Here is a 54,805-nt window from a genome sequence, read left to right on the forward strand (position 1 = left end):
GCACCCGCTGATCACGGTGTGCGCGATCGTCGCGACCGCCAACCACTGGGTGCTGGACGCGGTGGGCGGGGCGGCCGTCGTGACCGCCGGCTTCGCGCTCGTGTACGCGCTGTCCGGGCCGCGGGGGCTGCACGTGAGCCTCCCGGCGCAGCGCAGGACCGGGGAGGAACAGGCCGGAGGGGGGCGCGGCGGAGCGGAACAGGCCGGAGGGGAACGGGCCGGCGGGGAACGGGCCGGCGGGGAACCGGTCCGGGCCCCGGCCCGGACCTCCTGACGGCCACGGCCACGGCCACGGCCACGGCCACGGCCACGGCCACGGCCACGGCCACGGCCACGGCTACGGTCACGCCGCCGGCGGGACGTTCTGGTTGAGGCGGAAGAGGTTGCCCGGGTCGTAGCGCCGCTTCAGCTCCTGGAGGCGGCGGTACTTTTCCGGGCCGTAGGCCTGCCGGACGCGCTCCTCGCCCTCGTTCATGAGGAAGTTGACGTACACGCCCGAGTGGTGGGGCGAGAGCGCGGACCAGAACCCGCGCGCCCACTCCCGCTCCTCGTCGAAGCCCGTCGCGTCCTCGCAGGTGGGGTTGATGTTGAAGGTGTGGCCGGCGCCGCGTCCGGTGAACGCCGTCTCCTGCTCGCCGACACGCGCGATGGCGCCGCCGAGCTGGAAGATCGGGAAGGCCGTGAGCGGGGACGCCATGCGCGCCGCGTGCTCGGCGGTGATGTCGATGACCTCGTCCGTGAGGCGCTCGACGTCGCACGATTTGAAGTAGTACCAGCGGCCGTGCGGGTAGGACGGGTCGAACATCGCCTGGTGCGCGGTGAACGGCTTGGGCCCGCACAGGTCGAGAACGGGCGGCGGCCCGGCCTCGCGCAGCGGCCGTAGGACCTCCTGACCCTCCTCGACCGGCCCCGCGTAGCAGCACACCACCATCACCACGGGCTTCCCGTGCAGTTCCGGCGGTATGTACGGCAGCGGCGGTGCCTTGCGGTGGACGACCGCCGTGGTCAGCTCGTCCGGTACGTCGGTGATCCACTCGCGGTAGAAGCGCAGGAGCCGCGCCGACTCGGCCATCGGCCAGATGACGGGACCGGCCAGCACGATCGGCCCGACCGGGTTGAGGCGGAAGGTGAACTCCGTGACGATGCCGAAATTGCCGCCGCCGCCCCGCACCCCCCAGAAGAGGTCCGGGTTCTCGTCCTCGCTCGCCTTCAGGTACGTCCCGTCGGCGGTGACCAGGTCCACGGAGAGCAACTGGTCGACGGCGAGCCCGTACTTGCGCATCAGCCAGCCGATGCCGCCGCCGAGGGTGAGCCCGGCCACGCCCGTGTGCGTGACGATCCCGGAGGGTACGGCCAGGCCGAACGCCTGCGTCTCGTGGTCCAGCTCGCCCAGCAGTACGCCCGCCTGGGCGCGGGCCGTGCGGCCCTCGGGATCGACGCGGATGCCGCGCATGGCCGAGAGGTCGATGACGATGCCGCCGTCGCACACCGAGTGGCCGGGGAAGCTGTGACCGCCGGAGCGTACGGCCAGCGGCAGGCCGGCGGAGGGTCCGGTGGCGAACCGCACGGCCTCGATGACGTCCGCGACGCCCGTGCAGTAGGCGATGAGGGCGGGGGAGCGGTCGATCGAGCCGTTCCAGATCCGGCGGTCCTCGTCGTACGTGGGGTCCTCCGGACGTACCAGCCGGCCCCGGAACGACTGGCTCAGCGTGGTCATGACTTCAGTCTGGCACCGGGGTGGGGGTCGCGCATTCGGCTCGCGCGGGCCGAAGGGGCGCCGGGGCAGCTGGGCCCTGGCGCCCCTTCGGCTGGATCGCCGCTGTCTGTAAGGATCACCCGGTTCGGGTGGGGCCGCCACTCGGACGGGTGCGGGCCGGCTGCTGGGGGCGCTGCCCCCAGACCCCCGCGCCTCAAACGCCGGCGGGGCTGGATTTTGCGCGGCGGGGCTGGATTTGCCCGGGCGGGGCTGGAATTGCCGGGGCGGGGCTGGAATTGCCGGGGCCAGTGGACGGCAGGGGCCGGGGCGTGGGAGGAGTGGTCCCTGCCGTCCTGGATCCAAGGTCAGCCGTGGCTGACCCGGAGCTCCTTGATGCCGTTGAGCCAGGCCGCGCGCAGGCGGCGCGGGTCCTCGCCGGTCAGGCGGAGGTCGGGCAGGACATCGGCCAGCGCGTTGAAGATCAGGTCGATCTCCATGACGGCCAGGGACTTGCCGAGGCAGAAGTGCGGGCCGCCGCCACCGAAGCCGAGGTGGGGGTTGGGGTCGCGGGTGATGTCGAAGACGCCGGGATCGGTGAAGACCTCCGGGTCGTGGTTGGCGGAGGAGTAGAACAGCCCCACCCGGTCGCCCGCCTTGATCTTCTGGCCGCCCAGTTCGGTGTCCTGGGTGGCGGTGCGCTGGAAGGACACGATCGGGCTGGCCCAGCGCACGATCTCCTCCGCGGCGGTGGCCGGCCGGGTCGCCTTGTAGAGCTCCCACTGGTCGGGGTGGGTCAGGAAGGCGTGCATGCCGTGGCTGATGGCGTTGCGCGTGGTCTCGTTGCCGGCGACCGCCAGGAGGAGGACGAAGAAGCCGAATTCGTCCGATCCGAGGTTGCCCTCGCCCTCCGCCGCCACCAGCTGGGTGACGATGTCCTTGGCCGGGCACTCCTTGCGCGCGGCGGACAGGTTCATCGCGTAGCCGATGAGCTCCATCGCCGCATTGGCGCCGGCCTCCTCGGTGATCGCGTACTCCGGGTCGTCGTAGGCGATCATCTTGTTCGACCAGTCGAAGATCTTGGCGCGGTCCTTCTGCGGTACGCCGATCAGTTCGGCGATGGCCTGCAGCGGGAGCTCGCACGCCACCTGCGTGACGAAGTCGAAGCTGCCGTCGGCCGCCGTGGCCGAGGCCTCCTCGACGATCTTCCGGGCCCGGTCCCGCAGGGCCCCCTCCAGCCCGCGGATGGCCCGCGGGGTGAAACCGCGCTGCACGATCTGGCGTACGCGGGTGTGTTCCGGCGGGTCCATGTTCAGCATGATCAGTCGCTGGGCATCTATCTGCTCACGCTGGATGTGCTCGTTGAAGCGGATGATCGCCGTGTTCGTGGTGGAGGAGAACAACTCGGGGTGCGTGGAGACGTACTTGACGTCCGCGTGCCGGGTCACGACCCAGTAGCCCTCGTCGTCGAAGCCGGTGACACCCCGCCGCTGCGGACACCACCACACCGGCGAGGTCTGCCGCAGCTGTGCGAACTCCGGGAGCGGGACGCGGCTTTGGAGCAGGTCGGGGTCGGTGGCGTCGAAGCCTTCGGGCAGCGCGGGGCAGGACATCGGGGCAACTCCAAAGTCTGACGGACCATCAGAAGTTGGCTCGAAGGTAGTAACGAGTTCTACAAGTGACAAGGGTCGGCGCATCAACTGTTGCGTGTGGAATCCGTGCAGGCCGCGTGCAAGACCCTTGCGTGCCGGGGCCCAGGTCATAAGACTGCGGGGGAGAACTAGAACGCGTACTAGTTCAGGCGGGGCGCCGGGACGGCCCGCCGCGCTGGCGCTGTGCAGGAGAGGACGAGCTCATGGCCGCGGAACCCGTCATCGTCGAAGCCGTACGCACCCCCATCGGCAAGCGCGGGGGCGCGCTCGCCAACCTCCATCCCGCCTACCTGCTCGGCGAGACCTACCGCGAACTGCTGGCCCGTACCGGAATCCAGCCCGACTGCGTCGAGCAGATCGTCGGCGGCACCGTCACCCACGCCGGCGAGCAGTCGATGAACCCCGCCCGCAACGCCTGGCTCGCCATGGGACTGCCGTACGAGACCGCCGCGACGACGGTGGACTGTCAGTGCGGCAGCTCCCAGCAGGCCAACCACATGGTCGCCAACATGATCTCCGGCGGGGTCATGGACATCGGCATCGCCTGCGGGGTGGAGGCCATGAGCCGCGTGCCGCTGGGGTCGGGGTCGAAGCACGGGCCCGGCAAGCCGTTCCCGGACGAGTGGAACGTGGACCTGCCCAACCAGTTCGAGGCCGCCGAGCGGATCGCCCGCCACCGGGGCCTCGGCCGCGAGGACGTCGACAGGCTGGGCCTGCTGTCGCAGGAGCGGGCCGTGGCCGCCTGGGCCGAGGAGCGGTTCAAGCGCGAGACCTTCGCCGTGCAGGTGCCGACGACCGAGGAGGAGCAGGCCGCCGGGCAGGGCATGTGGCGCCTGGTCGACCGGGACGAGGGCCTGCGGGACACGAGCATGGAAGCCCTGGCCCGGCTCAAGCCGGTCATGCCCACCGCCGTGCACACCGCCGGCAACTCCTCGCAGATATCCGACGGGGCCGCCGCCGTGATGTGGGCCTCCCGCAAGATGGCCCGCGCCCTCAAACTGCGGCCGCGCGCCCGGATCGTCGCCCAGACCCTCGTCGGCGCCGACCCGCACTACCACCTGGACGGGCCGATCGACGCGACCCGGGCCGTGCTCGGCAAGGCCGGGATGTCCCTCAGGGACATCGACCTCGTCGAGATCAACGAGGCTTTCGCCTCCGTCGTCCTCAGCTGGGCCCAGGTCTTCGACCAGGACCTGGAGAAGGTAAACGTCAACGGCGGCGGCATCGCGCTCGGCCACCCGGTCGGCGCCACCGGCGCCCGGCTGATCACCACCGCGCTGCACGAGCTGGAGCGCCGCGACAAGGAGTTCGCGCTGATCACCATGTGCGCGGGCGGCGCGCTGGCGACCGGCACGATCATCCAGCGCCTGTGAGCCGCGTGCGCAGGCGCCTCTGAACCCGTGGGATGGGATGCTGAAGGCCCCGGTGGCCGGACCTGGGGAGGCCGGCCACCGGGGCCTTCGTGTGTCTGCCGCTGCTGCAGCTACTGCTGCCGCTGTTCTACCGCTGGCGGCTTAGTACCAGTGGTTGGCCTGCCAGAAGTTCCAGGCGCCGACCGGGCTGCCGTAGCGCTCGTTCATGTAGTCCAGGCCCCACTTGATCTGGGTGGCCGGGTTGGTCTTCCAGTCGGCGCCGGCCGAGGCCATCTTCGAGGCCGGCAGGGCCTGGGCCAGGCCGTACGCGCCGGAGGACGGGTTCGTCGCCGTGTGGTCCCAACCGCTCTCGTGCGAGATGATCTTGTCGAACGCGGCGAACTGGGCCGGGTCCTTGATCATCTGCTGTGCGATCGCCTTGGCGCTCGACGGGGCGGCCTGCGCGGGAACGGCGGCCAGCATGGAACCGGCGGCGGCAAGGCCGACGACGGTACCCGTGAGGGTCTTCTTGGAAGCGGCGATGCGGCGGATGAGGGAGTTGGACACGGATTGACCTTCCGAAGGGGACAAGGGCGGTCGCAGGCATGCCGAAGACATGCGTGAGCCACTCACGCGGAGGAGAGGGGTTCGTCGGCGGGGGGTGAAGTACCCCTGCCGCCTTGCGACTCATCCAGTTCTACAGACGCCCGGACGTCCTGGCAAAGGCCCCTCTTACTACGGGGCCTCGCAGGTGGGGAGGGGCGGCCCCGCGGTGTTGTGATCAACGTCCGCGCAGGTGGAGGCGCGTACGAAGGGGTGCAAATGGGGCGCTCCATCCCTACTATTGCGTTTCGTATGTGACCTGGGTCCTATGGGGCGGGTCACCGGCAGGGGCCCCGAATGTCACTCTTCGCTACCGTTCATACCCTTTTGCGAGTGTGGTCCGGGCCACTTTCCGCCCCAGAATCGAAGGTGACGGGCGCGTCGAAGGCAGCTTTCCGAGTCGCCCGCCGCAGCGCCTTCAGCAGGGTGGCTCCGAGCGTGAGCGTCAGGACGACGGTCAGCGCCGCCCGGCCCAGGTCCCAGCCCACGGAGGTCGCCAGGCAGTACGCGACGAACCGCGCCAGATTCGCGGCCACTGGCTCCCCCGGATGGAAGGAGATGCCCTGACCCATGCCCTGCAGGATCACCCAGCCCTGCAGGTTCATGACCGTGCCGTACGCGAACGAGCCCACGAAGCCGTACGCGGCCAGCATCAGCAGCTCCGCCCGGCCCCGGATCCGCTCCGGTCCGGGCAGCAACCCGGCACCCAGCGAGAACCAGCCCATGGCCAGCATCTGGAACGGCATCCACGGCCCGACCCCGCCGGTCAGCAGGGCGGAGGCGAACATCGTCACCGAGCCCAGGACGAAACCGAAGCCGGGACCGAGGACGCGTCCGCTGAGCACCATCAGGAAGAACATGGGCTCCAGCCCGGCCGTGCCCGCGCCCAGTGGTCTCAGCGCCGCCCCGACCGCGGCGAGCACGCCGAGCATCGCGACGGCCTTGGCGTCCATGCCGTTGTCGGCGATGGTCGCGACGACGACGGCGACGAGGAGGGGGAGGAGCGCGGCGAAGAGCCACGGGGCGTCCTGGGAGTGGGCCAGCCCGGACTGGCGGTCGGCGAGCAGCGGCCAGCCGAAGGCCGCGATGCCGAGGAGGGTGACGAGGATCAGGGCGACGGCGGCGCGGGGGCCGATGCGTATGGGGCGGGCGGGGCGGGTAGGGCGTACGGGGCGGGTAGGGGGTACGGGGCGGGTGGGGCGGCTCATCGGGGCTCCGCCGCGTCGAGGGCCTCGGCGACCTGGCGCACGGTGAGCCAGTGGCCCGGGGCCAGGACCTTCGCCACCTGGGGCGCGAAGGCGGGGGAGGAGACGACGACCTCGGCGGTCGGGCCGTCCGCGACGATCTCGCCGCCGGCCAGGATCACCACGCGGTGGGCCAGCTCGGCGGCGAGCTCGACGTCGTGGGTGGCGAGGACGATGGCGTGGCCGTCGGCGGCGAGGCCGCGCAGGATCTCGATCAGGCGGACCTTGGCGGCGTAGTCCAGGCCGCGGGTGGGTTCGTCGAGGAGCAGCAGGGCGGGGCGGCCGGTGAGGACGAGCGCCAGGGCAAGGGCCAGGCGCTGGCCCTCGGAGAGATCACGGGGGTGGATGTCGTCGGGGACGCCCGGAAGCAGGGCGGAGACGAGATCCCGGCAGGTACCGGGGGCCGCGCCGGCGTCGGAGTCGGCGGCGGCGCACTCGGCGGCGACGGTGTCGGCGTAGAGGAGGTCGCGGGGCTCCTGCGGGACGAGGCCGACGCGGCGCACCATCTCGGGCGGCGGCGTGCGGTGGGGGGTGCGGCCGCCGACGGTCACCTCGCCGGTGGTGGGGGCGACCGTACCGACGAGGGTGGAGAGGAGGGTGGACTTGCCGGCGCCGTTGCGGCCCATGAGGGCGATGGTCTCGCCGGGGGCCACGGTGAGGGTGATCTCGCGCAGGGCCTCTACGCGGCCGCGGTGTACGCCGAGGTTTCGGGCCTGGGCCGGTCCCCTGTCCGGGGCGGGCGCGGGGCTGGGGGCAGGGCTCGGCTTGCTCCGGCGCAGCAGGCGCGAAAACAGCCCGGAGGCTCCGCTGCTGTGGGCTCCGCCCCCAGACCCCCGCGCCTCAAACGCCGGCGAGGCTGAACACGGCACGGGTCGGGGCACGGCCCCGTCGGGCTGCGGCGGCAGATTCAGCCCCGCCGGCGTTTGAGGCGCGGGGTCCGGGGCGGAGCCCTGGGAGGCGGCGCCGCGGGCGGAGTCGGGCAGCACACCCAGCCCCGCTCCGGGCAGGGTTCCGTCGGGCTGCGGCGGCAGATTCAGCCCCGCCGGCGTTTGAGGCGCGGGGTCCGGGGCGGAGCCCTGGGAGGCGGCGCCGCGGGCGGGGTCGGGCAGCACGCCCAGCCCCGCTCCGGGCGGGGTCCCGTCGGGCTGGGGCGGCAGATTCAGCCTCGCCGGCGTTTGAGGCGCGGGGTCCGGGGCGGAGCCCTGGGAGGCGGCGCCGCGGGCGGGGGCGGGCAGCGGCTGCGCGGGGTGTTCGGGGGCCGGGGCGGGCAAGGGCAGCCGGTGCGCGCGGTGGGCCGAAGCCGGGGCCGGGCCCGAGAGGCTGCGTACCCCGGCGGGAGCCGAGAGGCGGGTGAGCAACGGCGCAGCCGCGCGTCGGGCGTCGCGGACCGACAGGGGGAGCGGGGACCACCCCGCGAGGCGACCCAGCGAGACCACCGGCGGGTGGACCGGGGAGACGGCCATGACGTCCGCCGGGCTCCCGAGGACCGGCGCCGCGCCCGGGGAGGGCAGGAGCAGCACCTGGTCGGCGTACTGGACCACCCGCTCCAGCCGGTGCTCCGCCATCAGCACGGTGGTGCCCAGGTCGTGGACCAGGCGCTGGAGGACCGCCAGGACCTCCTCCGCCGCCGCCGGGTCCAGCGCGGACGTCGGCTCGTCCAGCACCAGCACCTTCGGGTGCGGGGTCAGGACCGAGCCGATCGCGACCCGCTGCTGCTGGCCGCCGGACAACGTCGCGATCGGCCGGTCGCGCAGATCGTTCAGCCCCAGCAGGTCGAGGGTCTCCTCCACCCGGCGGCGCATCACGGCGGGCGGCAGGCCCAGGGACTCCATGCCGTAGGCCAGCTCGTCCTCCACCACGTCCGTCACGAAGTGCGCGAGCGGATCCTGGCCGACCGTGCCCACCACGTCCGCGAGCTCGCGCGGCTTGTGCGTACGCGTGTCACGCCCCGCGACCGTGACCCGGCCGCGCAGGGTGCCGCCCGTGAAGTGCGGGACCAGCCCGGAGACCGCCCCCAGCAGGGTGGACTTGCCGACCCCCGAGGGGCCGACCAGCAGCGTCAGCTCCCCCTCGGGGATGGTCAGGTCGACGCCCCGGAGGGAGGGGCCGGTCGCACCCTCGTAGGTGACCGACACCTGCTCGAAGCGGATCATCGCGATGCCTCCTTGGGCGGCGGCGGTACGGGTGCCACGAAGGCGGGCAGCAGGCCGATCAGGATCGCGGCCGCCGGCCACAGCGGGAGCGCGGGGGCCACCAGCGGGACCACGCCCGGGTGCAGACCGGCGGGGTCGAGGGCGGCGGCGCGGATCAGCAGCACGGCGACGGCCGCGCCCGATCCGGCGACGAGCCAGGCGCGCGGCCCCCAGCGGTCGGGCCGGTAGCGGCTCCGCACCGACCGGCGCCCGCCGAGCCGCAGGCCCGCGAGGGCCAGGACGACGCCGATGCCGAGCACGGGGAGCCCGTACGCGGCCCCCTGCGCGGCGAGCAGCCCGTACGTACCCGCGCACATGCCGAGCAGACCGCCGAGGGTGAGGACGTTGGTGGTGTGCCGGACGGCGGGCGGGACCTGCGCCGTACGCCCGTACCCGCGCGCGTCCATCGAAGCGGCGAGGGCGACGGAGCGTTCCAGGGCGCCCTCCAGGACCGGCAGGCCGATCTGCAGGACGGCCTTCACCCCGCCGGTGGGGCGGCCGCGCAGCCGGCGGGCGGTGCGCAGGCGGACGACGTCGGCGACCATGTTCGGCGCGAAGGTCATGGCGACGACGACGGCGACCCCGGCCTCGTAGAGGGCGGCCGGGAGGGACTTGAGGAGCCGGGCCGGATTGGCGAGGGCGTTCGCGGCGCCGACGCAGATGAGGAGGGTGGCCAGCTTCGCGCCGTCGTAGAAGGCGAAGACGAGCTGCTCGGCGGTGACCCTGCCGCCGAGGCGGATGCCCTGGGCCCAGGCGGGGAGGGGGAGCTCCGGCAGGGCGAAGAGGGTGTGCGAGCCGGGGAGGGGGGAGCCGAGGAGCATGGAGAAGAACAGGCGCAGGCCGATGACGAAGAGGCCGAGCTTGAGGAAGGCCCCGTAGGAACGGGCCCAGGGCGCGTCCGTGCGGCGGGCCGCGACCACGTATCCGGCGACGCCGATGACCAGCCCGAGGAGGAGGGGGTTGGTGGTGCGGGAGGCGGCGGTGGCGAGGCCGAGGGCCCAGAGCCACCAGGCTCCCGCGTGCAGGGCCGAGGCACGACCGGCGTGCGGGGCGCTCCACCTCTTGTACGTCGACCGGTGCGAGGGATCCGGCGCCCCGGGCCGGCTCCGCGGGGGCGGGGTCACGTCGCCGGGTGCGGCTCCGGTGGATCCGCCCCGGGCCTCCGGCGGGCTGGGGTACCTCACCGCACCTGTGCGGGCCGCACTCCGGCCGCGGGCTTGATGCACGGGCTCTGCCCGGACCCGGTCCTCAAACGCCGGACGGGCTGAAAAAGCCCGCCCCGCCGGCGTTCGATGCGCGGGCTCCTGGGCGGAGCCCCGGCACTCGGCCGGAGCCGCGGGAGCTGCCGGAGCCGCGGCGGCGGTGGTGGTGGGGCCGTCCGGCGGTGGGGGCGGGGCCGGGGCGTCGTCGGGGGGCGGGGTGGTGGGGGGTGTCATCGGGGGCGGCGGCGGGACTGCCAGATGGCGGCGCCGGCCAGGGCCGCCACCGCTGCGGCGCCGGCCAGCACGCCCGCCGACGGGCCGCTGCCGGACTCCGAGCCGGGCGTGGAGGCCGCGTCGGCCATCGGCTCGCCGCAGCCCTGCTTCGGGTAGCCCGAGACCGCGCAGAGCAGCGCGGCGCTGTTGTAGCGCAGCGGCTTCGCGACCGCCGCCAGTGCCTCGGCCGCCGTGGCCTCCGGGGCCACCTGCGCGCAGGCCGTGCGCGGCTCCGGCTGCGGCGGGGCGTCGCCCGCCGCGGCGTCCGCCGGGACACCGAAGTCGATGACCAGCGCCACCCGCTTCTTGCCCTCCGCCGCCGGGGTCGTCGAGCAGATCGCCGTGAAGTCCGCCGCCGCCCGCGGCTGCGCCGCCTCGGCCGCTGCGTCCTTGCTCACCGCGAAGCGGAAGCCCTGCACCGAGCCGTCCGCCGGACGGGCCGTCGAAGGGCCCACGGACGCGTACGCCCACCGGCCGCCCGCGCCGTCCCAGAAAGACCAGTAGCGGTAGCTCGACGCCAGGGCCGGGGCGGCGGCCACCACGGTGAGGGTGAGGACGACGCCGAGCGCGAGGGCGAACGCGAGGGCGAACGCGAGGGCGGGCGGGCGACGGCGCATCAGAGCTGGTTCTTCTTCCGGCGGCCGCTCAGCAGGATGCCGATGCCCACACCGGCCGCGGCGCCCGCGCCGATGATCCACCAGACGTTCTGGCCGCCGGAGGGCTTGTCCTCCTCACCGTCCACGGTGGTCGCGGACGTGTCCGCGCCCTGCGGGGCCGGGCCCGTCGCGTTCAGCGCCGCGACGAGGTCGGTGCCGCCGAAGGACTTCGGGTCCGTCCCCGTCGCGTGCGCGGCGAGGATCAGCGTCCCCAGGCCCGCCGGGCTGCCCTTCGCCCACTCGGCCGAGTTGCCCTTGAGCCACTCCAGCGCGCCCGCCGCCGACTGCTTGTGCCCGGCCGCGGCCAGGGCGATCACCGCGTCGGCGGTGTTGCCGGTGTCCGGGGTGGGCTGCTCCGCGCCCGGGGTCACGGCCGTGAGGTGGCCGTCCTTCTTGAGGGCCTCGGCCAGGTAGCCGGCCGCGCCTTGGGCGGCGGCCGCCGGGTCGGCGGCGCCCGCCGGGCAGGCCAGGGCCGTGGCCGGGGTGTCCGTGGCGGACGGGACGACGGCCGCGCCCTTGCCGAGGCCGGCGAGCGTCGCCGCGGCCGTGGCGTCGGCGTTCGCGAGCAGCTTGCCGTCGGCCGGCTGGTACGCGAAGGCGCCCCGGTCGGTGGCCGGCTCGGCCGCGCAGCCCAGCTGGAAGGAGAGCAGGCCCTCGTACGCGGACCGGCCCGCCTTCGACGTGACCTCGGCCGGCTTCTCGCCCGCCACGGCCAGCGCGCTGATCACCAGGGAGGTGGAGTTGGCGTCGCTCGGGGAGCCGGGTACGTAGCTCCAGCCGCCGTCCTCGTTCTGGACGGATTTGAGCCAGTCGACGCTCTTCTTGACCGCCGCGTCCTGGCCGCCGAGCGCCTTCAGCGCCTGCACGGCCGCCGCGGTGGCGTTCGTGTCGAGCATCGTCGTCGCGTCGCACGCCGCGCCCGCGTCCGCGCGGAAGGAGGCGAAGCCGCCGTTGGCGCAGCTCTGGCCCGCCAGCCAGTCCACGGCCTGCCGGGCGGGCTTGACGCCGACGGTGTGCTGGGCGAGCAGGGCGAAGGACTGCCGCCACACGCCGTCGTAGGTGGGGTCGTTCTTGCCGTAGAGCCCGGAGGGGATGACCGCAGGCGCGGAGGGCGAGGCGGGCGGCGCGGTGTCGGCGAGGGCCGCGGGGGCGACGCCCACGCAGAGCACGGCGGAGGCGGCGAGCGCGGCGGCGCTGCGACGGACGATCATGGGGGCGGGTGCCTCTCCTGCTGGGGAACCGAAGGCAGGCACGCACAGGCACCGGGCTCCGGCTCCGTTTACCTCGACGGTGCCGGCCGCCGGAGGACCCGGCGGCACGAGCCGCGCACTTCCGGTACAGGGCATTCCGGCTCCCCGCCCCGGGGGTGTGTGCCGGGAGTGGGTCACGGTTGCGGGTCAGCGCCGGATTCGCACCGGCTTCCCCCCGTACGGAAGTGTGGACGACGGGCTCACTGTACCGGCACGTAGGGTGCGCACCCGGGGGCGCCGGATGCGGGTGCCCCTTACCCGTACCCCTTACCCGTAACCGTGCCGTACCCTCTGCCGCGCCTCCTGCCCGTGCCTGTCGCCCGCTCTTTCACAGCGCCCGCTCTTTCACAGCGCCCGGTACGTCACCGGGTCCGTGCCCGGGACCGCCTCGGCGCGGCCCTGCTTCACCAGCCGCCGCAGGTGCGCCTCCGCCTCGGAGACGGCGATATTGCGGGAGCCGTACGGGATCTGCTCCCAGGGCCGGTTCCACTCCATGCGCTCCGCCAGCCCCCACGGGGTCAGTGGCTCGGCCAGCAGCGCCCACAGCCCGGACAGCCGTTCCTCGTGGTGCTCCAGCAGCTCCCGTACGCGGGAGGGAGCGTCGGTGAAGGCGTGCTGGTGGGCCGGGAGCACCTCGGCGGGCGCCAGACGGCCGACGCGTTCGAGGGAGTCGAGGTAGTCGCCGAGGGGGTCGGTGACGCGGGTGTCCTCCGGGGCCTCGTACAGGCCGATGTGCGGGGAGATCCCGGGCAGCAGGTGGTCCCCGGAGAAGAGGCGGCCGTTGCCGGGGAGGTTCGCCGGGTGCTGTTCCTCCAGGTGCAGGCAGACGTGGCCGGGGGTGTGCCCCGGGGTCCAGATCGCGCGCAGCCGGCGCCCGGCGAGGGGCAGCAGCTCGGCGGGGACGATCTCCCGGTCGGGGACCGCGGCGCGCAGGCCGGGCAGGGTCCGCATCCGGCCGCTCGCGCGGGCGGCGCGCAGCGGAGCGATGTGTTCCTCGGGTGCTCCGGCGGCGGCCAGCTTCGCGCTCATGTAGTCGAACCAGACGCCGGGCTCGGAGGCGCGGGTGCGTACGACGACCTCGGTGTCGGCGGCGTGCATGGCGATCCAGGCGCCGGACGCCTCGCGGACCTGTCCGGACAGGCCGTGGTGGTCGGGGTGGTGGTGGGTGATGACCACGCCGTGGACGTCGGCGACGGCGATGCCGAGTGCGGCGAGGCCGGCGACGAGGGTGTCCCAGGACTCGGGGTCGTCCCAGCCGGTGTCGACGAGGACCGGGCCGCGGTCGGTGTCGAGGACGTGGACGAGGGTGTGCCCGAGGGGGTTGTCGGGGATGGGGACCTTGATCCCCCACACGCCTCCGCCGTGATCGGTGACGTCTGACGTGCTCGGTGACGTGTCCTCCGGCATGAGCCCTCCCCTGTCGCCGCCGCCCTCTGACGAGAACGCGTTTCAGTAGTAGCCCAAGTCGACCATCTTGCGGGCGTTCTGACTAGACGTTGGATCTTCTCCGGTGTTTCGGCCCGGTCCGGCCTCGGCGTGTCCTCGGCGTGTCCTGGCCGTGGACTCCTCTAACTAGAACTGGTATCAGTTCTGGAACGTCTCAAGCCGCAGGAGGCCTCAGCCATGACCGAGCTCGTGGAACACGGACAACTGTTCATCGGCGGGGAGTGGACGGATCCGCTGGGCACCGACACGATCCGGATCGTCTCCCCCCACACCGAGCAGGTCATCGGCTCCGTCCCGCACGCCTCGAAGGCGGACGTCGACCGCGCTGTCGCTGTTGCGCGCAAGGCGTTCGACGAGGGCCCCTGGCCGCGGATGACCCTGGACGAGCGCATCGCCGTCGTCACCCGCATCAAGGACGCCATCGCCGTCCGGCACGAGGAGATCGCCCGCTCGATCAGCTCCCAGAACGGATCCCCGTACTCCTGGAGCATCCTCGCGCAGGCGCTGGGGCCGATGATGGTCTACGACGCCGCCATCACGGTCGCCCGCGGCTATCCGTACGAGGAGCACCGTCAGGGCGTGCTCGGCCCGATCCTGGTGCGCCGGGAGCCGGTGGGCGTGGTCGCCGCCGTCATCCCGTGGAACGTCCCGCAGTTCGTGGCCGCGGCCAAACTGGCCCCGGCGCTGCTGACGGGGTCGACGGTGATCCTCAAGCCGTCCCCCGAAGCGCCGCTGGACTCCTACATCCTGGCCGACATCGTGCGGGAGGCCGGACTTCCCGAGGGCGTGCTGTCGATCCTGCCCGCCGATCGCGAGGTCAGCGAGTACCTGGTCGGCCACCCGGGCATCGACAAGGTCGCCTTCACCGGCTCGGTCGCGGCCGGCAAGCGCGTGATGGAGGTCGCGGCGCGCAACCTCACCCGGGTCACCCTCGAACTCGGCGGCAAATCGGCGGCCGTCGTCCTCCCCGACGCCGACGTGGAGAGCGCGATCGCCGGGATCGTGCCCGCGGCCTGGATGAACAACGGCCAGGCGTGCGTGGCCCAGACCCGGATCCTGGCCCCGCGCAGCCGGTACGAGGAGGTGGCCGAGGCGCTCGCGGCGGCGGCCGGCGCGCTGGTCGTCGGCGACCCGCTCGACCCGGCGACCCAGCTCGGCCCGCTCGTGGCCCGGCGCCAGCAGCAGCGCTCCCTGGACTACATCCGGATCGGCCAGGAGGAGGGGGCGAAGATCCTCTCCGGTGGCGGCCGCCCGGCGGGGCTGGAGCACGGCTGGTACGTGGAGCCCACCCTCTTCGGGGACGTCGACAACTCCATGCGGATCGCGCGCGAGGAGATCTTCGGCCCGGTCGTCTGCCTGATCCCGTACGGGGACGAGGCGGAGGCGGTACGGGTCGCCAACGACTCCGACTTCGGCCTCAGCGGCAGCGTGTGGACCGGCGACGTCGAGCACGGCATCGACTTCGCCCGGCAGATCCGCACCGGGACCTTCAACGTGAACACCTTCAGCCTGGACATGCTGGGCCCGTTCGGCGGCTACAAGAACAGCGGCCTGGGCCGGGAGTTCGGGCCGGAGGGCCTGAGCGAGTACCTGGAGCACAAGATGATCCACCTCCCGGCGACGTATACGACGCATTCATCGGGTGCGGGTGCGGGTGCGGGTGCGGGTGCGGGTGCGGGCGGGGCGGGTGAATGATGGGTGACCGCTGGCAGGTCGAGGTGGACCGGGGGGTCTGCATCGGCTCGGGCATGTGCGTGAACCACGCCCCGGACGGCTTCGTCCTGGACTCGGCGCGCCAGTCCCACCCCCGCACCCCGCAGTCGGACGCGAACGAACCGATCCTCACGGCGGCGGAGGGCTGCCCGGTGGAGGCCATCCTGATCACCCTGGCCACGACCGGCGAACCGGTCTTTCCGCCGGAGGAGTAGGGGCCTTGGGGCTCTCGGCGGGGGGGGGGTAGCGGCTTTGGCGCTCCCGCCGGAGGGTTAGTGGCCGTGGCGCTCCCGCCGGGGGGCCGGGCCGGCGGGGGCGGGGCCGGCGGGGGCCGGCTTACGCATACGCGTACGGCCGTCACCGCGTCCGTTCGGCGGCGCTGCGCTCGACGCAGAACTCGTTGCCCTCGGGGTCGGCGAGGGTCACCCAGCCGCTCCCGTCGGCCTTGCGGTGATCGCCGACAACGGTGGCCCCCAGGGCGAGGATGCGCTCCACTTCCTCATCGCGCGACCGGTCCTGTGGCTGAAGGTCCACGTGCACCCGGTTCTTCACGGCCTTGGCGTCGGGCACCGTCACGAACAGCAGGGTCGAACCGGGCGCCGTGACCAGGGCCTCGGGGTCCCCGGGAAAGTCATCGTCAGCGAGCGAGCCGTCCAGGACATCGGCCCAGAACTGGCCCAGGCGGTAGGCGTCGGAGCAGTCGAAGGTGAGGTGTCGCACGAGAGAGGCCATGCGGCGCACTATCGGATAGGCCGACGGCCACTGTCCACCGAAATTGGCCCGGGGGGCTTTGGGGGGCCTGTTGCCCTGGGGCGGGATCAGGGAGGGTTTGGGGGTTTCCCGTCAGTCCCATCGTCTCTCCGTGTCGGGCCGGTCCCTCAAGGGCGCTCCTCCTTCGTCGTCGCGTCGCTGCGCGATGGCCTTCGGCCACCCTTGACCGACCGTCCCGCCCCGGACATACGAGGACAGCCGGGAAACCCCCAAAGGAACGAGCCGGGGGTTCCTTTTCAGGGACGGGGCGGCGGTCGGAGATGCCCGGCGGGGCGGGGGAGCGCGTCCGATCGCTACGCGCTTCGCACGGCTTGGCGTCCGGCCGCCGTCTGGGGCTGGGCATAAGCCGCCACCGATCGCTACGCGCTTCTCGATGACGGCGGCCTGCCCCCGTCTGAAGCTGGGCGCGGGCGCCACCGATCGCTCCGCGCTTCTCGATGACGGCGGCCTGCCCCCGTCTGGGGCCGGGCATAAGCCGCCACAGATCGCTACGTGCTCCGCACGTCTCAGCGGCCGGCCCCCGTCTGGGGCCGGGCATAAGCCGCCACAGATCGCTACGCGCTTCTCCCGTCTCAGCGTCCGGCCGCCGTCTGGGGTTGGGCGGGGGCGCCCGGCGGCGGCCGGCCCCTGCCTGTGGCTGGAGGGCTGGTTCAGGGGTGGCTTCAGGCCTTTTCCGGGGACGTCAGGTCGATCAGGCGGCAGACCATTTCGATGTCGATCTTGACCTGGGCGATCGACGCGCGGCCGGAGAGCCACGTGATCAGTGCCGAGTGCCAGGTGTGCTCGATGACGCGGACCGCCGAGAGCTGTTCCGCTGTCGGCGGCTCCTCCAGGCCCATCGCGTCCAGGATGATCGCCGTGGTCAGCCGGGACACCGTGTCCACCTCGGGGCTCACGCTGCGGTCCGCGAAGGTCAGCGCCCGCACCATCGCGTCGGCCAGCTGCGGTTCGCGCTGGAGGGCGCGGAAGGCCCGCATCAGGGTCTCCGCGACCCTGGCCGCCGGCTCGTCCCCGGCCGGCGGGCGTTTGCGCAGCGTGGTGTGCATGTGCTGGAGCTGGTCCTGCATGGTGGCGACCAGCAGGTGCACCTTGGACGGGAAGTAGCGGTAGAGCGTGCCCAGCGCCACGCCGGCCGCCTCCGCGACCTCGCGCATCTGGACGGCGTCGAAACCGCCCCGGCTCGCCAACTGGGCGCTGGCGTGCAGGATCCGGCGGCGGCGCGCCTCCTGGCGTTCCGTCAGGGGAGGCGACGCCGGTGTGGTGACCGTGCCGACGGCCTTCGCTTCCGCTGTCATGTGCCCCGTTCCGTGTCATTGCGCGGGCTGATTCCGGGCTGATCCGGAGCCAGCATGGCAGGCGCCGCAGCCGTGGCGCGAATCACCTGCTCCGCCTCTTACGGTGTGGTTTCCGGCCGGTAGATTCAATGGTCTTCAACGGATCAAGTCTGAAACTTGTTCTACATTATCCGAGCGGTTACGCTCCGGCGAAAGTGCAGGGAGAAGGGGGCCGAGAGTGACCGCTGAGGCCATGGTGACGAGCCCTTTCGCGGGTTCCGCCACCGACGGCGACCGCCCGCTGCGTATCGCACTCCTCACCTATAAGGGGAACCCGTTCTGCGGCGGCCAGGGCGTCTACGTCCGCCACCTCTCGCGCGAGCTCGTACGCCTGGGGCACTGCGTCGAAGTCATCGGCGCACAGCCCTACCCGGTGCTCGACACGGGCGCCTCGCTCACCGAGCTCCCGAGCCTGGACCTCTACCGCAGCCCCGACCCCTTCCGCACGCCGAAGCGCGACGAGTACCGGGACTGGATCGACGCGCTGGAGGTCGCCACCATGTGGACCGGCGGCTTCCCCGAGCCGCTGACCTTCTCGCTGCGCGCCCGCAGGCATCTCGCCGCACGCGCCGGTGACTTCGACGTGATCCACGACAACCAGACCCTGGGCTACGGGCTGCTGGCGGACCTGGGCGCGCCCCTGGTGACCACGATCCACCACCCCATCACCGTCGACCGCCGGCTCGACCTCGACGCCGCGAAGGACCGCAAGAAGCGGGCCTCCGTGCGCCGTTGGTACGCCTTCACCCGCATGCAGGGCCGCGTGGCCCGCAGGCTGCCGTCCGTGCTCACCGTCTCCGGATCCTCCAAGCAGGAGATCGCCCAGCACCTCGGCGTCCAGGACGAGCGCATCCACGTCGTGCACATCGGCGCCGACACCGACCTCTGGTCGCCGGACCCCTCCGTGGCCGAGGTGCCCGGCCGCATCGTCACCACCTCCAGCGCCGACGTGCCGCTCAAGGGGCTCGTGTACCTCGTCGAGGCGCTCGCGAAGCTGCGTACCGAGCAGCCCGAGGCCCACCTCGTCGTCGTCGGCAAGCGCGCCGAGCGGGGGCCGGTGGCCCGCGCGATCGAGACGTACGGGCTCCAGGACGCGGTCCGCTTCGTCAAGGGCGTCACCGACGCCGAACTCGTCGACCTGGTGCGCAGCGCGCAGGTGGCGTGCGTGCCGTCCCTGTACGAGGGCTTCTCGCTCCCGGCGGCCGAAGCCATGGCCACCGGCACCCCGCTCGTCGCCACCACCGGCGGCGCGATCCCCGAGGTCGCCGGCCCCGACGGCGAGACCTGCCTCGCGGTGCCGCCCGGCGACGCGGACGCACTGGCCGCCGCGCTGGGCCGGATGCTGGGCGACCCGCAGCTGCGGGCCCGCCTCGGCGCCGCCGGGCGCGAACGGGTCCTGACCCGCTTCACGTGGGCCAAGGCCGCCGAGGGCACCGCCGCGCACTACCGCGCCGCCATCGAGCAGGCCGCCCGTACCCGCCGCGCGCGGTGACCTTCCGCCTTTTCCACACCACCCCCTCCGTACACCCCCGCGACCGCGAAGGCAGGACCCCGTGCTGACCGTCGATTTCTCCCGGTTCCCGCTCGCCGCAGGCGACCGCGTACTCGATCTGGGCTGCGGCGCAGGCCGGCACGCCTTCGAGTGCTACCGGAGAGGCGCCCAGGTGGTCGCCGTCGACCGCAACGGCGAGGAGATCCGCGAGGTCGCCAAGTGGTTCGCCGCCATGAAGGAGGCCGGTGAGGCACCGGCCGGGGCCACCGCCACCGCCATGGAGGGCGACGCGCTCGCCCTGCCCTTCCCCGACGAGTCCTTCGACGTCGTCATCATCTCCGAGGTCATGGAGCACATCCCCGACGACAAGGGAGTGCTCGCCGAGATGGTGCGCGTGCTCAAGCCCGGCGGGCGCATCGCCATCACCGTCCCGCGCTACGGCCCCGAGAAGATCTGCTGGGCGCTCTCCGACGCCTACCACGAGGTCGAGGGCGGCCACATCCGCATCTACAAGGCGGACGAGCTGCTCGGCAAGATGAAGGCCGCGGGCCTCAAGCCGTACGGCACGCACCACGCGCACGGGCTGCACTCCCCGTACTGGTGGCTCAAGTGCGCCTTCGGCGTCGACAACGACAAGGCGCTGCCCGTCAAGGCGTACCACAAGCTCCTGGTCTGGGACATCATGAAGAAGCCGCTGGCCACGCGGCTCGCCGAGCAGGCGCTGAACCCGCTCATCGGCAAGAGCTTCGTGGCGTACGCGACCAAGCCCCACCTCCCCGTCGGCGCCGCCCAGTGAGCTCACCCGGGCGCACCGAGCACCTGGTCCTGGACGGCGTACTGACCGCCGAGCAGGCCGCCGAGACGGTGGCGGGCATCCTCGCCGCCCAGCGCGGCGACGGAGCCATACCGTGGTTCCGCGGGCACCACCTCGACCCGTGGGATCACACCGAGGCGGCGATGGCGCTGGACGCGGCCGGTGAACACGCGGCCGCCGAGCGGGCGTACGCGTGGCTGGCCCGGCACCAGAACCGGGACGGCTCCTGGTACGCCGCCTACGCCGACCGGCCGGACGGCGTGGACACCGCCGAGCCGCAGGACGCCGGCCGCGAGAGCAACTTCACCGCGTACATAGCCGTCGGCGTCTGGCACCACTACCTGTCCACCGGCGACGACACCTTCCTCGACCGCATGTGGCCGGCCGTCTACGCGGCCGTGGAGTGCGTCCTCACGCTCCAGCAGCCGGGCGGCGAGATCGGCTGGAAGCGGGAGGCGGACGGCACGGCCGTCACGGACGCCCTCCTCACCGGGTCCTCCTCCATCCACCAGGCGCTGCGCTGCGCGCTGGCCATCGCCGAACACCGCGAGGAGCCGCAGCCCGACTGGGAGCTCGCCGCGGGCGCGCTGCGCCATGCCATCCGCCGCCACCCCGAGCGGTTCCTCGACAAGAACCGCTACTCGATGGACTGGTACTACCCGGTTCTCGGCGGGGCGCTGACGGGCGCGGAGGCGAAGGCGCGGATCGACGGGCGCTGGGACGAGTTCGTGGTCCCGGACCTGGGTGTGCGCTGCGTCCTGCCGAACCCGTGGGTGACGGGCGGCGAGTCCTGCGAGCTGGCGCTCGCGCTGTGGGCGACGGGGGAGTCGGACCGGGCGCTGGAGATCCTGCGGTCGATCACTCATCTGCGCGCGGACAACGGCATGTACTGGACGGGGTACGTGTTCCAGGACGAGGCGGTCTGGCCGGTGGAGCAGACGACGTGGACCGCCGGGTCCCTGCTGCTCGCCGTGGCGGCGCTGGGCGGGGACGAGGCGACCACCGCGGTGTTCGGGGGGCTTGCCCTGCCGAGCGGGCTGGAGCCCGACTGCTGTGACTAGGCGATGTCCGGGCGGACGGCCTCCGGGCTGATTCAGCGGCGGTAGAGCCATCCGGCGACGGCGTGGCCGACGAGGAGGTAGACGACGGCGGCGAGGCCGTAGCCGACCACCACCTGGATCCACTCGCGGCTGAAGGTGAACAGGTCGTAGGACCAGCCGGCCAGCCAGCTGGCGACGTCGTGGACGAAGTCGACCAGTTCGTTGCCCTGGTTGGCCTCCAGCAGGTACAGCAGGATCCACAGGGCGATCACGAAGGCCAGCACGTCCGCCACCAGTGCGACGGCCCGGCCTGCCTGACTGCTTCCTCGGGCGTGTACTCGGGTGTGTGTGCGCATGCCCCGCGTTTTGCCGCCAGGGCGGGGGGTAAACCCGAACGGGTCGCCCGCGTGGCGGAGCCGGGGGGCCGGGGAGAGGCTGCGGAGGACGACGCCTCAGTCCCCGGAGGAACCGTGTCCGTACCCCCGACCGTTCGCTTCCGTCGCGCCCTCGCCGCGGTGGTCCTGTCCACCGCGCTGCTGGCCGGGGCCACCGCGTGCGGTGGCGGCGGTGGTGGCGGCAACGGCCGGGTGGAGGAGGTCTCGGCGGCCTCGGTCGCGGAGCTGGCCGTCCTCGCCGCCGCGGAGCCGGCCGCCGCCGAAGCCGACGAGCTGGCCGCCGTGACGCCCTCGCCGAGCACGTCCGCCGAGAAGCAGAAGTTCGCCAAGACGCGCTTCGTCGCCAACGCGGGGCTCGCGGCCGGGGCGACGTACCAGTGGATCATCAAGCCGTACCGCGAGGGCAAGTTCAAGAAGGGCGCCAAGGGGCGCACCTTCGCGCTCATCAAGGCGGGCCTCGCGGGCGCGTTCGCGTACAACCGGCTCAAGGCGGCGGCCGCGAACGCCAAGGGCGACCCGCTGCTGTCGAAGGCGATGGGCCCGCTGACGGCGGGCATCGAGTCCCTCAAGGGCCTGGCCGGCAAGCTCCGCAAGGGCGAGGCGGGTGACGCCGACATCGACGCCTTCGACAACGTCATCAAGGGCGTCAAGGACGCGGGCAGGAGCGCGGGCGCCGAGGTGGTCGACAAGGTCCCGAGCGCTTCCGAGCTCGCCGGCTAGTGCTGTGACCGGGGGCCCCTCCCAGCGGTAGCTGGGGGTGTCGCGGGCCCGCGAAGATCGCCCGGGCAGGGCCTCGCCGTATCGCTGTCCGGGAGCGGGTCCCCGGCCTGTTTCAATGGGGCGCGTGATCGAATTCGTGGTGGTCGCCCTCGGGGCGGCCGGGGCCGGGTGGCTCCTGCGGCGCAAGCACCGCGCGCGGGTGGCCGCCGGGCCCGTGCCCGGCATCCCGGGCATGGCGCGGCAGCCGGCCGGCGAGGGCCGCTGGCGGCCGGGCCGCGTGTACGTCGACCAGGGCGCGGCCCGCTGGGTCCCGCAGCGGGGCGCGGCCCTGCCGCTGCCCGGCGGCCGCGCCACCGGGCTGCGGGTCCCCTCCGTGCGGGAGGCCGTCTCCATCAACCCCGGCTCGCGGATCGTCACCTGCGTCTACGAGGGCGGCGGGAGCATCGAGATCGCCGTCATGCCACTGGACGTGCGCGAACTGCTGGCGGCCCTGCCGCAGGCCGAGGCCGACTAGGTTCTGTCTCGCCAGGAGACCCCAGCCGGCTGCTCCCGCGGGGTAGTCGGGCCCTGGTCAGATCGTGACCGGGCCATGGGCGGTGGCGAACTCAACCGAGACCAGGCCCGGTTCCTCATCCTCGACCCAGGTGACGTCGATCTGGTCGAGGGGGTGGTCGGCCGGTTCGCCGAGGAATTCGGCGATGGAGGCGGCGTCGCCGGCGATGGAGAGCCCGTGGATGGTGGTGGAGGTGCGCGGGTCGGCGCTCGGGCGCTCCTCGATGGGGACCAACCACTGAAGGAAGTAGGGCAGTTGCGGGTCCTCCAGCAGCTCCAGCAGGCCGATCTGCTTCCACCTCAGGTCGAACCCGTCGGGGCGGACACGGTGGCCCTCGGCCGAGGTGCGGCCGAGGCGGGCCTCGACCGGGGCGATGTCGTCGATGGAGACCACCCAACCGAGCCAGCCGCCGCCCTCGGCTGCGCGGCGCGCGACCGCCTGGCCGAAGGGTGCGAGGTCGGCGGCGGGGTGGTCGAGTGTGGTGACGACCTCGACGTAGGTGCCGCCGCTCAGCGGGAGAATGAAATTGCGGGTGCCGAATCGCGGGTGCACGCCCCCGTCGACGAACCCGGCGCCGAGGGCCGATCCGATCCACTGGACGGTCGAGGCGAAGCTGTCGCGGGCCACCGCATAGGACACGTGATCAAGTCGCACCGCGCCATCATCACCCGACAACCCGTACACATCCCGACGCCACGCCCTGCGCCCCGGAGCCGCGTCCGCCGTGGATTCAGCCGTGGAGCGGATCGATCATCGTCATCCCGGCGGGGGAGGCCCACGACGGAGGAGCTCCTCGGCCACGCTGGCGCGACCTGACCGAGGGTCAGTGGTTCAGGTCCGCCAGGACGCGCAGGGTGTGGGGGTCCGGGGCCGTGAGGAGGAGGTCGGTGACCGGGCCCTTGCGCCACAGGTCCAGGCGCTCGGCGATCCGCTCCCGGGGGCCGATCAGGGAGATCTCGTCGGCGAACGCGTCCGGGACCGCCAGGACCGCCTCCTCCTTGCGCCCGGCGAGGAACAGCTCCTGGATGCGGCGGGCCTCCTCCTCGTAGCCCATCCGGGCCATCAGGTCGGCGTGGAAGTTGCGGGCCGCGTGGCCCATGCCGCCGATGTAGAAGCCGAGCATCGCCTTGACCGGGAGCAGCCCCTCGGCGACGTCGTCGCAGACCTTGGCGCGGGCCATCGGCGCGATCATGAAGCCCTCGGGCACGTCCGTGAGAGCGGCCTGGTAGACGTCGGTGCGGGTCGGCGACCAGTACAGGGGCAGCCAGCCGTCCGCGATCCGCGTCGTCTGGGCGATGTTCTTCGGCCCCTCCGCGCCCAGCAGCACCGGCAGGTCCGCGCGCAGCGGGTGGGTGATGGGCTTGAGGGCCTTGCCGATGCCGGTGCCGTCCTCGCCGCGGTACGGGTGGCTGTGGAAGCGGCCGTCCAGCGCGACCGGGCCCTCGCGGCGCAGCACCTGGCGGATGACGTCGACGTACTCGCGGGTCGCGGTGAGCGGGCTGGCGGGGAAGGGGCGCCCGTACCAGCCCTCGACCACCTGCGGGCCGGACAGGCCCAGTCCGAGCATCATCCGGCCGCCGGAGAGGTGGTCCAGCGTGAGGGCGTGCATGGCGGTGGCGGTGGGGGTGCGGGCCGCCATCTGCGCGATGGCCGTGCCGAGGCGGATCCGCGAGGTGTGCGCGGCGATCCAGGTCAGCGGGGTGAAGGCGTCCGAACCCCAGGCCTCGGCGGTCCACACCGAGTCGTAGCCGAGGTTCTCGGCCTCGGTGGCGAGGTCGAGGTGGGCCGGGTGGGGGCCGCGGCCCCAGTAGCCGAGTGCGAGTCCCAGGCGCATGCGAGTCCCCTCCGGCGAGGTGTCAGTTTCTGACTGGGCGTCAGGTGACTGTATGGCAACGGCCCCTCGCCGGGAAGTGGCGAGGGGCCGTTGCCGTGGGTCGTGTGTGCGGCGCCGTTCCGGGGGCTCCGCCCCCGCGCCCCCGCGCCTCAAGCGCCGGCGGGGCTCGCTTAGCCGCGCTGGATGCCCGAGGTGTCGTTCAGGATGCCGCGCCGGCCGTCCTGGGTCTGGGCGACCAGGGTGGCCGCGCCACGCTGCTCGACGGCCAAGTACCAGGTGCCCGGGGCGAGTTCGGCGATCTGGTGGGGGGAGCCGTCCTCGGCGAAGAGGGGGCGGGCCACCGGGACCGCGAACCAGAAGGGGCTGAAGTCCGCCGCCGGGGTGGGCGCCGGAGCCGGAGCGTGCTGGCCCGCGTCCTGCGGACCCGGCGCCGGGGTGCCGCCGTACGGCGGAACGGGCTGCGGGGTGGAACCGTAGGGCTGCTGACCGCCCGGGTAGCCGTACCCGGCGCCCGGCTGGGGCTGGCCCCCGTACGGCGGGACGGCGGCGGGCTTCGGCTCCGGCACCAACTGGCCCGCGAGCGCGGGGATCTTCGCCCCGGCCACGGCCACACCGGCCAGGGCCAGGGTGGCGAGGAAGGCGAGGATGGCACCGGCGCCCAGGTCGGCGGCGCTCGGGCAGGTGATCAGCGACCACAGCGCGGACCAGGCGGCCGAAACGGCGAGCACGGTGCCCCACGCGGCCAGGGGCAGGCCCAGGACCTTGCGGGTCTCCGGCTGGAAGCGGCCGGCGATCAGCAGACCGGCGGCGATGAAGCCGAGCAGGAAGACGCTGGGGAGCACGAGGCGGTAGAAGTCGGTGTCCCATGCGCTCGGCAGGTCGACACCGGTGGTGGAGTAGAAATCGAGGAACGAGGCGATGAACAGCAGCACCGCTGCTCCGATCACCACGCCGTCGCCTCGAGTGAGGGAGCGGATGTTCACGTCTTAGGTGTCCTTCTCGGTCTCGGTCGTCTCGTGGTGCCACGGTCGCAGATCGTGCCTGCAGCGGGGCGGGCGGCACCATGGTACGGAGGTCTCGCGCGGCCGAGAGGATCGGGGCTGCGAGCAGTCCCGGCGGGACCTGCGGTGGGACTACCCGCCGAGGAAGCCGACGATGCCGTCCGCGATGCCCTGGGCCGCCTTCTGCCGCCACTCCGGACTCGTCAGCTGCGCCGCGTCCTTGGCATCACGCATGTTGCCGCATTCGATGAACACCTTGGGCCGGGTCGACAGGTTCAGTCCTCCGAGGTCGTCGCGGACGACCAAGCCGGTACCGCTGCCCAGGTAGTTGGCGGGGGCCGATCCGGTGGTACGGGCGAAGTTCCCGGCGATCCGCTCGCCGAGCTCGCGGGAGGGTTCGACGATCTTCGCGGTGTCGGCGCCGCCGCCCTTGACCTTGGCCGGGAGGATGACGTGGAAGCCGCGGCTGCCGGCGGAGACGCCGTCGGCGTGGACGGAGACGACGGCGTCGGCGTTCGCCTCGTTGCCGATGCGGGCGCGCTCGGTGATGCAGGGGCCCCACGGGCGGTCGGCCTGGTGGGTGAGCACCACCTTCACGCCCTGGGCCTCCAGGACGGCCCGCAGGCGCTGGGAGACGTCGAGGGTGAACTCCGCCTCCATGTAACCAGAGTTGGTGGTGGTGCCGGTGGTGTCGCACTCCTTGCGGCCCGTACCGATGTCGACCTGTCTGTTGATCTCGTCGGTGTGCTTGAAGTTGCCGGTGTTGTGGCCGGGGTCGATGACCACCGTCCGCCCGGCGAGCGGGCCCTTGGCGGGAGCCGGAGCGGGCGCGGGGGCCGGAGCGGGCGCGGCCGCGGGCGTGCTCGCGTCCGTGCCCGGGCTCCCGCTCGCGGTGGAGCCCGGCTTCGCGTCCCGCTGGCCCGGCGACTGGGCCGAGTGCGAGGCCGGCAGCGGCGCCGTCCGGGGCTGCTGCCCGTCCGGCCCGGCCCCGCTCAGCACCTGCGTCAGCACCCAGCCCGCCAGACAGGCCGGGGCGAGCGCGGCCGCCCCGACCACGAGCATGGAGCGCCGGGTGAACCAGGACGGGTCCGGGCTGACCGAGGAGCCGGACTCGGGGGGCGGAGGACTGTCGTCGTTGCGCACGTCGCGATGCTAGACCGCCGCGCGGTTGTCCGGCCGCGAGTGGGCCATTCGAGGGCGCGGTGTGCTTATCGCCTTTTTGGTTGATGCGGCTTGCCTATATGCCCGACCCGGTACGGCGCAGCACGCGCAGCGAGTCGGTGACGGAGATCTCCTCGAAGGCGCCCGAGGCGAGGGCGCGCAGGTAGATCCGGTACGGGGCCTGGCCGCCGTCGGCCGGATCCGGGAACACGTCGTGGATGACGAGTGTGCCGCCCGGCGCGACGTGCGGGGCCCAGCCCTCGTAGTCGCCGGTGGCGTGCTCGTCGGTGTGGCCGCCGTCGATGAAGACGAGGCCGAGCGGGCCGCCCCAGGCGGCGGCGACCTGCGGGGAGCGGCCGACGATCGCGATCACGTGGTCTTCGAGACCGGCCCGGTGCAGGGTCCGGCGGAAGGTGGGCAGGGTGTCCATCAGGCCGATCTCCGGGTCCACGACGGTCGGGTCGTGGTACTCCCAGCCGGGCTGCTGTTCCTCGCTGCCCCGGTGGTGGTCCACGGTGATCGCGGCTACGCCGGCCTCGCGGGCGGCGTCGGCCAGCAGGATGGTGGAGCGCCCGCAGTACGTCCCGACCTCCAGCAGCGGCAGCCCGAGCGCGGCCGCCTCGGCGGCGGCCTCGTAGAGGGCGAGGCCCTCCCGTACGGGCATGAACCCCTTGGCGGCCTCGAAGGCGGCGAGGGTCTCCGGCTTGGGGGTGGCCGTGGCCATGGGGTCCTCCTGAGCTGCTGCTGGGCGGCCCATGGTGCCCTACCGCCGGGTAGGGCGCCACGGCCGGGGGGGGGTGCGTACGCCCGCCGGCCGCTCAGCGACCGAACAGCCGGGACAGGCCGCCGCCCCCGCCGCCCCCCTCGGCCCGCCGCTGCTCCCGCACCGCCCGCCGGAAGTCCGCCCGGATCTCGGACACCTCCTGGGCCAGCCACCGGCTGCCGGCGAGGAGGGGAAGCCGGTGCAGCAGCAGGTTCATGTGCGCCAGAGCACTCGCGGGATCGCCTGCCTCGCCGATGCTGCGCAGCACGCGGTAGGCCACCTCCGGATCCCCGTACTCCGCGAGTTCGGCGAGGTCCGGGAAGAGCCGCCAGTACAGGGGTGCGGCGGCGGCGAAGTCACCGAGCAGCCAGGCGTCGTGCGCCAGCCGGCGCCGCACGTCCAGCAGGACCGCACTGTCGGCCGTAAGTGCCCACTCCAGGTCGGGCAGCAGCGGCCCCAGCCAGGCGCGCTCGCTCTCCGCCCGCTCACGGGTGCGCGCGTCCCACTGGCCGTCGCGGTCGCGGGCGCCCCGGTGCATGGCCGAGGCCAGGTGGTAGCGGGCGGTCAGCGTGAGGGGGGCGTGCGCGCCGAACACACGCGTCACCTGCTCGATGATCTCGCGCAGCTCCTCCTCGTGCCGGCGGCCGTCGCCGGGCCCGAAGGCCGCGGCCTCACCGACGTACGTGGCGCGTGCGGTGACCGTGTCCGGGTGTTCCAGGCCCAGGACCCGCACCATGCGGGGCAGGATGCGCTCCAGCTCCGTCGCGGACCGCCCGCGCACCAGCAGCGCGCGGTGGTACGCGGCACGCACGGTGAGCGGGTCGTGCGCGCCGAGCTCCTCGGTCAGGTCGGCGGCCAGCATCCCGAGCCGTTCCCCGGCGTCGGCCGGGTCGTCCTCCAGCAGCTGCGTCAGCCTGCGCCCCAGCATCGTGCGGACGGGATCGCCGGCCGCGGTGTGCACGGTGGGGGTGTACGAGGGCGGCGGCGGCCAGGGGGCAGCGCCCGCCGGGGCCGCCGGGGCCGCCGGGGCCGCCGGTGCGGGGTCGGCACTGCCGGAGTCCGCTGCCCCGTCCCGGGCGATCTCCGTCAGGCGGCGGGACACCTCGCCCGCGCTCGCCGGGCGCTCACGCGGGTCCTTGGCGAGCAGGCCGAGCACGAGGGAGTCCAGCGCGGCCGGCAGTCCCGCCCGCAGGGAACTGGGCGCGGGCGGCTGCGTCGTGAGGTGCTGGGCGAGCAGCTCGTGCATCTCCTGGGCGGGGAAGGGGCGGGCGCCGGTGAGCAGCTCCATCAGGACGCAGCCCAGGGCGTACAGGTCGGCCCGGCCGTCGACGGGCGCGCCGTTCGCTCCACCGGTCCACCGCTCGGGCGCCATGTACGGGAACGAGCCGATGATCATGCCGGTGGCCGTCAGCTCCGTACCGGGTCCGCCCGCCCGGGCCTTGGCGATGCCGAAGTCGAGGACCTTCGTCACCCCGCTCCCGGTCACCATCACATTGGCCGGCTTGATGTCCCGGTGGACGATTCCGGCCTCGTGCGCGGCACCGAGCGCGTCCGCGATCCGCGCCGCCCAGTCCAGGGCGTCCGGGAGCGGCGGTACGCCGACCTCCAGGACGGCTGCCAGGCTGCGGCCCTCCAGCAGCTCCATGACGAGGAAGACGGCACTGCGCCCGGCCCGTTCGGTGCGGCCGAAGTCGTGGACGGTGGCGATGTTGGGATGCGCGAGGTTCCCGGCCAGGCTGGCCTCCCGCTCGAAGCGGCGGGTCTCCTCGGGCGTCTGCGGGTATCCGATCTTGACGGCGACCCGGCGGCCCACCCGGCTGTCCTCGGCCCGCCACACCTCACCGAAGCCGCCCCGGCCGAGCAACTCCTCGAGTTGGTAACGGCCCTCGATCAGTTCCCGCACGTTCCTGGCCCCCGTCACCGCATGATCCGCCCGTCCGGCAGAGCATTATCGCCGCCAATCTTTGCCCGGAAGGAGTCAGTTACGTGATTCATGGCATCAGCATGCGGTGGCGTGATTACGCTCGGCTACAGACCGGAACGAACGCCGCACGGCGTGAACTTGGGGGTGACCGCCCATGGTCGAGATCCGCGACCTCGATCCCAGCGCCTCGCCGCTGGACTACTACGGCTACGAACTGCGTCGGCTGAGAGAGGCCGCGGGACTGAAACAGCACCAGTTGGGCGACATCATCTACTGCACGGGCTCGCTGATCGGCCAGGTGGAGAACACGAAGCGGGTGCCGACCCGGGACTTCTCGGAACGGGTGGACGCGGCGCTGGGGACGGACGGCATGTTCTCCCGTCTGGTGGGGCTGGTCCTGCGGAGCGTGTTGCCGACGTGGTTCCAGGCGTACGCGGAGATGGAGGCGAGGGCGGCGTACATCTCCACGTACCAGTCGCAGTTGGTGTACGGACTCCTCCAGACGGAGGAGTATGCGCGTGCGGTACTGGCGACGGGCCTGCCGGACAACCTCGACGAGTTGCTGGCGGCCCGCATGGACCGCCATCGAATCCTGGGCCGCGAACGCCCGCCCATGGTCTGGGTGGTGCTGGACGAGGCCGCACTGTACCGGCCGATCGGCGGCCGAGAGGTCATGCGGAACCAACTCGCTCACTTGTTGAGCTTCCATGCACAGCGGTGGGTGAGAATCCAGGTGCTTCCCTTCGCGGCGGGCGAACACGCCAGCCTGATCGGCTCGTTCAACACCTTGCGATTCGACGACGACCCTGACCTCATCTATACGGAGGACCTGATCTCGGGGCACATGACCGCCAACCCCGAGACGGTCAAGGAAGCTGCACTTCGTTACGCTCATCTGCAAGCCGCTGCCCTCTCTGTGGAGGCGTCGGCGGCATTGATCACCCGCGTAATGGAGGAACGTTATGGGCACCAGCCAGGACCTGACCCACGCGCGGTGGCGTAAGTCGTCGTACAGCGGCAACACCGGCGGTGATTGCATCGAGTGCGCCCCGCTCGGCGGAGCCGCCTGGCGTAAGTCGTCGTACAGCGGGAGCAGCGGCGGCGACTGCGTCGAAGTCGCCGCGCAGCCCTGTCTCGTCGCCGTGCGGGACTCCAAGAATCCCGACGGGCCCGCCTTCGCCGTCAGCCCCACCGCCTTCGCCGCCTTCGTGAGGGCCGTCTCTGTATGATCCGCTCCCTACCGGGAGAGCCGACGCACGTGGGGCCGTTCAAGGTGCTCGGCGTGCTCGGGCAGGGCGGGATGGGGCGGGTGCTGCTCGCCGCCGGGCCGGACGGGCGGCTCGTCGCGGTCAAGCAGGTGCTCGCGCACTACGCCGACGACGAGGGTTTCCGGGCCCGCTTCCGCCGTGAGGTCGCCGCATCCCGCAAGGTGTCCGGGGCCTACACGGCCGCCGTGATGGACGCCGACCCGGATGCGCCGACGCCCTGGCTCGCCTCGGTGTTCGTCGCCGGGCCGTCGCTCGGCGCCGTCGTCAAGGCGGGCGGGGCGCTGCCGGAGGACGTCGTACGGCGCCTCGCGGCGGGACTGGTGTCGGCCCTGGCCGAGATCCACCGGGCGGGGCTGATCCACCGTGACCTCAAGCCCGACAACGTCCTGCTCGCGGAGGACGGCGTACGGGTCATCGACCTGGGCATCGCGCGGGCGACGGAGCCGGGGGGCGAGGGGGACACCGGGCTGACGCGGACCGGCTGGGTCGTCGGCTCGCCCGCGTACATGTCGCCCGAGCAGGCCGAGAGCAAGCAACCGACCCCGGCGAGCGACGTGTTCTCGCTCGGGTCGGTGCTGGCCATGGCGGTGACCGGCCGCAGTCCGTTCGCCGGATCCTCCACGCTCCGCACGCTCTACGACGTGGTGCACGCCGAGCCCGACCTGAGCGCCGTACCGGCGGGGCTGCGCGAGATCGTCGCCGGCTGCCTGGCCAAGGACCCGGCCGACCGGCCGTCCCCGGCGCGGCTGCGCGAGCTGATCGGACCGGTGGCTCCGGCGGGCCGCCAGTGGCCCTCCGCCGTTTACGGGATGATCGCCGCGCAGCGGGCGGACATCGACCGGCTGTTCGACGAGGGTGCGGACCAGCCCCAGCCCCAGCCCCAGCCCCGGCCCCAGCCCCCGGCCGAGCCCGAGGCGCCGCCCGTACCGGAGCCGGAGCAGGAAACGGAGGCGGCGCCGCCTGCCGTCTCCCCGCGGATCCCGGACACCCCCGGGCCCCGCAGCCCCTGGCGCGCCCCGCGCCGGATCGCGGCCATGGTGGTGGCCGGTGTGCTGCTGGTCGCCGGGATCGGGGTCGCGTGGTACGTACGGGACCGGGCCACGGCTCCCGTCGCCTACACGGCCGTCCCGACCTGCCAGGTGGCGAACGGGAAACTGAATCTGGACCTGTGGTCGTCGACGCGCGACACCCGGTCCGAGACCGCCCGGGGCGTACTGGCGGGCTGCAACTGGGACGGGTTGGATCTGGCCAAGTCGCCGGCCGCGCTGGTCCGCTGGGACCTGAGCCTCGGCGAGGACGCGGCCCGCAACGCGGGTACCCAGCGGGAGCGCTTCCGCCTGGAGGCGGCCGGTCAGCGGGGCGCCTTCGGCCTCGGCTTCGGCACCGAGGCCTACTGGGGCGACCCCGGGATCGACTGGAGCTGCGTTCTCGCCGTCCGCGAGGGCAACCTCTCCGTCTGGGTGGGTCTCCAGGCGCGCCCGTACACCACGATGCAGTGCGAGGTGAGGGCGAAGCAGGTCGCCCGGGCCGCGCTGAGGGCCGCGACCCGCTGAGACCGGCCGGCCGTCTCCGAGCGCCGTCGAAGAACACGGTCATCTGACCTTCCGTCAGATTGGAACGTGTTCTAGTCTGCCGCGCATGGGCATCGGAATCACGCGAGAGCAGCGGGAGTTGGCCGAGGCGGTGCGCGGCTGGGTGGCGCGGGCCGTGCCGCCCGAGGACGTGCGCAAGCTGCTCGACACCCCGCCGCAGACCGGGGCGCGGCCCGCCCACTGGGACGCGCTGACCGCACAGGGGCTGCTGGAGCCGCACCTGGACGGGGGGACCCTGCTCGACCTCGCCGTCGTCGTCGAGGAGGCCGCCCGGGCCGCGCTGCCCGGGGCGTACCTGCCGAGCGCGCTGGCCTCCGTACTGCTGGACCGGGCCGGCGCCGAGCCCCTCGCGGGCCGGGTCGGGGCGGTCGCGCTCGGCCCCGGGAGCCTGACCGCCGTCGCCGTCGAGGGCGGCGGGTACCTGCTCGACGGCCTCGCGCCGCCCGTGCTCGGCGCCGGTGAGGCCGACCTCGTGCTGCTCCCCGCCGAGGCCGCGCCCCGGCCGCCGGGGGCGAAGGGCGCTCCGGGCGGCGAGCCGGGGCCGGGGGGCACCCGCTGGTACGCCGTGGACGCCGCCGCGCTGGACATCCGTACGCACGAGAGCGCCGACCCGACCCGCCCCACCGCCGAGGTGAGGGCGCGCGGGGTCGTCACCTCCTGCGACCGGCTGCTGGAGCTGGACGCGGCCCTGGTCCGCGACCTGGCCTGCACGCTCTTCGCCGCCGACGCCTGCGGCACCGCCGCCTGGGCCCTGCACACGGCCGCCGAGCACGCCACGGTGCGCGAGCAGTTCGGCCGGCCCATCGGACGGTTCCAGGGCGTCAAGCACCTGTGCGCCGACATGCTGGTGCGGCTGGAGCAGGCCCGGGCGCTGACCTGGGACGCGGCGCAGGCGATGGACGAGCCGGCGCAGGTGCGCTCGCTGGTCGCCGCCCTGGCGGCCGGGGCCGCGCTCGACGCCGCGTACTCCTGCGCCAAGGACTGCATCCAGATCCTCGGCGGGATCGGCTTCACCTGGGAGCACGACGCCCACATCTACCTGCGGCGGGCGGTCGTCGCCCGCCAGTTGCTGGGGTCCGGCGACGGGCACCGCCTGCGGGCCGTGCGGTGCGCGGCGGGCGGCGCGCGGCGCGAGCTGCGGCTGGAGCTCCCGGCCGAGGCCGAGACGTACCGCGCGAAGGCCCGTACCGCCATCGGGGACGCGCGCGGGCTCGACCCGGCCGCCGCCCGGCGGATCCTGGCCCCCACCGGCTACGCGGCCCCCCACCTCCCGCCGCCCTACGGGCTCGGCGCCGGCCCCGTCGAGCAGCTCGTCGTCCAGCAGGAGCTGCGCGAGGCCGGTGTCAGGATCGCCGACCTCGGGATCGCCACCTGGGTCCTGCCCTCGCTGCTCGCCTACGGGACGCAGGCGCAGCGGGAGGCCTACGTCCTGCCCACGCTGCGCGGGGACCTCACCTGGTGCCAGCTCTTCTCGGAGCCGGACGCGGGCTCCGACCTGGCCTCCCTGCGGACGAGGGCCGAGCGGGCCGAGGACGGCTCCTGGCGGGTCAACGGACAGAAGGTGTGGACGAGTTCCGCGCACAGCGCCGACTTCGGGATCCTGCTCGCCCGCACCGATCCGGACGCGCCCAAGCACAAGGGGCTCGGCTACTTCGTCGTCGACATGAAGAACAGTCCCGGCATCGGCATCCGGCCGCTGAAGGAGATCACCGGCGAGGCCCTCTTCAACGAGGTGTACTTCGACGATGTCCCGCTCCCCGCCGACGCCCTTGTGGGTGCGGCCGACGGCGGGTGGCAGGTCGCCCGCAACACCCTCGGCAACGAGCGCGTCCACATGGCCGACCAGATGACCTTCGACACCGGCCTGGAGGCGCTCCTGGCCCGCTCCGACGAGCTCGACGCGACGTACGAGGCGCGGATCGGCGCACTGGCCGCCGAGGCGCACGCCCTGGCCTGCATCGGGCTGCGCACCACCCTCCAGCAGGTGTCGGGGCTGGAGCCGGGCGCGGGCGCGTCCGTACGCAAACTCGTCCAGACCCCGCACCAGCAGCGGATCGCCGAGCTCGCGGTCGAACTGCTGGGCCCGGCGGGCGCGGTACGGGAGGGGGCGGGGGAGCGGGCGGTGCACGGGATGCTCATGTCCCGCTGCCTGACCATCGCCGGGGGCACCACGCAGGTCCAGCTCAACGTCGTAGCCGAGCGGATCCTCGGCCTTCCCAGGGACTAGGAGTCAGCGCAATGAAGTCGTACGTCGTGGGCGTCGGCATGACGAAGTTCGAGAAGCCGGAGTCGAGGGACTGGCAGTACTGGGACATGGTGAAGGAGGCCGGTTCCGCGGCGCTCGCGGACGCGGGCGTGGACTACGGGCTGGTCGAACAGGTCCCGGTGGGCTACTGCTTCCAGGCTTCCACCGCCGGCCAGCGGGCGGCGTACGAGCTGGGGCTGAGCGGGGTGCCGGTCTACAACGTCAACAACAACTGCGCCACGGGCTCGACGGCGCTGATGATGGCGCGGCAGTTCGTGGAGGGCGGACTGAACGACTGCGTGCTGGCGCTGGGCTTCGAGAAGATGAAGCGCGGTGCGCTGGGTGGCGGGGCGGGCGGGGCGGGCGGGTCGGACGGTGGCGCCTTCGAGACGTCGCCCGTCGCCCGGCACTACGGGATCATGGCCGCCGGGCACGGCTTCGAGATGTCCCCGCCGACCGCGCAGATCTTCGGGAACGCGGCGCGCGAGCACATGGAGCGGTACGGGACCACCGCCGCGCAGCTGGCGGCGGTGGCGGCGAAGAACCACCGGCACTCGGCGAACAACCCGAACGCGCAGTTCCAGGACGTCTACTCGGTGGAGGACATCCTGGCGGCGAAGGAGATCCACGCGCCGCTGACGAAGCTCCAGTGCTCGCCGACCTCGGACGGGGCGGCGGCGGCCCTGGTGGTGTCCGAGCGGTTCGTGGTGCGGCACGGGCTGCACGACAAGGCGGTGGAGATCGTCGCCCAAGCGATGACGACGGACACCGAGGCGAGTTTCGGGGGCTCCTGCATCGATGTGGTCGGCAAGCCGATGACGGCGGCGGCGGCGCGGCAGGTGTACGAGGCGTCGGGGCTCGGCATCGAGGACGTGGACGTGGTGGAACTGCACGACTGCTTCTCGATCAACGAGCTGCTGACGTACGAGGCGCTGGGCATGTGCGGGGACGGCTCCGCCGGGGAGCTGGTGGAGTCGGGGGCGACCACGTACGGCGGGCGGTGGGTGGTCAACCCCTCCGGGGGGCTGATCTCGAAGGGCCATCCGCTGGGGGCGACGGGGCTGGCGCAGGCGGCGGAGTTGGTGTGGCAGTTGCGGGGCGAGGCCGGTCCTCGGCAGGTGGCCGGCGCGGGGGTCGGGCTGGCGCACAACATCGGCCTGGGCGGCGCGGCGGTGCTCACGCTGCTGCGGAAGTAGCGCCCAGGCCCCGCCGCCGGGGCTCCGCCCCGCACCCCGCGCCTCAAACGCCGGCGAGGCTGAATTGGGGCAATTTCAGCCCCGCCGGCGTTTGAGGCGCGGGGGCTCGGGGGCAGCGCCCCCGCAGCGGCGCCGCACCCGCGCCCGCACCCCGCACACCCCGCATCACAGTCTGAAGACGCCGCGCCAGGTCCAGCCCGCCGCGAGGACCGCTTCGCGCAAGGGAGTCTTCACCTGCGTGGAGCTGAAGGAGGACTCCTCCTTCAGGCGGCGGCCGTCGGGGCCGCGCTCGATCGTCCACTGTTTGGAGAGCGAGTTCAGCGGGCCGCGGGAGTACTGGCGGCCCCCGGTCGGCGAGGTTTCCCACTGCTCGTCCAGGGCGCGGACCTCGCGGGCCGCCGGGACCAGGCGCAGGCGGGTCCGGCCGCGCCGGGGGTGCCAGGGGCCCTGCGGGATCCGCCACACCGCCACCAGGTCGGCGCGTTCCCTGGGGGTGGCGTCGCGCACGACGAACGGCACGTCCGGGCCGCTCAGCGCGAGCAGCGCGGCCCGGACCTCCGCGGCGGGCAGTGGTGCGACACCGCTGTCGGGGCGCCGCGTACCGGTCAGCTTGTCGAAGAGGCCCATCGGATCAACGTACCGGTTCACCCCAGGCTCGGGTCGACCACCGTCTCACCCATGGAGGTCCGGCGGATCGCGTCCGCCAGGTCCTCCACCGGGCCGTCCCGCAGCACCAGGCCCGCCGCGCCCGCGGCGAGCGAGGCGTCCAGCAGGCCCGGATGCGCCGAACCCGTGAGGACCAGCACCCGGCACTCCGGGTCCTCCGCCAGCAGGGCCGCCACGGCCGTGACCTCCTCCACCAGTGCCACCACCGGCCGCGCCGTCACGTCCCGTACGACCTCGATGTCCGGCTGGAGGCCGAGCTGGAGCGCCAGGGCCGGGTTCTGCGGATCCAGCAGGACGCGCAGGGCTCGTGCCTGGCGGTGTTCCACGGGCATTTCGTCCACCGGCCAAGCCTATCTGACGTGAAGTCAGGACTCTTCCCAACTGCGGGGGCGTGCGTTATACATTCCCTCACCGGCCGGACCTAGAACGCGTTCTAGAACCAGCCGCCCCGCATACGACCTCGGTGCGGCCGACGGTGCGGACGGCCGCGCCGAGGTCTTCCACGGCCCCGGTTCTTCCACGACAGGGAGCAGCAGCCTCATGCCGATCGATGCCGCCAAGGCCCTCGCCGCCGACCCCCGCCAGGGGGACATCGGCTGGGACCACAAGGACATCCAGCTCTACCACCTCGGCCTCGGCGCGGGCCTGCCGGCCACCGACCCCGACGAGCTGCGCTACACCCTCGAATCCAAGCTCCACGTCCTCCCCAGCTTCGCGACCGTCGCCGGCGCCGGCATGGCCATGCTGGGCGGCCTCTCCGCACCCGGGATCGACGTCAACCTCGCCGCCGTCCTGCACGGCGGCCACTCCATCGAGCTGCACCGGCCCATCCCCGTCAAGGGGCAGGCCACCTCCAGCTCCAAGGTCGCCGCCGTCTACGACAAGGGCAAGGCGGCCGTGATCGTGCTGCGCTCCGAGGTCGCGGACGCGGACGGGCCGCTGTGGACCAGCGACGCGCAGATCTTCGTACGGGGAGAGGGCGGGTTCGGCGGCGAACGCGGCCCCTCCGCCAGGTCGCAGCAGCCCGAGCGCGCGCCCGACCGTACCGAGGAGCGGCACATCCGCGAGGAGCAGGCGCTCCTCTACCGCCTCTCCGGCGACTGGAACCCCCTGCACGCCGACCCCGAGTTCGCCAAGCTGGCCGGCTTCGACAAGCCGATCCTGCACGGTCTGTGCTCGTACGGGATGACCCTCAAGGCCGTCGTCGACACGGCCCTCGGCGGGGACGTCTCGCGGGTCCGCGCCTACCGCACGCGCTTCGCCGGGATCGTCTTCCCGAGCGAGACGCTGCGCATCCGGATGTGGCAGGAGCCCGGCCGCGTCCTGGTGGCGGCGACCGCCGTCGAGAGGGACGACGCGCCGGTCCTCGCCGACACCGTCGTCGAACACGCGTAAGCCAAGACCGGACTGAAGGAGCCGCACCGTGCGCGCAGCACTGCAGAGCGAGATCGGCCAGGACAAGCTCGAGGTCGTCGACGACATGGAGGCCGTGGGCCTCGGTCCCGGCAAGGTGAAGGTCCGGATCAAGGCCACCGGCCTGTGCCACTCGGACCTCTCCGCGATGAGCGGCGTCCTGCCGCAGCCCGCCCCCTTCATCCCGGGCCACGAGGGATCCGGCGTGATCTCCGACGTCGGCGACGGGGTCACCACCCACCAGCAGGGCGACCGGGTCCTCGTCTGCTGGCTGCCGCCGTGCGGCCACTGCCCCTCCTGCAAGCGCGGCCAGGGCCACCTGTGCCTGGCGAGCCTGGTCAACGCGGGCACCCCCAACTTCCGCCGCGCGGGCGGCGACATCTTCGGCTTCGCCGCGACCGGCACCTTCGCCGAGGAACTCGTCGTCGACGCCGCGTGCGCCGTCCCCATCCCCGACGACGTGCCCTTCGACATCGCCGCGCTCATCGGCTGCGGGGTCACCACCGGCCTCGGCGCGGCCATCAACACCGCCGAGGTGAAGGCTGGATCCTCGGTCGCCGTCATCGGCTGCGGCGGCGTCGGCATATCCGTCATCCAGGGCGCCAAGGTCCAGGGCGCCGCCCAGATCATCGCCGTCGACCCGGTGGAGTCGCGGCGCGCGGCCGCCCTGCGGTTCGGGGCCACCGAGGCCGTCGGGCCGGACGCCTTCGACGACGCCAAGAACCGGATCACCGGCGGCGAGGGCTTCGACTACGTCTTCGAGGTCGTCGGCAAGTCCGCCACCGCGCAGACCGCCTACAAGATGACCCGCCGCGGCGGCAGCGTCGTCATCGTCGGCGCCGGCGCGATGGACGACACCTTCCAGATCGACATGTTCTCGCTGTTCTTCGACGAGAAGAAGATCCTGCCGTCGATGTACGGGGGCGGGGACGTGCTCCGCTCCTACGAGCGCACCATCGCGCTGTGGCGGGCCGGCCGGGTGGACCTGGCGAGCCTGATCACCCACCGGGTGCGGCTCGCCGAGATCAACGACGCCCTCGACCAGATGCGTACGGGCGTGGCCCTGCGCACCTGCATCGAACTCTGACGCCCCGACGACCAGCTCTGAGAGGAACCGTACGGATGTCACTGCCACTTGAGGGACTCTCCGCCATCGTCACGGGCGCGGGCCGCGGGCTCGGGCGGGCCGAGGCGATCGAGCTCGCGCGGCTCGGCGCGAGCGTGGTCGTCAACGACTTCGGCCAGCCCGGCCGGGACGGGTCGGGCGAGGCCTCGGCCGCTCCGGCGCAGGAGGTGGCGGCGGAGATCCGCGCCGCGGGCGGGCAGGCGGTGGCGCACCTGGGCGACGTGGCCGACTTCGAGCAGGCGCGCGAGCTGGTCGAGCTGGCGGTGAGCCGCTTCGGGAAGCTCGACATCCTGGTCAACAACGCGGGCATCCTGCGCGACCGGATGGTCTTCTCGATGTCGGAGGAGGAGTGGGACTCGGTGATCCGGGTCCACCTCAAGGGCCACTTCAACACCACGCACTTCGCGTCCGTGCACTGGCGCGAGCGGTCGAAGGCGGCGGGCGGCCCGGTCTACGGCCGCATCGTCAACACCTCCTCCGAGGCCTTCCTCGGCGGCTCGGCCGGCCAGCCCAACTACGCGGCGGCCAAGGGGGGCATCGTGGGCCTGACGACCTCCACCGCCCTGGCCCTGGCCAAGTACGGGGTGACGGCCAACGCCATCTGCCCGCGCGCCCGCACCCGGATGACCGAGGACGTCTTCGCCGGCTTCCAGGTCCCGGAGGAGGGCAAGCTGGACGCCCTCGCCCCCGAGCACGTCTCCCCGCTCGTCGGCTACCTGGCCTCACCGGCCGCGGCGAAGGCCAACGGCCAGCTGTTCGTCGTACACGGCGGCATCGTGGTCGTCATGGAACGCCCCAAGGTGGCCGCCAAATTCGACACGGGCAAGGAGGCCTTCTCCTACGAGGAGCTCGACGAGGTCCTGACCCCGCACTACGCTTCCCGCCCGGCGAACGAGACCTTCGCCGCGGTGGAGGTCCTGGGCCTCAAGCACGACTGAGCGGAGCCTGCTGGAGCGGGACGGGCCGGGCGGCCGGGGCCGGCGGCGGATCCAGCCGTACCGGCGGGGGCGGGGAGACGGGCTGACTCAGGGTCGCGATACCGCAGGGGACCTCGGGGGTCGCGTACGGCAGGTGCAGGCGGCCGTCCCTGCTCCACAGGCCCGTGCCGCCCAGCCAGCCCGCCGGGGCCCCGAGCCGGAAGACGCGCCGGTCGGCGGGGCGCCACAGGGCGAGGCCGCCCTCCGGCACGCGCAGCGCGACCCCGCACGTCTCCGGCATCAGCGCCTGGCCCGGCTGCACCGCGAAGGGGGTCGCGGAGCCCTCCAGCCGCAGGCACTCCGGGAAGCGGACCGGGCGGGTGCTGCCCAGCACCCCCCAGCCCAGGCGCGGTTCGCCCGGGGCGTCGGAACGGATCAGCAGCAGCCCGCTGTCCGGGTCGGCCAGCAGCAACCGGTCGTCGCTGTCCTCGGCGATCTGCAGCAGCGGGGAGACCTCGCCGCCGCGCCCCAGGTCCACGGCGACGGCTTTGGTGGTGCCGTCCAGCTCGCGGTCCAGGGCCAGCATCCGCCCCGCCCGGTCCAGCCAGACGCCGCCGGAGCACCGCCCCGGGATCCGGGCGACCCGCTGCGGCCCGAAGGGGCACCCGGCCACCTGCCAGACCGTGGTCACGGTGTCCGCCGCGGCCAGGGCGAAGGCGCCGGATCCGTCCGGGGACGGCGGGAGCATGCTGACCCGTACGCCCTCCTCCGTATCCACCGCGCCCAGCTGGAGCTCTCCGGTGCGCGGTCCGGCCGCGGCGCCGCCCGTCGGGTAGAGCAGGGCGAAGGCCTGCCGCTCCGCGACCCGCCGGTGGATCAGCACCCGCCCGTCGGCGAGCGGCAGCACCTCGCTGTCGGCCTCCTCGGGCTGCGCGAGCGGCAGCGGAACCGCGTACGGCTCGGGCCCGGCCAGGGTCCAGCGCTCCGCGAAGCGGGCCTCGCCGGCCCCGGCGAGCCGGGCGGCGTACGACCCGTCCGCGGCGATGGTGAACGGGACCGTGGTCGTCATCTCGCTGGCACAGACAGTCATCCGTGCTCACCTCCGGTGTGGAAGCTAGTTTTCGAGCTTCCCGCCGAACAACACGACCGAGGGGGCTTCACACATACGGGTGTCCGGTCAGCGATTCGCCTGTGAGGGGCGGGACGATTGTGCTGCGCGATACCGGGGCGTTCAGGGCGCCCGTGGTGGCCACCGGAGTCGCGTACGCCGGTCCTGACCGGGACGGTCGCACCGGACGGTAGCCTTGGCCTGTGCCCCGTCTCTCTGAAGTCATCGCCGCGCTGGACGCTCTCTGGCCCCCCTCGCGGGCCGAGCAGTGGGACGCCGTCGGCACCGTCTGCGGCGACCCCGACGCCGAGGTCACCCGGGTCCTGTTCGCCGTGGACCCCGTCCAGGAGATCGCCGACGAGGCGGTGAAACTGGGCGCCGACCTGATCGTCACCCACCACCCCCTCTATCTGCGGGGTACCACCACCGTCGAGGCCGGCACCTTCAAGGGCCGCGTCGTGCACACGCTGATCAAGAACGACATCGCGCTGCACGTCGCCCACACCAACGCCGACACCGCCGACCCCGGGGTCTCCGACGCCCTCGCGGGCGCCCTGGACCTGCGGATCACCGGCCCGCTGGTGCCCGACCCGAGCGACCCGGAGGGCCGCCGGGGCCTCGGCCGGATCTGCGAACTGGACCACCCCGAGACCCTGCGCGAGTTCGCCGCCCGCGCCGCCGCCCGGCTGCCGCGCACCGCGCAGGGCATCCGCGTCGCGGGCGACCCGGACGCGCTCATCCGTACCGTCGCCGTCAGCGGCGGCTCCGGCGACAGCCTCTTCGAGCAGGTCAGGGCCGCGGGCGTGGACGCCTTCCTGACCGCCGATCTGCGCCACCACCCGGTGTCCGAGGCCCGCGAGCAGAGCCCGCTCGCCCTCGTCGACGCCGCCCACTGGGCCACCGAGTGGCCCTGGTGCGAGCAGGCCGCCGCGGAGCTCGACGCGATCTCCGAGCGCAACGGCTGGGGTCTGCGCACCCACGTCTCGCGCACGGTCACCGACCCGTGGACGGTGCACGCGCCGTCCGTCACACCCCCTTCTATCTCTGGAGCCCCCAACTGAACGCCGAGCCCGCCGACCAGATCCGACTTCTCGATGTCCAGGCGCTGGACGTCCGGCTGTCTCAGCTCGCCCACAAGCGCAAGTCGCTGCCCGAGCACGCCGAGCTCGACGCGCTCACCAAGGACCTGACGCAGCAGCGCGACCTGCTCGTCGCCGCCCAGACCCAGGCGAGCGACACCGCGCGCGAGCAGGTCAAGGCGGAGCAGGACGTCGACCAGGTGCGCCAGCGCGCGGTCCGCGACCAGCAGCGGCTGGACTCCGGCGTGGGCGTCTCGGCCCGGGACCTGGCGAACCTGCAGAGCGAGGTCGTCTCCCTCGCCAAGCGTCAGGGCGACCTGGAGGACGTGGTCCTGGAGGTCATGGAGCGCCTGGAGGCCGCGCAGGAGCGCGTCACCGAGCTCACCGAGCGGGTGTCCCTCCTGGAGGCCAAGGTGGCGGACGCCACGGCGCGCCGTGACGCGGCGACCGCCGAGATCGACGCCGAGGTCGCGAAGATCACCAAGGACCGCGAGGTCATCGTCGCGTCCATGCCGGCCGACCTGATGGCCCTGTACGAGAAGATCCGCGTCAAGCAGGGCGGGGTCGGCGCCGCGCGCCTCTACCAGCGCCGCTGCGAGGGCTGCCGGCTGGAGCTCGACATGGCCGAGGTCAACGAGATCAAGGCCGCGGCCCGCGACCAGGTCGTACGTCACGAGAACTGCGGCCGCATCCTGGTTCGTACGGCCGACTCGGGTATCTGATGCGGCAGCTCGTCCGGTTCGTCGTGGAGGCGGACGGCGGGTCCAGGGGCAACCCGGGGCCCGCCGGCTACGGCGCGGTCGTGCTCGACCCGGCGACGGGCGAGACGCTGGCCGAGCGCGCGGAGTACATCGGCATCGCGACGAACAACGTGGCGGAGTACAAGGGCCTGATCGCCGGGCTCAAGGCGGCCCGTGACCTCGCGCCGGACGCGCGGGTCCTGGTCCGGATGGATTCGAAGCTCGTCGTCGAGCAGATGTCGGGCCGCTGGAAGATCAAGCACGCGGACATGAAGCCGCTCGCGGCCGAGGCCGCGACGATCCTGCCGCGCGCCCAGGTGACGTACGAGTGGATCCCGCGCGAGGAGAACAAGCACGCGGACCGGCTCGCCAACGAGGCGATGGACGCGGGCAGGCGGGGCGGGCAGTGGGAGCCGGCGAACTCCACCGCCGCCCTCGACCACGGCGCCGCTGCCGCTGCCGCTGCCGCTGCCCCGGCCGGGCCTCCGGGGGACGCTGCGGCGGGGGCGGCGGCTGCGCGGGCCGCCCTGGCCGCCGGCAGGGCTACGCGGGCAGCCGCGCCGACCGGCGCAGCAGGAGCGGGTGAGCCCGGCGCCGGCGCCGACCGAGCCTCCGGCGGCGGTACGGGGACGGGCGCGGCCGACGCCGCGGACGCGCGGGCCGCGCGACGCGCCGGCTCCGCCGAGGGCGCCGACACGCTCTTCCGCGCGGCCGAGCTCACGGCCGGCCGGGCGCCCGCCGTGGCGGAGCGCGCCCCCGCCCACGCCCCCGCCCCCGCCCCCGCGCCTGTCCCCGCGGCCGACGCACCGGCAGACGCCGGTACGGCCGGGGCCCTCGCCGCCGGCGCCGCACCACCGCCCGCGGCCGGATCGGCCGCGGCCGTCGAAGTCGTCCCGCCGGTGGCCGGCCGCACCCCGACCACCGCCGGAGGCACCGGCTGGGGCCCGGACATGGGGGCGCCGGCCACCTTCGTGCTGCTGCGGCACGGCGAGACCGCCCTGACCCCGCAGAAGCGCTTCTCCGGCAGCGGCGGATCCGACCCCGAGCTGTCCCCGGCGGGCCGCCGGCAGGCCGCGGCCGTGGCCGAGGCGCTGGCCGCCCGCGGCACCGTCCAGACGGTCATCAGCTCCCCGCTGCGCCGCTGCCGCGAGACCGCCCAGACCGTGGCCGACCGCCTCGGCCTCACCGTCACGGTCGAGGCAGGCCTGCGCGAGGTGGACTTCGGCGCCTGGGAGGGCCTGACCTTCGCCGAGGTGCAGGAGCGCTTCCCGGACGACCTCCAGGCCTGGCTGGACTCCCCGAAGGCGGCCCCCACGGGCGGCGGCGAGAGCTTCACGGCCGCCACCCGCCGGATCTCGGCCACCCGCGACCGGCTGCTGGCCGCGCACGCGGGTCGCACGGTCCTGCTGGTCACCCACGTGACCCCGGTCAAGATCCTGGTCCGCCTCGCCCTGGGCGCCCCGCCCGAAGCGCTGTTCCGGATGGAACTCTCGGCGGCCTCGCTGTCGGCGGTGGCCTACTACGCGGACGGCAACGCCTCGGTGCGGCTGCTGAACGACACCTCGCACCTGCGCTAGGTCGCATACGAGAGAAGGACCCCCGCCCGAGGGCGGGGGTCCTTCTCTCGTATCGGGCGGCAGACGAGCCGGCCTGTACGCCGGGTTCTCCCGACGAAGCTGAGTGACCTGCACCTTCGGGCAGCGAGGCCCGGTTGACCTGCACGCCCCGGCACCGAGCCGGCCAGCGGGGGCTTCGTCGTTTTCGGGACGTCGGGGACCCGGCGGATTACGGTGCCTCCATGGCTGACTTCTTGATCGTGATCACGACCGTGGACAACCAGGACGCTGCTCGGAAGCTTTCCCGCTCGGCGGTGGAGGCGAACGTGGCCGCCTCGGGGCAGGTGACCGGTCCCATCGAGACGACCTACCGCCATCTCGGCGAGGTATCCGAGGGAACGGAGTGGCAGGTGACGTTCCGGACCACCGGGGACCGGGTGCAGGCCCTCGAGGAGCACCTGGTGGCCGAGCACCCCTACGACTCCCCCGAGGTCATCGCCTTCGCCATCGACTCCGGCCGCGCCGAATGCCTGGAGTGGATCACCCGCGCCACCCGTTAGACCCCGGCCCGCTCCAGCAGCTGCCCCACCGGGGCGAGGGCGCGGTGAGGCTCAAGCCGCTTCACCATCATGCGAGCCCGACCCGCCGGGCGGGTCGACGCGACCCCTTCAGAGAGGTCGAGCACCCGGGTCGTCATGGCCACGGCGTGCTCAACTTCCCCCGCATCCAGGTACGCCGATGCCAGCCACGACAGGTACAGGGCTTTGTCCCGGGCCCGGGTGTCGTCGTACCGGGTCAGCGCATCCTCCAGCGCCGGGATCGCACGCAGCGGCCGGTGGAGTTCCGCCCAGCACCTGCCCGTCATGATCGCGATCTCGTCCGGGTCCACCCAGTACGCCCAGTCAGGCCCCGGCCGGTCCGCGTGCTCGTGGATCGCCTGCTCGGCGATGTTCAACGCGTAGTCCGCCTCTCGGGCATTGCCAGAGGTCGCGTGCTGCCAGGCCAGCCGATCCGCAAGTAGTGCCCTCACCACCGGCTCAGACTCCCGCCCAGGGGCCTCGAACCCGGCCGTGGCCAGCTTGATCCCCGAGCCGCCGCCCACCGACCACTCCAGGTAGGCGAGGAAGGCCAGGGAGTTCCCTTCCAGGGCGCGGTCCTGAGCAGCCTTGGAGGCCGCCAGGGCGGTCATGTAGTGCCCCCGGGCCTCCTCGTACATCCCGGCGTCGTACGCCGCCCATCCGGCCAGCTGTGCCTGTTCCGCGATGATCCCCCGCAGCGCCCGCCCGGTCTCTTCGGTGTACGCGCCCTCGTTCGCCAGCTGGGTCGTGGCCGCCAGTTCGCCCAGGTACATGCGGTAGGTGTCGCCACCGCCCACGAAGTCGTCCAGGCGCCGCAGCCGGGCCGTGCGCTGACTCAACTGCCTTGGTGCGTCCGATCCGATTCGACGCCCCGACGCGAGTAGGGAGGTGGGCTGTATGACGGCGAGTCCGGCGCCGGCCACGCTGACCATGAAGCCACGTCGTTCCACACCAGACTCCTGATCGGTCGTTTGCTCCTCCTGACGGCGAAGCCTGCGGGCGAGGACTACTGCACGCCGCAGTTCCTCCTCCGGCACGCCGAACTCGGCCGCCAGCAGCGCCCGCGAGGCGGGGTCGGGAAGCCGTTCGTGGGTCTCCCACCGCGACACCGCACCCTGCTCCACCGGATACCCCCGCCGCGTGGAGAGATCCGCCGCCAGAACCTCCTGCGTGCGCCCGCTCGCCATCCGCAGGCGCCGCAGCAGCGGCCCGATCGGCTCCACACCGTCGTCCTCGTTCGTCGACATCATCGCCATCTCTCGGCCGTCCCCAGAGCCCGGATCCCAGCCTGGCCATAAATCCTGGCCATGTCCCCGAAATGGCCATGCCGCCTGGCCCATCCATTCAAACGTCGCCGGGAGTTGACTGGTCACTGCCGTTCGGAAGGGCGGCGTCCCCCCGTACCGGCCGTAGTCGTCCCTCCCTCAGTCCACTACGGCCGGTGCTCCCCCTCCGACCGAGGAGCGCGCGATGACCGAGCCCCTGCCTCGCCGACCGCTCGCCCGCCAGGATCAGCCCGACGAGCGCATCCCCTGGGACGCCTTCGCTGTCGAGGCCGACGTCACCGCGCCCTACGGCCAGCCGAGCCCCGCCCTGGTGGCCCGAGCGAAGAGAGGCTGGCGGCGGCTTGGCGCTGTGCACGCCCGTATCGACCTGGCCGCCGCAGCGCCGGACGACGGAGCCGAGAGCCGGTGAGTGCGGACTCCTTCGGGCACGAGCCGGACCCCCGCATCGGTAAGCAGGTCCGCGACATCGCCAGCGGGACCGAGGGGGAGCTGATGGCCCGTGGTCGTCGCGCTGGCCATCGCCGGCAGCACCAGCAGATGAAATCCCACAGACTCCCCGCCCGGCCTGCTGATCTCGCAGGCGTCAGCCGGTACGGGCGGGGTGCACCACCAGCTCCACCTTCCGCACCACTCGAATTCAACTGAGAGGAGCACCACCCACGAGCCCCATCACAACCCTCGTACCGTCGCCGCCGCCGTGGGCGATGCGGCTGGTCACCGACCGTCTGCCCATCGCGGCACCGCCCTACCAGTCGGTGACGCTGGACGCAGACACGCAGCTGGCCCGCTATGCCGACGGCCTCGGCCGCGTGGTCGAGATGGGCCAGCACGGCACCAACCAGACCAACCCGACCACGTCCCAGTCCGGAGGCGGCGACGGGGCCAGCCCGCAGCCGCAGACCGCCGACGACTCCACCCCCGACTACAGCTCGGACTGACCGATGACCTCCACCATCCTGGTCCTCACCGCGCTGGAGGACGTCACTGCGGATCTGGTGATCAGCGCGCTGAACGAGCGTGAGGTGCCGGTCGTCCGTGTCGACCCGGCCGACATCGGCGCCGGGCTGACCTTCGGGGCCCGCATCGGAGACGGTGCGCCGAGCTGGGGCGGTCGACTGGTCACCGGCAGCCGAGAGGTGGAGCTAGGGGAGGTGGCGGCGGTCTACTACCGCCGCCCCACCCCGTACTCCGTCCGGTACGCGCACCTGCCAGTCCAGCAACGGGACTTCTGTATCGCTGAGGCCCGGCACGGGCTGAACGGCGTTCTGCACTCCCTGCCCGGTGCCCTGTATGTGAATCATCCCCTCGCCGTCGCCCGCGCAGAGTTCAAGCCCGCCCAGCTGGAGCGGTTCGCCGAACTCGGCCTCGCCATCCCCGCAACGCTGGTCACCAACAGCGCCGGGGACGCCCGCGCGTTCGCCGCCGAGCACGGTCCGGTCATCTACAAGCCCTTTCGGGGCCTTCCCGCCGGCGAGGAGGGGCACGCCGGAGCGATTTGGGCCCAGCGCGTCGACCCGGACACCTTCGACAACTCCCTCTCCGTTATGCCGCACCTATTCCAGGCCGAGGTACCCAAGACCGGGGACGTGCGGATGACCGTGGTCGGTCACCACGTGTTCGCCAGCCGCGTCCAAACTCCCGACGGCGCGCTGGACTGGCGGCGCGGTGACTGGAACAGGCTGATCCACACCCCCACCGACGTGCCCGAGCCCATCGCCGCCGCCGCACGCAGCTACCTGGCATCGTTCGGCCTGGTCTTCGGCTGCTTCGACTTCGCCCTCACCGGCGACGGAGACGATGCGGAGCACTGGACCGCGATCGAGTGCAACCCCAACGGCCAGTGGGGCTGGCTACCCGATGCCCCCGATATCACAGACGCGTTCGCCGACATCCTCACCAGGAAGGAGACGGCCAGCGATGACGCTGCCCGCCGACTCTGAGACCGATGCCACCCAACTGCGGCAGGCGATGGCCGCCGAGCTTGCCGTGACCGGCACGCTGGCCGATCCCGTATGGAGGGCGGCCGTGGAAAAGGTCCCGCGTCACCGATTCGTGCCCGGCTTCTACCTCCCCGCCGCCAAACGCGATGCCCTCGGCCTGACCGTGTGGGAGCCGGTCACCGCCGAACTCGACTACGGCCGGTGGCTGGCCGCCGCCTACACCGACACCACGCTGATCACACAGTTCGACGGAGACGAACCGGACTGGACGCAGCCCGCCCCCCGGCACGGCGGATCCCCCACCTCCTCCTCCACCCTGCCCTCCCTCGTCGTACAGATGTGGGCCGACGCCGACGTCCGCGAAGAGCACCGGGTACTGGAAGTCGGCTCCGGCACCGGGTACTCCACCGCGCTCGCCTGCGAGCGCCTCGGCTCCGCAGCGGTCACCTCCATCGAGGTCGACCCCTACCGGCTCAGCCAGGCCGCAGGCGCCCTGTACGGGCTGGGCTACACCCCCACTCTCGCCGTGGCGGACGGGCTGTACGGGTACTGGCCCGAAGCCCGTTACGACCGGATCGTGGCCGCCTGCTCCTTCCGCGCCGTACCCCCGGCCCTCATCGCCCAGACCCGGCCCGGCGGGAAGATCCTCCTCACCCTCTCGGGCTGGCTCTACGGGTACGCCCGCGTCCTGCTCACCGTCGCCAACGACGGCACCGCAGAAGGCCGTCTTCTGCCCGGCACCGTCTCCTTCATGTCCGCACGCACCCACGCCGCCCCGGCATTCGGCAACCCAGCCCACTGGTCAGCAGACCTGATCGGGCGACCGCGCACAGGCCGCCACAGCCCCGAACGGATCACCGCCGCGACCGATGAGGCGTTCCACCTGCGCTTCCTCGCCCAGAGCGCTGTACCTGAGGCTCAGATGACCACCGTCGACCAGACTGTGCACCTGGTCGACGTCACTACGGGATCCCGTGCCACCCTCACCCCGATGGGTGACGCCTGGGACGTACGAGAAGGCGGACCGGTACGACTGTGGGAGCGCATCGAAACCGTCCTGGACGCCTACGATGCCGCCGGCGCCCCCGGACCTGAAGCCTTCACGCTCCATGTGTACGACGGTGGCCAGCACCTGCGCCACCCGCAGATCCCCGGGATTCCGCTGCCGCGCCCCTGATGTCCTGGGAGCATTCCCCACATGGCCAAGCACCGCCGCCCCGGACCACCCAACCAGCCTTCGCGCGCCGTCCCCCGCATCGACGACGCCGACCCCCTCGCCGCCTACAACAAGCGCCGCCGGGCCCCCATGGACGTCCAGCGCCGCCACCGCCCGGCGAACGGGGGCGCCACTCACGTGTGCCCGGACAATCCGCGTGTTCTGGAGGAGTGGGACGGCTTTACCTACGTCGTAGTCGGCACCGCCCCGGATCTCGCGGCGGCAAAGGCATGGCTGAATGGCATCCAGCCACCAGCGGCGGCCAGCTGATGAAAATGCGCGAGGCGCGCGCCATGGAGATCCCCCTGCCGGTGAACATCGTGTCGAAGATCAAGCTGCCGGAGGCGACGAAGCGCAAGCAGGTCGACTTCACCCCCGAGGAGGTCGCGGAGATCGCTCGGTGCATCGAGCCCCGGTTCGAGCTGCTGGTGTAGTAGGCCGCGTGCGGCGGGCTGAGGGAGGGCGAGGCGTTCGCCATGACCCCTGTATTCCTGGTACGTCGCAGGGAAGCTGACGGCGTCGGCGATGGTAAAGCCGCACGTCAGCCGGAACTGATTCGCACCGGATTCGCAGCCGAAGGCGCTGTGACAGAGCGAGGGTCGGCACTCATCACCTGGTTTTCGCAGGTGGTAGGCCCTCCAGCCCCTGACAGGGCTGGAGCGGCAGACGAGCCGGCCTGTACGCCGGGTTCTGTCGCCCGGTGACCTCGCGGTCGCCGGGGAGACGGCCATCCATCTAGGACCGGTGTTGCCACCGGCCTCGTGCGGTCTACCCGCGAACTCGGGCGGGCAGCCCTCGAGCGTTCGCGCAGACCCGTCCGAAGACGGATCCTCTTGACCTTGCTCCGGGTGGGGTTTACCTAGCCGCCTGAGTCACCTCAGGCGCTGGTGGTCTCTTACACCACCGTTTCACCCTTACCGAGGACCGAAGCCCCCGGCGGTCTGTTTTCTGTGGCACTGTCCCGCGGGTCACCCCGGGTGGGCGTTACCCACCACCCTGCCCTGTGGAGCCCGGACGTTCCTCGGCGGGATCCGGAGATCCCGACGCGGCCGCCCGGCCGACTCGTCTGCCGTGGCGACCATGTTACCGGCTGTGCCGTCGCGGCTTGACCTTGACGCAGCGGCAGGGTTTCTACTGGGGGGCATGCGGATCGGAGAGATCGCCGCGCTCGTCGGGCTCACCACCCGGGCGATCCGGCACTACCACCATGTCGGGCTGCTCCCGGAACCGGAGCGGCGACCCAACGGATACCGGGCCTACAGCGTCCGCGACGCCGTCCTGCTGGCCCGCGTACGCCGGCTCACCGAGCTCGGGCTCAGCCTCGACGAGGTGCGCGACGTCCTGGCGGACGACGCCGGGCGCGAGCTGGCCGACGTACTCCAAGAGCTGGACGCCGATCTGGCCCGGCAGGAGGCCGAGATCGCGGAGCGCAGGCGGCGGCTCGCGGTCCTGCTCGCCGCGGAGCCGGGGGAGGGCGAGCCCCTGTCCCCCGCGCTCGCGGAGCTGTTGGCGAAGGCGCCGCGGACGGCCTCGCCAACCGCCGCGAAGGACCGCGAACACCTGACGCTCCTCGACGCCTCGGGCGCGGGCGGCCAGGAGATCTACGCCGTGCTCGGGCCGCTGGCCGCCGATCCCGCGGTGCTCGCGCTGTACGAGCGGCTGGACGCCCTCGCCGACGCCCCCGTGGACGATCCGCGGATCGCGGAGCTGGCGGCGGAGCTGGTGGCGGCGGTCCCCGACGAGGTGTTCGCGGCGGTCCCCACCGACGGGGTGGTCGTGGCCGGGTTCAAGGAGGCGCTGCTCGCCGAGTACGCGCCCGCGCAGGCAGAGGTCGTACGCCGGGTCATGGAGGCGTTCATGGAGAGGGGGAGGGGATGAACGGGGTGCGGGTGGCGCGGAAGACCGCCGCGGCCGTCATACCGGGGGAACTGGTGCTGGTCTGCTGCCTGGTCGCCGGCGTGCGGCTGCCCGCGTGGGCGGTGGCCGCGTCCGAGGTGCTGGTGCTCGCCGTGCTCGTGCTGGAGGCCTGGGTGCTGCGCTCGCTGTACGCGGCAGCTCGCGCCCGGGGAGCGGAGCCCCGGGAGGCCTGGTGGGCGGCCGTGCACACGGTCGTCCCGGTCCAGGTGCGGCGGTTGCTGCGGCACGAGCTGCGCGCCACGGTCTCCCTCGGGTGGTGGATCGCGCGCAGGAAGCACGGGGTGCGCCCCGGGGACCTCGCCGCCGGGTACACCGGACCGCAGACGGCCATGATGTACGGGATGCTCTTCGTGTCGGTGATCGAGACGGTCGCCCTGGGCCTCGTCATCCCCTGGCCGGCGGTGCACCGGGTGGTGCTCGTGGTCGATGTGTACGGGATCCTGATCGTGCTCGCCCTGCACGCCGCCTGCGTCACCCGGCCGCACGTGGTCCGCGCCGACGGGTCCCTGCGGATCCGCTACGGCGCCCTCTTCGACCTCGCCGTCCCACCGGACGCGGTGGCCTCGGTGCGGGTCGACCGGCGCTACCCGCAGGGCCGGCTGGTCACCGTCTCCGAGGACGGGGTGCTCGACCTCATCGTCGGCAGCCAGACCACGGTGACCCTGGAGCTGAACCGTCCCCTCCGCTTCACCCGCCCGCTCGGCGCCCGGGGAGAGGCCCGCACCATCCGCTTCCACGCCGACGACCCCCGCGCGCTGGTCAGCGCCCTGCGCCAGCCCTGCCGGCCCGTCTAGGGGGTCCGCAGACACCCCCTACGCCGGGGCGAAGAGGATCTTCGCCGTACCGGGGTCCGCCTGGGTCAGCCGGACCCGGATGCGGTCGCCCAGCGGCAGCTCGCGGCTCGCGGACTCGACGCGGCCGACCACCGCCGGGTCCGCCAGGTGGACCGTGCCCACCAGCGGCTCCCGCTCCTTCACGTCGATGACGGTGGCCTCGAAGGTCTCGCCGACGCGGTCCTTCAGCACGGCGGCCTCGACGAGGTCCACGCACTCCCGCTCCGCCGTGTTCGCCAGCCGGGTGCCGGCCGCCATCTCCCGGGGCAGCGCGGCCAGCCCCGCCACCGCCCACGCCGGGGGCTCGGCCCCGGCCGCCGCCGCCACGCACAGCTCGCCGCCGTACCGGTCGACGAGCCGGCGCAGCGGGGCGGTGCAGTGGGCGTACGGAGCCGCCACCGCGGAGTGGATCGCCGGGTCGGGGGTGTCGCCCCCGGTGAAGGCGGTGTAGCCCGCGCCGCGCAGCAGGGCCGTGCACTCCTGGAGGAAGGCGGCGTGGGCGGGGAGGTGCGGGTCGAGGGAGCGCACGAGTTCGGCGTACGGGACGTGGTGCGGCCAGTCGATCCGCAGGGCCTTCGCCGCCCGCCGGAGCCTGCCGACGGCGCCGTCGGGGGCGGTGGGCAGGGTACGCAGGATGCCCGTGCCGGTGGCGAGCATCAGATCGGCCGCCGCCATGCCGGTCATCAGGGAGATCTGCGCGTTCCAGCCGTCCGCGGGGAGCGGGGCGCGGTAGGCCAGGGAGTAGCTGCCGTCGTGCGCGACGATCTCCTGCTCGGGCACGTTGAGCGAGATGCCGCCGCGTTCCTGCTCCAGGGCCTCGCGCAGCCGTCCGATGTCCTCCAGGAGGGCGAGGGGCTCCTCCGCCGTGCCGGTGTCGATGGCCTTCTGGGCGCCTTCGTAATCGAGCCTGGCCCGGCTGCGGACGAGGGCGCGACGGACGTCGGTGGTCTCGACCCGGCCGTCGGGATCCAGGTCGATGCGCCACACCAGCGCGGGGCGGGGCCGGTCGGGCAGCAGGCTGGCCGCGCCCTCCGAGAGCACGGCCGGGTGCAGCGGGACCTTCCCGTCGGGGAAGTAGAGGGTGGTGACGCGGCGGTGGGCCTCCACGTCGAGCGGGCCGCCGGGGGTGACGAAGGCGGCGACGTCGGCGATGGCGTAGTGGACCCGGTAGCCGCCGGCGGACCGCTTCGCCAGGTGCATGGCCTGGTCGAGGTCGACGGAGGTCGGCGGATCGATGGTGAAGAAGGGGATGTCGGTGGCGTCGGCACCGGGCAGCCGGGGGCTGCGGGCAGCCTGCTCGGCCTCGGTGAGCACCTCGGCCGGGAACTCCTTCGGCACGTCCAGCTTCGTCCGCAGGTCACGCAGCGCGGCCCGCAGAGCAGTCCCGTCTGCGCCGGTCATGTGCATCTGACGGCGTGGCATGGATCGAGCGTAGGGGCGGTGGGCTGGGACGGCGCGGCGAGCCGTCTACCCTGGCCGGGGGGCCGCATCCCCTGCGCCGTGTCGTATTGAAGGAGAACCACCGTGCTCGTGCTGCTGCCGCCGTCCGAAGGAAAGGCCGCCGGCGGCTCCGGCGCACCGCTGAAGCCGCAGGCGCTGTCGCTGCCCGGTCTGGCCCCGGCCCGTGCGGCGGTGCTGGAGGAACTGGTCGGGCTGTGCGCGGGGGACGAGCTCAAGGCGCGCGAGGTGCTGGGCCTGAGCGAGGGCCTGCGCGGCGAGGTCGCGAAGAACGTGGAGCTGCGGACGGCGGCGGCCCGCCCGGCGGGCGAGATCTACACGGGCGTGCTCTACGACGCGCTGGGTCTGGCCGACCTGCCCGCGGCGGCGCGCGGGCTCGCGCAGGACGCGCTGCTCGTCTTCTCGGGGCTGTGGGGCGCGGTGCGGATCACCGACCGGATTCCCTCGTACCGCTGCTCGATGGGCGTGAAGCTGCCGGGGCTGGGCGCGCTCGGCGCGTACTGGCGCGGGCCGATGGCGGACGTGCTGCCCGCTGCCGCCGGGGACGGGCTGGTGCTGGACCTGCGGTCGGCGGCGTACGGCGCCGCGTGGAAGCCGAAGGGCGAGGTGGCGGGGCGGACCGCGACGGTGCGGGTGCTGCACTCGCAGGTGGTGGACGGAGTGGAGAAGCGGTCGGTGGTGAGCCACTTCAACAAGGCGACGAAGGGGCGGCTGGTACGGGATCTGCTGCTGGCCGGCGCCGTGCCGTCGGGGCCCGCGGAGCTGGTCACGGCCCTGCGGGACCTGGGCTACGTGGTCGAGGCCGAGGCCCCCGCGAAGCCGGCGAAGGCCTGGTCCCTCGACGTGGTCGTGACGCAGATCCACCACTGACGCCGGCGGGGCCGAAAGATCGGGCCTACGCCGGCCAAATCCAGCCCCGCCGGCGTTTGAGGCGCGGGGTCCGGGGCGGAGCCCAGGGTCCGGGCGGGGCCCGGGCCTAGCGGCCCAACGGCCAGGCCACCGCGGCCGGGGCCAGACTGGCGGCGCCCGCGTACTGCGCGCAGGCGTCCGTCAGGGTCTCCAGGAGGGTGAGCGGGTCCGGGAGCGGGTGCTCCATGCCGCGGAGCCAGGTCACCGCCTGGTCACCGGGCAGAGCCGCCGGCGGCACCAGGACGTAGCTGCCCCGGCAGTGCCACCGCAGGCCCGGGTGTTCGTCCATCGTCTCGGGGTGGCAGTCCAGTTCGCACGGCCACCACTCGTCCTCGTCCTCGGGGGTGCCGCGGGTGGCGGTGAAGAAGAGCATCCGGGCCTGTTCGCCGGTGCCGCCCGACTCGGCGACGGGGCCGACGTCGATTCCGGCCTCCAGCAGCCGGGCGAGGGCGTCGGCGCCGGCTTCCAGCGGGACGTCGAGCACGTCGTGGACCATGCCGGTCGCGGTGATGAAGTTGGCCTGGGGCTGGTTGCGCGCCCATCGTTCGACCTGGGCGCGGTCGGTGGTCGACTGGGTCTGCCAGGCGAAGGAGACGGGGTGCCGTGCGGGTGTCGGACAGCCGATGCGGTCGCACGAACATCGATAACCGGCGGGATGGGCGGCGGGGGCGAGCGGCAGACCGG

The 54,805-nt window shown here is 73.1% G+C and carries 54 protein-coding genes and 1 other RNA gene (2 of these 55 only partly in view); 30 read left to right on the forward strand and 25 right to left on the reverse strand.

The genetic code is table 11. The annotated features are described in order from the left end of the window. Positions 1–274: the 3' end of a bifunctional glycosyltransferase 87/phosphatase PAP2 family protein gene (locus ACZ4TV_RS22260; protein ID WP_468136456.1), read on the forward strand. 1,811 nt of this gene lie to the left of the window's left edge; 274 of the gene's 2,085 nt are visible here — the last part of the coding sequence; its start codon lies beyond the left edge, outside the window; its stop codon occupies positions 272–274. 69 nt (positions 275–343) lie between these two features. On the opposite strand, the gene ACZ4TV_RS22265 is transcribed toward ACZ4TV_RS22260, so the two are convergent. Both ACZ4TV_RS22265 and ACZ4TV_RS22270 read right to left on the reverse strand, forming a co-directional pair. Continuing rightward, positions 344–1,717, reverse strand: a complete 1,374-nt coding sequence (locus ACZ4TV_RS22265) for an FAD-binding oxidoreductase (RefSeq protein ID WP_468136457.1) — start codon at positions 1,715–1,717, stop codon at positions 344–346. A gap of 344 nt (positions 1,718–2,061) precedes the next feature. Beyond that, positions 2,062–3,306 (reverse strand): cytochrome P450, encoded by a 1,245-nt coding sequence (locus ACZ4TV_RS22270; RefSeq protein ID WP_468136458.1) that lies wholly within the window; start codon positions 3,304–3,306, stop codon positions 2,062–2,064. 242 nt (positions 3,307–3,548) lie between these two features. Between ACZ4TV_RS22270 and ACZ4TV_RS22275 the strand changes: the two genes are divergently transcribed. Then, positions 3,549–4,718 (forward strand): steroid 3-ketoacyl-CoA thiolase, encoded by a 1,170-nt coding sequence (locus tag ACZ4TV_RS22275; RefSeq protein ID WP_468136460.1) that lies wholly within the window; start codon positions 3,549–3,551, stop codon positions 4,716–4,718. Positions 4,719–4,859: 141 nt separating this feature from the next. Here ACZ4TV_RS22275 and ACZ4TV_RS22280 read toward each other — a convergent pair whose 3' ends face one another. The 7 genes from ACZ4TV_RS22280 to ACZ4TV_RS22310 all read right to left on the reverse strand — a co-directional run bounded on the left by ACZ4TV_RS22280 (position 4,860) and on the right by ACZ4TV_RS22310 (position 13,524). Further along, complete coding sequence (locus ACZ4TV_RS22280; protein ID WP_468136462.1) at positions 4,860–5,264, reverse strand: aggregation-promoting factor C-terminal-like domain-containing protein; 405 nt, start codon at positions 5,262–5,264, stop codon at positions 4,860–4,862. Positions 5,265–5,617: 353 nt separating this feature from the next. Next, on the reverse strand, positions 5,618–6,508 hold the full coding sequence (locus ACZ4TV_RS22285) for an ECF transporter S component (RefSeq protein WP_468136464.1): 891 nt from the start codon (positions 6,506–6,508) through the stop codon (positions 5,618–5,620). Beyond that, positions 6,505–8,697, reverse strand: coding sequence for an ABC transporter ATP-binding protein (locus tag ACZ4TV_RS22290; RefSeq protein ID WP_468136466.1), 2,193 nt, complete (start codon positions 8,695–8,697; stop codon positions 6,505–6,507). The genes ACZ4TV_RS22285 and ACZ4TV_RS22290 overlap by 4 nt, the downstream gene beginning before the upstream one ends. Continuing rightward, on the reverse strand, positions 8,694–9,761 hold the full coding sequence (locus tag ACZ4TV_RS22295) for an energy-coupling factor transporter transmembrane component T (RefSeq protein ID WP_468136533.1): 1,068 nt from the start codon (positions 9,759–9,761) through the stop codon (positions 8,694–8,696). The genes ACZ4TV_RS22290 and ACZ4TV_RS22295 overlap by 4 nt, the downstream gene beginning before the upstream one ends. Positions 9,762–10,168: 407 nt before the next feature. Further along, complete coding sequence (locus ACZ4TV_RS22300; protein ID WP_468136467.1) at positions 10,169–10,828, reverse strand: SCO2322 family protein; 660 nt, start codon at positions 10,826–10,828, stop codon at positions 10,169–10,171. Further along, complete coding sequence (locus tag ACZ4TV_RS22305) at positions 10,828–12,078, reverse strand: prenyltransferase/squalene oxidase repeat-containing protein (protein WP_468136468.1); 1,251 nt, start codon at positions 12,076–12,078, stop codon at positions 10,828–10,830. The genes ACZ4TV_RS22300 and ACZ4TV_RS22305 overlap by 1 nt, the downstream gene beginning before the upstream one ends. Positions 12,079–12,462: 384 nt before the next feature. Beyond that, a complete protein-coding gene (locus ACZ4TV_RS22310) occupies positions 12,463–13,524 on the reverse strand; it encodes an MBL fold metallo-hydrolase (RefSeq protein ID WP_468136469.1) in 1,062 nt (353 codons plus the stop codon). Positions 13,525–13,740: 216 nt separating this feature from the next. Here ACZ4TV_RS22310 and ACZ4TV_RS22315 point away from each other — a divergent pair, with 216 nt between their 5' ends. Both ACZ4TV_RS22315 and ACZ4TV_RS22320 read left to right on the forward strand, forming a co-directional pair. Further along, a complete protein-coding gene (locus tag ACZ4TV_RS22315) occupies positions 13,741–15,258 on the forward strand; it encodes an aldehyde dehydrogenase (RefSeq protein WP_468136470.1) in 1,518 nt (505 codons plus the stop codon). Then, positions 15,258–15,491: a ferredoxin gene (locus tag ACZ4TV_RS22320; RefSeq protein WP_468136534.1), complete on the forward strand. Its 234-nt coding sequence runs from the start codon at positions 15,258–15,260 to the stop codon at positions 15,489–15,491. The genes ACZ4TV_RS22315 and ACZ4TV_RS22320 overlap by 1 nt, the downstream gene beginning before the upstream one ends. A gap of 142 nt (positions 15,492–15,633) precedes the next feature. Here the strand turns inward: ACZ4TV_RS22320 and ACZ4TV_RS22325 are convergent, their stop codons facing one another. Further along, entirely contained in the window at positions 15,634–16,008 is a 375-nt protein-coding gene (locus tag ACZ4TV_RS22325) for a VOC family protein (RefSeq protein WP_468136471.1), read from the reverse strand. Between the two features lie 701 nt (positions 16,009–16,709). Next, a complete protein-coding gene (locus ACZ4TV_RS22330; protein ID WP_468136472.1) occupies positions 16,710–17,342 on the reverse strand; it encodes a TetR family transcriptional regulator in 633 nt (210 codons plus the stop codon). Positions 17,343–17,559: 217 nt separating this feature from the next. Here ACZ4TV_RS22330 and ACZ4TV_RS22335 point away from each other — a divergent pair, with 217 nt between their 5' ends. The 3 genes from ACZ4TV_RS22335 (at position 17,560) to ACZ4TV_RS22345 (ending at position 20,748) form a co-directional block, all read left to right on the forward strand. Next, positions 17,560–18,873: a glycosyltransferase family 4 protein gene (locus ACZ4TV_RS22335; RefSeq protein ID WP_468136473.1), complete on the forward strand. Its 1,314-nt coding sequence runs from the start codon at positions 17,560–17,562 to the stop codon at positions 18,871–18,873. A 61-nt stretch (positions 18,874–18,934) separates the two neighbouring features. Continuing rightward, positions 18,935–19,669 carry a class I SAM-dependent methyltransferase gene (locus ACZ4TV_RS22340; protein ID WP_468136474.1) on the forward strand — a complete coding sequence of 245 codons (735 nt, stop codon included), beginning with the start codon at positions 18,935–18,937 and terminating at the stop codon, positions 19,667–19,669. After that, a complete protein-coding gene (locus tag ACZ4TV_RS22345) occupies positions 19,666–20,748 on the forward strand; it encodes a prenyltransferase/squalene oxidase repeat-containing protein (protein WP_468136475.1) in 1,083 nt (360 codons plus the stop codon). The genes ACZ4TV_RS22340 and ACZ4TV_RS22345 overlap by 4 nt, the downstream gene beginning before the upstream one ends. A 32-nt stretch (positions 20,749–20,780) precedes the next feature. Here ACZ4TV_RS22345 and ACZ4TV_RS22350 read toward each other — a convergent pair whose 3' ends face one another. Next, the gene (locus tag ACZ4TV_RS22350; protein WP_468136476.1) at positions 20,781–21,083 is read right to left on the reverse strand and encodes a hypothetical protein; all 303 of its coding nucleotides are present in this window, start codon (positions 21,081–21,083) and stop codon (positions 20,781–20,783) included. 114 nt (positions 21,084–21,197) lie between these two features. Here ACZ4TV_RS22350 and ACZ4TV_RS22355 point away from each other — a divergent pair, with 114 nt between their 5' ends. Both ACZ4TV_RS22355 and ACZ4TV_RS22360 read left to right on the forward strand, forming a co-directional pair. Continuing rightward, the gene (locus ACZ4TV_RS22355; protein WP_468136477.1) at positions 21,198–21,842 is read left to right on the forward strand and encodes a hypothetical protein; all 645 of its coding nucleotides are present in this window, start codon (positions 21,198–21,200) and stop codon (positions 21,840–21,842) included. Between the two features lie 124 nt (positions 21,843–21,966). Then, the gene (locus ACZ4TV_RS22360; RefSeq protein ID WP_468136478.1) at positions 21,967–22,356 is read left to right on the forward strand and encodes a hypothetical protein; all 390 of its coding nucleotides are present in this window, start codon (positions 21,967–21,969) and stop codon (positions 22,354–22,356) included. Between the two features lie 57 nt (positions 22,357–22,413). Here the strand turns inward: ACZ4TV_RS22360 and ACZ4TV_RS22365 are convergent, their stop codons facing one another. From ACZ4TV_RS22365 to ACZ4TV_RS22390, 6 genes are all read right to left on the reverse strand, one after another. Then, on the reverse strand, positions 22,414–23,049 hold the full coding sequence (locus ACZ4TV_RS22365; protein WP_468136479.1) for a VOC family protein: 636 nt from the start codon (positions 23,047–23,049) through the stop codon (positions 22,414–22,416). Between the two features lie 169 nt (positions 23,050–23,218). Then, on the reverse strand, positions 23,219–24,229 hold the full coding sequence (locus ACZ4TV_RS22370) for an LLM class F420-dependent oxidoreductase (RefSeq protein ID WP_468136480.1): 1,011 nt from the start codon (positions 24,227–24,229) through the stop codon (positions 23,219–23,221). A gap of 170 nt (positions 24,230–24,399) precedes the next feature. Further along, complete coding sequence (locus ACZ4TV_RS22375; protein WP_468136481.1) at positions 24,400–25,212, reverse strand: hypothetical protein; 813 nt, start codon at positions 25,210–25,212, stop codon at positions 24,400–24,402. Between the two features lie 150 nt (positions 25,213–25,362). Continuing rightward, positions 25,363–26,373: an N-acetylmuramoyl-L-alanine amidase gene (locus tag ACZ4TV_RS22380; RefSeq protein ID WP_468136482.1), complete on the reverse strand. Its 1,011-nt coding sequence runs from the start codon at positions 26,371–26,373 to the stop codon at positions 25,363–25,365. 94 nt (positions 26,374–26,467) lie between these two features. Continuing rightward, positions 26,468–27,115 carry a class I SAM-dependent methyltransferase gene (locus ACZ4TV_RS22385; protein ID WP_468136483.1) on the reverse strand — a complete coding sequence of 216 codons (648 nt, stop codon included), beginning with the start codon at positions 27,113–27,115 and terminating at the stop codon, positions 26,468–26,470. A gap of 94 nt (positions 27,116–27,209) precedes the next feature. Further along, the gene (locus ACZ4TV_RS22390) at positions 27,210–29,075 is read right to left on the reverse strand and encodes a serine/threonine-protein kinase (RefSeq protein ID WP_468136484.1); all 1,866 of its coding nucleotides are present in this window, start codon (positions 29,073–29,075) and stop codon (positions 27,210–27,212) included. Between the two features lie 157 nt (positions 29,076–29,232). Here ACZ4TV_RS22390 and ACZ4TV_RS22395 point away from each other — a divergent pair, with 157 nt between their 5' ends. The 5 genes from ACZ4TV_RS22395 (at position 29,233) to ACZ4TV_RS22415 (ending at position 35,379) form a co-directional block, all read left to right on the forward strand. After that, positions 29,233–30,081, forward strand: a complete 849-nt coding sequence (locus tag ACZ4TV_RS22395) for a helix-turn-helix domain-containing protein (RefSeq protein ID WP_468136485.1) — start codon at positions 29,233–29,235, stop codon at positions 30,079–30,081. Then, the gene (locus ACZ4TV_RS22400) at positions 30,041–30,307 is read left to right on the forward strand and encodes a DUF397 domain-containing protein (RefSeq protein WP_468136486.1); all 267 of its coding nucleotides are present in this window, start codon (positions 30,041–30,043) and stop codon (positions 30,305–30,307) included. Before ACZ4TV_RS22395 ends, ACZ4TV_RS22400 begins: the two co-directional genes overlap by 41 nt. 29 nt (positions 30,308–30,336) lie before the next feature. After that, a complete protein-coding gene (locus ACZ4TV_RS22405) occupies positions 30,337–31,899 on the forward strand; it encodes a serine/threonine-protein kinase (RefSeq protein WP_468136487.1) in 1,563 nt (520 codons plus the stop codon). 85 nt (positions 31,900–31,984) lie between these two features. After that, positions 31,985–34,165, forward strand: a complete 2,181-nt coding sequence (locus tag ACZ4TV_RS22410; RefSeq protein ID WP_468136488.1) for an acyl-CoA dehydrogenase — start codon at positions 31,985–31,987, stop codon at positions 34,163–34,165. Positions 34,166–34,176: 11 nt separating this feature from the next. After that, positions 34,177–35,379: a lipid-transfer protein gene (locus tag ACZ4TV_RS22415; protein ID WP_468136489.1), complete on the forward strand. Its 1,203-nt coding sequence runs from the start codon at positions 34,177–34,179 to the stop codon at positions 35,377–35,379. Between the two features lie 165 nt (positions 35,380–35,544). Here ACZ4TV_RS22415 and ACZ4TV_RS22420 read toward each other — a convergent pair whose 3' ends face one another. Beyond that, positions 35,545–36,006 carry a hypothetical protein gene (locus tag ACZ4TV_RS22420; protein ID WP_468136490.1) on the reverse strand — a complete coding sequence of 154 codons (462 nt, stop codon included), beginning with the start codon at positions 36,004–36,006 and terminating at the stop codon, positions 35,545–35,547. Positions 36,007–36,023: 17 nt separating this feature from the next. Beyond that, positions 36,024–36,377 (reverse strand): response regulator, encoded by a 354-nt coding sequence (locus ACZ4TV_RS22425; protein WP_468136535.1) that lies wholly within the window; start codon positions 36,375–36,377, stop codon positions 36,024–36,026. 208 nt (positions 36,378–36,585) lie between these two features. Between ACZ4TV_RS22425 and ACZ4TV_RS22430 the strand changes: the two genes are divergently transcribed. The 3 genes from ACZ4TV_RS22430 to ACZ4TV_RS22440 are packed head-to-tail and all read left to right on the forward strand — an operon-like array spanning position 36,586 to position 39,522. After that, complete coding sequence (locus ACZ4TV_RS22430; RefSeq protein ID WP_468136491.1) at positions 36,586–37,440, forward strand: MaoC/PaaZ C-terminal domain-containing protein; 855 nt, start codon at positions 36,586–36,588, stop codon at positions 37,438–37,440. Positions 37,441–37,468: 28 nt separating this feature from the next. Continuing rightward, positions 37,469–38,545 carry a Zn-dependent alcohol dehydrogenase gene (locus tag ACZ4TV_RS22435; RefSeq protein WP_468136492.1) on the forward strand — a complete coding sequence of 359 codons (1,077 nt, stop codon included), beginning with the start codon at positions 37,469–37,471 and terminating at the stop codon, positions 38,543–38,545. Between the two features lie 35 nt (positions 38,546–38,580). Further along, entirely contained in the window at positions 38,581–39,522 is a 942-nt protein-coding gene (locus ACZ4TV_RS22440) for a 3-oxoacyl-ACP reductase (protein ID WP_468136494.1), read from the forward strand. Here the strand turns inward: ACZ4TV_RS22440 and ACZ4TV_RS22445 are convergent. Then, entirely contained in the window at positions 39,509–40,591 is a 1,083-nt protein-coding gene (locus tag ACZ4TV_RS22445) for a hypothetical protein (protein ID WP_468136495.1), read from the reverse strand. The genes ACZ4TV_RS22440 and ACZ4TV_RS22445 overlap by 14 nt on opposite strands. A 221-nt stretch (positions 40,592–40,812) precedes the next feature. Here ACZ4TV_RS22445 and ACZ4TV_RS22450 point away from each other — a divergent pair, with 221 nt between their 5' ends. The 4 genes from ACZ4TV_RS22450 to cutA all read left to right on the forward strand — a co-directional run bounded on the left by ACZ4TV_RS22450 (position 40,813) and on the right by cutA (position 44,544). Further along, positions 40,813–41,670 (forward strand): Nif3-like dinuclear metal center hexameric protein, encoded by an 858-nt coding sequence (locus ACZ4TV_RS22450; protein WP_468136496.1) that lies wholly within the window; start codon positions 40,813–40,815, stop codon positions 41,668–41,670. Then, positions 41,667–42,410: a zinc ribbon domain-containing protein gene (locus ACZ4TV_RS22455; RefSeq protein ID WP_468136536.1), complete on the forward strand. Its 744-nt coding sequence runs from the start codon at positions 41,667–41,669 to the stop codon at positions 42,408–42,410. Before ACZ4TV_RS22450 ends, ACZ4TV_RS22455 begins: the two co-directional genes overlap by 4 nt. Further along, positions 42,410–44,005, forward strand: a complete 1,596-nt coding sequence (locus tag ACZ4TV_RS22460; protein ID WP_468136497.1) for a bifunctional RNase H/acid phosphatase — start codon at positions 42,410–42,412, stop codon at positions 44,003–44,005. Before ACZ4TV_RS22455 ends, ACZ4TV_RS22460 begins: the two co-directional genes overlap by 1 nt. A 221-nt stretch (positions 44,006–44,226) precedes the next feature. Further along, positions 44,227–44,544 carry a divalent-cation tolerance protein CutA gene (gene cutA / locus ACZ4TV_RS22465; RefSeq protein WP_468136499.1) on the forward strand — a complete coding sequence of 106 codons (318 nt, stop codon included), beginning with the start codon at positions 44,227–44,229 and terminating at the stop codon, positions 44,542–44,544. Here the strand turns inward: cutA and ACZ4TV_RS22470 are convergent. Next, positions 44,541–45,809, reverse strand: a complete 1,269-nt coding sequence (locus tag ACZ4TV_RS22470; RefSeq protein ID WP_468136501.1) for a helix-turn-helix domain-containing protein — start codon at positions 45,807–45,809, stop codon at positions 44,541–44,543. The two genes, cutA and ACZ4TV_RS22470, sit on opposite strands and share 4 nt — an antisense overlap. A gap of 223 nt (positions 45,810–46,032) precedes the next feature. On the opposite strand from ACZ4TV_RS22470, the gene ACZ4TV_RS22475 reads away from it, so the two are divergent. From ACZ4TV_RS22475 to ACZ4TV_RS22500, 6 genes are all read left to right on the forward strand, one after another. Next, the gene (locus ACZ4TV_RS22475; protein ID WP_468136502.1) at positions 46,033–46,257 is read left to right on the forward strand and encodes a hypothetical protein; all 225 of its coding nucleotides are present in this window, start codon (positions 46,033–46,035) and stop codon (positions 46,255–46,257) included. Positions 46,258–46,552: 295 nt separating this feature from the next. Further along, positions 46,553–46,786 (forward strand): putative ATP-grasp-modified RiPP, encoded by a 234-nt coding sequence (locus ACZ4TV_RS22480; RefSeq protein ID WP_468136504.1) that lies wholly within the window; start codon positions 46,553–46,555, stop codon positions 46,784–46,786. 3 nt (positions 46,787–46,789) lie between these two features. Next, on the forward strand, positions 46,790–47,788 hold the full coding sequence (gene tgmB, locus ACZ4TV_RS22485; RefSeq protein WP_468136505.1) for an ATP-grasp ribosomal peptide maturase: 999 nt from the start codon (positions 46,790–46,792) through the stop codon (positions 47,786–47,788). Next, positions 47,766–48,965 (forward strand): ATP-grasp peptide maturase system methyltransferase, encoded by a 1,200-nt coding sequence (gene tgmC, locus ACZ4TV_RS22490; protein WP_468136506.1) that lies wholly within the window; start codon positions 47,766–47,768, stop codon positions 48,963–48,965. Before tgmB ends, tgmC begins: the two co-directional genes overlap by 23 nt. A gap of 21 nt (positions 48,966–48,986) precedes the next feature. Continuing rightward, a complete protein-coding gene (locus ACZ4TV_RS22495; RefSeq protein ID WP_468136507.1) occupies positions 48,987–49,274 on the forward strand; it encodes a DUF6087 family protein in 288 nt (95 codons plus the stop codon). A 23-nt stretch (positions 49,275–49,297) separates the two neighbouring features. After that, a complete protein-coding gene (locus tag ACZ4TV_RS22500; protein ID WP_468136508.1) occupies positions 49,298–49,438 on the forward strand; it encodes a hypothetical protein in 141 nt (46 codons plus the stop codon). Positions 49,439–49,667: 229 nt separating this feature from the next. Here ACZ4TV_RS22500 and rnpB read toward each other — a convergent pair. Next, positions 49,668–50,069: RNase P RNA component class A (gene rnpB, locus ACZ4TV_RS22505), an RNA gene on the reverse strand. Between the two features lie 78 nt (positions 50,070–50,147). Here rnpB and ACZ4TV_RS22510 point away from each other — a divergent pair. After that, entirely contained in the window at positions 50,148–50,882 is a 735-nt protein-coding gene (locus ACZ4TV_RS22510; protein WP_468136509.1) for a MerR family transcriptional regulator, read from the forward strand. Beyond that, positions 50,879–51,715, forward strand: a complete 837-nt coding sequence (locus ACZ4TV_RS22515; protein WP_468136510.1) for a hypothetical protein — start codon at positions 50,879–50,881, stop codon at positions 51,713–51,715. Before ACZ4TV_RS22510 ends, ACZ4TV_RS22515 begins: the two co-directional genes overlap by 4 nt. A gap of 18 nt (positions 51,716–51,733) precedes the next feature. Here ACZ4TV_RS22515 and ACZ4TV_RS22520 read toward each other — a convergent pair whose 3' ends face one another. Next, complete coding sequence (locus ACZ4TV_RS22520) at positions 51,734–53,176, reverse strand: RNB domain-containing ribonuclease (RefSeq protein WP_468136511.1); 1,443 nt, start codon at positions 53,174–53,176, stop codon at positions 51,734–51,736. 102 nt (positions 53,177–53,278) lie between these two features. On the opposite strand from ACZ4TV_RS22520, the gene yaaA reads away from it, so the two are divergent. After that, positions 53,279–54,082, forward strand: coding sequence for a peroxide stress protein YaaA (gene yaaA, locus ACZ4TV_RS22525; RefSeq protein ID WP_468136512.1), 804 nt, complete (start codon positions 53,279–53,281; stop codon positions 54,080–54,082). A gap of 106 nt (positions 54,083–54,188) precedes the next feature. Here yaaA and ACZ4TV_RS22530 read toward each other — a convergent pair whose 3' ends face one another. After that, on the reverse strand, positions 54,189–54,805 hold the 3' portion of the coding sequence (locus ACZ4TV_RS22530) for a bifunctional DNA primase/polymerase (RefSeq protein ID WP_468136513.1). The gene runs 133 nt beyond the window's last position; only the last 617 of its 750 coding nucleotides appear in the window; its start codon lies off the right edge, out of view — the gene reads right to left on this strand; the stop codon is at positions 54,189–54,191.

It is taken from the genome of Streptomyces sp. NPDC028910, from assembly GCF_055564955.1.

Excerpts from the sequence above, each read along its gene's own strand:
- ACZ4TV_RS22265 (WP_468136457.1), bottom strand. The coding sequence starts at position 1,717 with ATGACCACGCTGAGCCAGTCGTTCCGGGGCCGGCTGGTACGTCCGGAG.
- ACZ4TV_RS22270 (WP_468136458.1), bottom strand. The coding sequence starts at position 3,306 with ATGTCCTGCCCCGCGCTGCCCGAAGGCTTCGACGCCACCGACCCCGAC.
- ACZ4TV_RS22275 (WP_468136460.1), top strand. The coding sequence starts at position 3,549 with ATGGCCGCGGAACCCGTCATCGTCGAAGCCGTACGCACCCCCATCGGC.
- ACZ4TV_RS22285 (WP_468136464.1), bottom strand. The coding sequence starts at position 6,508 with ATGAGCCGCCCCACCCGCCCCGTACCCCCTACCCGCCCCGTACGCCCT.
- ACZ4TV_RS22290 (WP_468136466.1), bottom strand. The coding sequence starts at position 8,697 with ATGATCCGCTTCGAGCAGGTGTCGGTCACCTACGAGGGTGCGACCGGC.
- ACZ4TV_RS22300 (WP_468136467.1), bottom strand. The coding sequence starts at position 10,828 with ATGCGCCGTCGCCCGCCCGCCCTCGCGTTCGCCCTCGCGTTCGCCCTC.
- ACZ4TV_RS22305 (WP_468136468.1), bottom strand. The coding sequence starts at position 12,078 with ATGATCGTCCGTCGCAGCGCCGCCGCGCTCGCCGCCTCCGCCGTGCTC.
- ACZ4TV_RS22310 (WP_468136469.1), bottom strand. The coding sequence starts at position 13,524 with ATGCCGGAGGACACGTCACCGAGCACGTCAGACGTCACCGATCACGGC.
- ACZ4TV_RS22315 (WP_468136470.1), top strand. The coding sequence starts at position 13,741 with ATGACCGAGCTCGTGGAACACGGACAACTGTTCATCGGCGGGGAGTGG.
- ACZ4TV_RS22320 (WP_468136534.1), top strand. The coding sequence starts at position 15,258 with ATGGGTGACCGCTGGCAGGTCGAGGTGGACCGGGGGGTCTGCATCGGC.
- ACZ4TV_RS22325 (WP_468136471.1), bottom strand. The coding sequence starts at position 16,008 with ATGGCCTCTCTCGTGCGACACCTCACCTTCGACTGCTCCGACGCCTAC.
- ACZ4TV_RS22330 (WP_468136472.1), bottom strand. The coding sequence starts at position 17,342 with ATGACAGCGGAAGCGAAGGCCGTCGGCACGGTCACCACACCGGCGTCG.
- ACZ4TV_RS22350 (WP_468136476.1), bottom strand. The coding sequence starts at position 21,083 with ATGCGCACACACACCCGAGTACACGCCCGAGGAAGCAGTCAGGCAGGC.
- ACZ4TV_RS22370 (WP_468136480.1), bottom strand. The coding sequence starts at position 24,229 with ATGCGCCTGGGACTCGCACTCGGCTACTGGGGCCGCGGCCCCCACCCG.
- ACZ4TV_RS22385 (WP_468136483.1), bottom strand. The coding sequence starts at position 27,115 with ATGGCCACGGCCACCCCCAAGCCGGAGACCCTCGCCGCCTTCGAGGCC.
- ACZ4TV_RS22395 (WP_468136485.1), top strand. The coding sequence starts at position 29,233 with ATGGTCGAGATCCGCGACCTCGATCCCAGCGCCTCGCCGCTGGACTAC.
- ACZ4TV_RS22400 (WP_468136486.1), top strand. The coding sequence starts at position 30,041 with ATGGGCACCAGCCAGGACCTGACCCACGCGCGGTGGCGTAAGTCGTCG.
- ACZ4TV_RS22410 (WP_468136488.1), top strand. The coding sequence starts at position 31,985 with ATGGGCATCGGAATCACGCGAGAGCAGCGGGAGTTGGCCGAGGCGGTG.
- ACZ4TV_RS22415 (WP_468136489.1), top strand. The coding sequence starts at position 34,177 with ATGAAGTCGTACGTCGTGGGCGTCGGCATGACGAAGTTCGAGAAGCCG.
- ACZ4TV_RS22420 (WP_468136490.1), bottom strand. The coding sequence starts at position 36,006 with ATGGGCCTCTTCGACAAGCTGACCGGTACGCGGCGCCCCGACAGCGGT.
- ACZ4TV_RS22425 (WP_468136535.1), bottom strand. The coding sequence starts at position 36,377 with ATGCCCGTGGAACACCGCCAGGCACGAGCCCTGCGCGTCCTGCTGGAT.
- ACZ4TV_RS22430 (WP_468136491.1), top strand. The coding sequence starts at position 36,586 with ATGCCGATCGATGCCGCCAAGGCCCTCGCCGCCGACCCCCGCCAGGGG.
- ACZ4TV_RS22440 (WP_468136494.1), top strand. The coding sequence starts at position 38,581 with ATGTCACTGCCACTTGAGGGACTCTCCGCCATCGTCACGGGCGCGGGC.
- ACZ4TV_RS22445 (WP_468136495.1), bottom strand. The coding sequence starts at position 40,591 with ATGACTGTCTGTGCCAGCGAGATGACGACCACGGTCCCGTTCACCATC.
- ACZ4TV_RS22460 (WP_468136497.1), top strand. The coding sequence starts at position 42,410 with ATGCGGCAGCTCGTCCGGTTCGTCGTGGAGGCGGACGGCGGGTCCAGG.
- cutA (WP_468136499.1), top strand. The coding sequence starts at position 44,227 with ATGGCTGACTTCTTGATCGTGATCACGACCGTGGACAACCAGGACGCT.
- ACZ4TV_RS22470 (WP_468136501.1), bottom strand. The coding sequence starts at position 45,809 with ATGTCGACGAACGAGGACGACGGTGTGGAGCCGATCGGGCCGCTGCTG.
- ACZ4TV_RS22475 (WP_468136502.1), top strand. The coding sequence starts at position 46,033 with ATGACCGAGCCCCTGCCTCGCCGACCGCTCGCCCGCCAGGATCAGCCC.
- ACZ4TV_RS22480 (WP_468136504.1), top strand. The coding sequence starts at position 46,553 with ATGCGGCTGGTCACCGACCGTCTGCCCATCGCGGCACCGCCCTACCAG.
- tgmB (WP_468136505.1), top strand. The coding sequence starts at position 46,790 with ATGACCTCCACCATCCTGGTCCTCACCGCGCTGGAGGACGTCACTGCG.
- tgmC (WP_468136506.1), top strand. The coding sequence starts at position 47,766 with ATGACGCTGCCCGCCGACTCTGAGACCGATGCCACCCAACTGCGGCAG.
- ACZ4TV_RS22495 (WP_468136507.1), top strand. The coding sequence starts at position 48,987 with ATGGCCAAGCACCGCCGCCCCGGACCACCCAACCAGCCTTCGCGCGCC.
- ACZ4TV_RS22500 (WP_468136508.1), top strand. The coding sequence starts at position 49,298 with ATGGAGATCCCCCTGCCGGTGAACATCGTGTCGAAGATCAAGCTGCCG.
- ACZ4TV_RS22510 (WP_468136509.1), top strand. The coding sequence starts at position 50,148 with ATGCGGATCGGAGAGATCGCCGCGCTCGTCGGGCTCACCACCCGGGCG.
- ACZ4TV_RS22515 (WP_468136510.1), top strand. The coding sequence starts at position 50,879 with ATGAACGGGGTGCGGGTGGCGCGGAAGACCGCCGCGGCCGTCATACCG.
- ACZ4TV_RS22520 (WP_468136511.1), bottom strand. The coding sequence starts at position 53,176 with ATGCCACGCCGTCAGATGCACATGACCGGCGCAGACGGGACTGCTCTG.